The organism is Photobacterium sp. S4TG1 (assembly GCF_036040035.1).
Taxonomy (GTDB): domain Bacteria; phylum Pseudomonadota; class Gammaproteobacteria; order Enterobacterales; family Vibrionaceae; genus Photobacterium.
Map to the genome: position 1 here is coordinate 1 of NZ_JAYXUH010000007.1, position 57,671 is coordinate 57,671.

At 41.3% G+C, this 57,671-nt stretch carries 36 protein-coding genes, 1 tRNA gene and 1 rRNA gene (1 of these 38 running past the window's edge); 11 read left to right on the plus strand and 27 right to left on the minus strand.

What is annotated here, in order from left to right:
- The first annotated feature begins 38 nt into the window (after positions 1–38).
- A 5S ribosomal RNA gene (gene rrf, locus VXS03_RS10290) occupies positions 39–154 on the plus strand.
- 32 nt (positions 155–186) lie between these two features.
- Positions 187–263: transfer RNA gene (locus tag VXS03_RS10295), tRNA-Asp, on the plus strand.
- A gap of 588 nt (positions 264–851) precedes the next feature.
- Here the strand turns inward: VXS03_RS10295 and VXS03_RS10300 are convergent.
- The 15 genes from VXS03_RS10300 to hemL form a co-directional block, all read right to left on the minus strand.
- Positions 852–1,238 carry a hypothetical protein gene (locus VXS03_RS10300; protein ID WP_327763623.1) on the minus strand — a complete coding sequence of 129 codons (387 nt, stop codon included), beginning with the start codon at positions 1,236–1,238 and terminating at the stop codon, positions 852–854.
- A 282-nt stretch (positions 1,239–1,520) separates the two neighbouring features.
- Positions 1,521–2,933, minus strand: a complete 1,413-nt coding sequence (locus tag VXS03_RS10305) for a phosphoglucomutase/phosphomannomutase family protein (protein WP_327763624.1) — start codon at positions 2,931–2,933, stop codon at positions 1,521–1,523.
- Between the two features lie 63 nt (positions 2,934–2,996).
- The gene (locus tag VXS03_RS10310; protein WP_327763626.1) at positions 2,997–5,402 is read right to left on the minus strand and encodes a GH36-type glycosyl hydrolase domain-containing protein; all 2,406 of its coding nucleotides are present in this window, start codon (positions 5,400–5,402) and stop codon (positions 2,997–2,999) included.
- A gap of 41 nt (positions 5,403–5,443) precedes the next feature.
- On the minus strand, positions 5,444–7,372 hold the full coding sequence (locus VXS03_RS10315) for a beta-N-acetylhexosaminidase (protein WP_327763627.1): 1,929 nt from the start codon (positions 7,370–7,372) through the stop codon (positions 5,444–5,446).
- A gap of 10 nt (positions 7,373–7,382) precedes the next feature.
- Positions 7,383–8,273 (minus strand): N-acetylglucosamine kinase, encoded by an 891-nt coding sequence (locus VXS03_RS10320; protein ID WP_327763628.1) that lies wholly within the window; start codon positions 8,271–8,273, stop codon positions 7,383–7,385.
- Complete coding sequence (locus VXS03_RS10325; protein WP_327763629.1) at positions 8,266–10,002, minus strand: glycoside hydrolase family 9 protein; 1,737 nt, start codon at positions 10,000–10,002, stop codon at positions 8,266–8,268. The genes VXS03_RS10320 and VXS03_RS10325 overlap by 8 nt, the downstream gene beginning before the upstream one ends.
- A gap of 124 nt (positions 10,003–10,126) precedes the next feature.
- The gene (locus tag VXS03_RS10330; RefSeq protein WP_327763630.1) at positions 10,127–11,122 is read right to left on the minus strand and encodes an ABC transporter ATP-binding protein; all 996 of its coding nucleotides are present in this window, start codon (positions 11,120–11,122) and stop codon (positions 10,127–10,129) included.
- A gap of 41 nt (positions 11,123–11,163) precedes the next feature.
- Entirely contained in the window at positions 11,164–12,138 is a 975-nt protein-coding gene (locus VXS03_RS10335; RefSeq protein ID WP_080158518.1) for an ABC transporter ATP-binding protein, read from the minus strand.
- Positions 12,138–13,166 carry an ABC transporter permease gene (locus VXS03_RS10340; RefSeq protein ID WP_327763631.1) on the minus strand — a complete coding sequence of 343 codons (1,029 nt, stop codon included), beginning with the start codon at positions 13,164–13,166 and terminating at the stop codon, positions 12,138–12,140. The genes VXS03_RS10335 and VXS03_RS10340 overlap by 1 nt, the downstream gene beginning before the upstream one ends.
- Positions 13,167–13,168: 2 nt before the next feature.
- On the minus strand, positions 13,169–14,155 hold the full coding sequence (locus VXS03_RS10345; protein WP_107276894.1) for an ABC transporter permease: 987 nt from the start codon (positions 14,153–14,155) through the stop codon (positions 13,169–13,171).
- Positions 14,156–14,301: 146 nt separating this feature from the next.
- Positions 14,302–15,978: an ABC transporter substrate-binding protein gene (locus VXS03_RS10350; RefSeq protein ID WP_297474507.1), complete on the minus strand. Its 1,677-nt coding sequence runs from the start codon at positions 15,976–15,978 to the stop codon at positions 14,302–14,304.
- A gap of 744 nt (positions 15,979–16,722) precedes the next feature.
- A complete protein-coding gene (locus tag VXS03_RS10355; RefSeq protein WP_327763633.1) occupies positions 16,723–20,100 on the minus strand; it encodes a response regulator in 3,378 nt (1,125 codons plus the stop codon).
- Positions 20,101–20,370: 270 nt separating this feature from the next.
- Complete coding sequence (gene rsmC, locus VXS03_RS10360; RefSeq protein WP_327763634.1) at positions 20,371–21,390, minus strand: 16S rRNA (guanine(1207)-N(2))-methyltransferase RsmC; 1,020 nt, start codon at positions 21,388–21,390, stop codon at positions 20,371–20,373.
- Positions 21,391–21,546: 156 nt separating this feature from the next.
- Positions 21,547–22,632, minus strand: a complete 1,086-nt coding sequence (locus tag VXS03_RS10365; protein WP_327763635.1) for an AI-2E family transporter — start codon at positions 22,630–22,632, stop codon at positions 21,547–21,549.
- Positions 22,633–23,014: 382 nt separating this feature from the next.
- Complete coding sequence (gene hemL, locus VXS03_RS10370) at positions 23,015–24,319, minus strand: glutamate-1-semialdehyde 2,1-aminomutase (protein WP_327763637.1); 1,305 nt, start codon at positions 24,317–24,319, stop codon at positions 23,015–23,017.
- A gap of 346 nt (positions 24,320–24,665) precedes the next feature.
- Between hemL and clcA the strand changes: the two genes are divergently transcribed.
- Positions 24,666–26,054, plus strand: a complete 1,389-nt coding sequence (clcA, locus tag VXS03_RS10375) for a H(+)/Cl(-) exchange transporter ClcA (protein ID WP_442957443.1) — start codon at positions 24,666–24,668, stop codon at positions 26,052–26,054.
- Positions 26,055–26,116: 62 nt separating this feature from the next.
- Positions 26,117–26,458, plus strand: a complete 342-nt coding sequence (erpA, locus tag VXS03_RS10380; RefSeq protein ID WP_045036017.1) for an iron-sulfur cluster insertion protein ErpA — start codon at positions 26,117–26,119, stop codon at positions 26,456–26,458.
- Between the two features lie 79 nt (positions 26,459–26,537).
- On the opposite strand, the gene VXS03_RS10385 is transcribed toward erpA, so the two are convergent.
- Positions 26,538–27,851 carry a peptidoglycan DD-metalloendopeptidase family protein gene (locus VXS03_RS10385; RefSeq protein WP_327763640.1) on the minus strand — a complete coding sequence of 438 codons (1,314 nt, stop codon included), beginning with the start codon at positions 27,849–27,851 and terminating at the stop codon, positions 26,538–26,540.
- 305 nt (positions 27,852–28,156) lie between these two features.
- Here VXS03_RS10385 and VXS03_RS10390 point away from each other — a divergent pair, with 305 nt between their 5' ends.
- Positions 28,157–28,777 (plus strand): DedA family protein, encoded by a 621-nt coding sequence (locus VXS03_RS10390; RefSeq protein ID WP_327763641.1) that lies wholly within the window; start codon positions 28,157–28,159, stop codon positions 28,775–28,777.
- A 128-nt stretch (positions 28,778–28,905) separates the two neighbouring features.
- On the opposite strand, the gene VXS03_RS10395 is transcribed toward VXS03_RS10390, so the two are convergent.
- The 8 genes from VXS03_RS10395 to gltB (VXS03_RS10430) all read right to left on the minus strand — a co-directional run bounded on the left by VXS03_RS10395 (position 28,906) and on the right by gltB (VXS03_RS10430) (position 44,636).
- Positions 28,906–29,517, minus strand: a complete 612-nt coding sequence (locus VXS03_RS10395) for a trimeric intracellular cation channel family protein (RefSeq protein WP_327763643.1) — start codon at positions 29,515–29,517, stop codon at positions 28,906–28,908.
- A 124-nt stretch (positions 29,518–29,641) separates the two neighbouring features.
- The gene (gene btuF / locus VXS03_RS10400) at positions 29,642–30,478 is read right to left on the minus strand and encodes a vitamin B12 ABC transporter substrate-binding protein BtuF (protein ID WP_327763644.1); all 837 of its coding nucleotides are present in this window, start codon (positions 30,476–30,478) and stop codon (positions 29,642–29,644) included.
- A complete protein-coding gene (locus VXS03_RS10405) occupies positions 30,478–31,440 on the minus strand; it encodes a cobalamin biosynthesis family protein (RefSeq protein WP_327763645.1) in 963 nt (320 codons plus the stop codon). Before VXS03_RS10405 ends, btuF begins: the two co-directional genes overlap by 1 nt.
- Before the next feature lie 28 nt (positions 31,441–31,468).
- Positions 31,469–32,167 (minus strand): 5'-methylthioadenosine/S-adenosylhomocysteine nucleosidase, encoded by a 699-nt coding sequence (gene mtnN / locus VXS03_RS10410; RefSeq protein WP_327763646.1) that lies wholly within the window; start codon positions 32,165–32,167, stop codon positions 31,469–31,471.
- 174 nt (positions 32,168–32,341) lie between these two features.
- Complete coding sequence (locus VXS03_RS10415) at positions 32,342–33,751, minus strand: FAD-dependent oxidoreductase (protein ID WP_327763647.1); 1,410 nt, start codon at positions 33,749–33,751, stop codon at positions 32,342–32,344.
- Positions 33,752–33,765: 14 nt separating this feature from the next.
- Positions 33,766–38,229: a glutamate synthase large subunit gene (gltB, locus tag VXS03_RS10420; RefSeq protein ID WP_327763649.1), complete on the minus strand. Its 4,464-nt coding sequence runs from the start codon at positions 38,227–38,229 to the stop codon at positions 33,766–33,768.
- A gap of 400 nt (positions 38,230–38,629) precedes the next feature.
- Positions 38,630–40,096 (minus strand): glutamate synthase subunit beta, encoded by a 1,467-nt coding sequence (locus VXS03_RS10425; protein WP_327763651.1) that lies wholly within the window; start codon positions 40,094–40,096, stop codon positions 38,630–38,632.
- Entirely contained in the window at positions 40,089–44,636 is a 4,548-nt protein-coding gene (gene gltB / locus VXS03_RS10430) for a glutamate synthase large subunit (protein WP_327763652.1), read from the minus strand. Before gltB (VXS03_RS10430) ends, VXS03_RS10425 begins: the two co-directional genes overlap by 8 nt.
- A gap of 520 nt (positions 44,637–45,156) precedes the next feature.
- Between gltB (VXS03_RS10430) and VXS03_RS10435 the strand changes: the two genes are divergently transcribed.
- Positions 45,157–46,104, plus strand: coding sequence for a TIGR01212 family radical SAM protein (locus tag VXS03_RS10435; RefSeq protein WP_327763653.1), 948 nt, complete (start codon positions 45,157–45,159; stop codon positions 46,102–46,104).
- Positions 46,105–46,246: 142 nt separating this feature from the next.
- Positions 46,247–48,610 carry an aerobic respiration two-component sensor histidine kinase ArcB gene (gene arcB, locus VXS03_RS10440; RefSeq protein ID WP_327763654.1) on the plus strand — a complete coding sequence of 788 codons (2,364 nt, stop codon included), beginning with the start codon at positions 46,247–46,249 and terminating at the stop codon, positions 48,608–48,610.
- A 62-nt stretch (positions 48,611–48,672) separates the two neighbouring features.
- On the opposite strand, the gene arcA is transcribed toward arcB, so the two are convergent.
- Positions 48,673–49,392 (minus strand): two-component system response regulator ArcA, encoded by a 720-nt coding sequence (gene arcA / locus VXS03_RS10445; protein ID WP_036796042.1) that lies wholly within the window; start codon positions 49,390–49,392, stop codon positions 48,673–48,675.
- Between the two features lie 607 nt (positions 49,393–49,999).
- On the opposite strand from arcA, the gene VXS03_RS10450 reads away from it, so the two are divergent.
- Positions 50,000–50,503, plus strand: coding sequence for a putative 4-hydroxy-4-methyl-2-oxoglutarate aldolase (locus VXS03_RS10450; protein WP_327763655.1), 504 nt, complete (start codon positions 50,000–50,002; stop codon positions 50,501–50,503).
- Here VXS03_RS10450 and VXS03_RS10455 read toward each other — a convergent pair.
- Together VXS03_RS10455 and aceK are read right to left on the minus strand one after the other, a co-directional pair.
- A complete protein-coding gene (locus VXS03_RS10455; protein WP_327763656.1) occupies positions 50,486–50,962 on the minus strand; it encodes a hypothetical protein in 477 nt (158 codons plus the stop codon). The genes VXS03_RS10450 and VXS03_RS10455 overlap by 18 nt on opposite strands.
- A 154-nt stretch (positions 50,963–51,116) precedes the next feature.
- Entirely contained in the window at positions 51,117–52,844 is a 1,728-nt protein-coding gene (aceK, locus tag VXS03_RS10460) for a bifunctional isocitrate dehydrogenase kinase/phosphatase (protein ID WP_327763657.1), read from the minus strand.
- Positions 52,845–53,272: 428 nt separating this feature from the next.
- Here aceK and thrA point away from each other — a divergent pair, with 428 nt between their 5' ends.
- The 3 genes in view from thrA to thrC are tightly spaced (at most 2 nt apart) and all read left to right on the plus strand, a layout consistent with a single transcriptional unit that may run on beyond the window.
- The gene (gene thrA / locus VXS03_RS10465; protein WP_327763658.1) at positions 53,273–55,732 is read left to right on the plus strand and encodes a bifunctional aspartate kinase/homoserine dehydrogenase I; all 2,460 of its coding nucleotides are present in this window, start codon (positions 53,273–53,275) and stop codon (positions 55,730–55,732) included.
- A 1-nt stretch (position 55,733) separates the two neighbouring features.
- Positions 55,734–56,690: a homoserine kinase gene (gene thrB, locus VXS03_RS10470; protein ID WP_327763659.1), complete on the plus strand. Its 957-nt coding sequence runs from the start codon at positions 55,734–55,736 to the stop codon at positions 56,688–56,690.
- A gap of 2 nt (positions 56,691–56,692) precedes the next feature.
- Positions 56,693–57,671: the 5' portion of a threonine synthase gene (gene thrC / locus VXS03_RS10475; protein WP_327763660.1), read on the plus strand. Its footprint extends 314 nt past the window's final position; the window shows 979 of its 1,293 coding nt (coding positions 1–979); its start codon is at positions 56,693–56,695; the stop codon falls past the right edge of the window.

The following is a 57,671-nucleotide window of genomic DNA, read 5'->3' on the forward strand; positions in this document are numbered from 1 at the left end:
TTATTGTTATTTATTAACAATGATAGACACCGAATTTACTTAGCAACCATAGCGCAGCGGTACCACCTGATCCCATGCCGAACTCAGAAGTGAAACGTTGTAGCGCCGATGGTAGTGTGGGGTCTCCCCATGTGAGAGTAGGACATTGCTAAGTTTCAAATTGCTTAAATGCTGAATAGACACTGCGGAGTGGTAGTTCAGTTGGTTAGAATACCGGCCTGTCACGCCGGGGGTCGCGGGTTCGAGTCCCGTCCACTCCGCCATTTTTAGAAAGAAACCTGAGTTTAACGATTCAGGTTTTTTTTCGTCTGTAGGAAATGATAACTGTAGTGTGGTAGTTCAGTTGATTAGGCTCTTTATTGGGAAGCTTAGCGGCCTGTCATGCCGGGGGCGCGCTGATGTTCGGAATGGCAAGTCCCGTCCACTTCACATTTTTAGAAGGAAACCTGAGTTTAACGATTCAGGTTTTTTTTCGCTTGTATAAAAGTAAGGTGATGCTGAATAGATACTGCGAAGTAGTAGTTCAGTTGGTTAGGCTTTTTATTGGGAAGCTTAGCGGCCTGACACACCGGGGGTTGCGCTGATGTTAGGTATGGCAAGTCCCGTCCACTTCACATTATTGAAGAAACCTGAATCGAAAGATTCAGGTTTTTTTTCATTTGTATAAAAACAAGATGATGCTGAATAGACATTGTGGAGTGGAAGTTCAGTTGGTTAGGTTTTTTATTGGGTAGCTTAGCGGCCAGTCACGCCGGGGGGGCGCTGATGTTCGGTATGGCAAGTCCCGTCCACTTCACATTATTGAAGAAACCTGAATCGAAAGATTCAGGTTTTTTTTCGTCTGTAGAAAACTACTTCAATTCATAGAGGCCAGTGTGAAAGATTTCATGTTGCTGTTGGTCACTAATATCTCGGCGACGTGCACGATAACGTGAAACAAAATAAGTAATAACAACAGAGAATAGGGCATAAGCGATAAGGAACGTTAGCGGTGAATAGATTATTTTGGCAGAAAAGACCCAAATAACCCCCGTAACTGTAATGGCTAGTTTTGTTAATGCTGCAACAACTAAAAAACTCATCGCATATTGTGGTCGGCGAATAGCTTGGTAAGCAATTAAGTAGCTACAACTGACAGCAATAATCGCCAGTGTAAATCCAACTGAAAATGAATGAAAATGTTCGCTAAATAAAATGGCGAACGCGATCATAGTGGCAGCAATGATAGCCTTTTTCATAACAACTCCTTACCTTACGCAGAAAGTTTTATTTGTTGAGATAAGCATGGACCTTAATGAGGTAATAGTATGTGATGTGATACGTTTTTTGATTAATTGATAGTATTAATGGTGTTGTTTGTGATGAATGAGTGGTTGTTGTTAATTAAGTGTTGGCAAGAGTCTAACAAAGAAAAGGGTAGTCAAAAGACTACCCAGTGGCAAAGATCATAATAACTGATCTGCACAATGTAACAGCTATAAGGCGTGTTACTAGGACTTAGCAATGAAAATAACTAACTGTTATACCGAAAGAAATTGCTTAAATTGTAATAAAACAGCTTCTGCTTGGGTTTGATCTTCCATTTCTACAAATAAACGCAGTAAAGGCTCTGTGCCTGAGAAACGTGCTATCGCCCAGCCTCCATTTTTAAAGTAAACTTTAGCACCATCGGCATAGCTGACTTTTTCGATTTCGTAATTAAATTCAGGCAGTGATTTTTCAATATAAATTTTATTATAAAGACGATCACGTTCAGCAGCTCTAAACGTACAGTCGCCTTCGGCTGTATAGGCATAACCAAAACGGCTATAAATTTCATCTAATAACTCAGATAATTTTTTACCGGTTGAACTGATCATTTCAACTAATAGGCTCGATGCGAAAATGCCATCTTTACCCTTGATATGGCCACGAATAGTGAGGCCACCAGAACTTTCCCCACCGAGTAATGAGTCATCAGCTTCCATTTGAGAACTGATATGCTTAAATCCAACCGGTACTTCAAATGATTTTTCGCCATAAGCTGCGGCGACTTTATCAAGAAGGTGAGTGGTTGCGATATTACGTACAACAGAGCCTTTCCAGCCTTTGTATTCAAGTAAGTAGTAATACAGCAGTAATAACACTTCATTAGGGTGAATAAAGTTACCTTTTTCATCAATGATGCCTAAACGATCAGCATCGCCATCGGTACCAATACCAATGTCATAGCCTTCTTGAGCGACTAAATGTTTAAGACGATAAAGGGTTGCAGCACTTGGTGATGGCATTAAGCCGCCAAAGCCTGGGTTTTCGCCATCGTTAATAACATCAACATCACAACGACCGGTGATCAATACGGTTTGTAACGCATTTTTGGCCACACCAAACATTGGATCGATAAGTACGCGTAGGTTAGCTTGCTTTATCGCGTCTAAATCAAGTAAATCAATCACAGAGTCAACGAACTCGTTCATTGGGTTGATGATTTCAATTAACTTATCATGTTGTGCTTGTTCAAAATCGACATGCTTTACATCAGTAGCGGTTAATACTGCTATCTGTTGTTCAATCTTTTGAGTAATAATTTCATCAGCATCTCGGCCGCCTTCGATAAAGACTTTAATGCCGTTGTAATCAGCTGGGTTATGTGAAGCTGTAATACAAGCAGAGTAAGTTGCACCGGTTTGTTTTGCTTTAAACATAACTATTGGCGTTGGTACAAAGCGGTTGATAAAACTACATTTAATATTGTTTCCCGCTAATACTTCAGCAAACCATGTCGCGGCTTTATCTGATAAAAAGCGACGGTCATAGCCTATAATAAAACCATTTTCTGTTACTGATTCTGTGATCATGATGTTAGCAATAGCTTGCGCTACTAAACGTACATTAGCTTGAGTGAACTCTTCGCCAATAAAAGCACGCCAACCACCGGTTCCAAATTGAATCATGGAGGAACTCCTATTTCTCTCGCAAAATAAAATGGGGGAGTAAATTCACTCCCCTAAAAGTGATTAGCCCATTACGACCGTAACGGTATTCACAGAACCTTCAGCTTGGGGCGCTATTGCACCTTCGACTGACTGACCGTTAAGGGTGATGGACTTAATGCCTTTGCTGACATGATCTGGGTTAGTAACATTAATTGTGTATGTTGCACCACGCCACTCACGCGTTACTTCAAATCCTGGCCATTCAGTTGGAATACATGGATTAATAGTTAAACCATCAAAGCCAGTTTGAATACCTAAAATAAAGTTAGTCACGGCAAAGTAAGCCCAACCAGACGTACCTGTTAACCATGGATGGTTGGCACGACCATGATCTTGGTGATCGCGGCCCATGATAAATTGCACGTAAGAGTATGGTTCAGCTAGGCGCGTTTCAATCATGTCGTTTTGATTGTATGGGTTCAGTGCATCATAGAATTTCATCGCACGGTCGCCACGACCTAGTTTTGCTTCTGCTACCCATGCCCAAGGGTTTGGATGTGAGAAGATAGCGCCATTTTCTTTAACGCCTTGGTATACACGGGTTACAAAACCAATGTCGTCGTTAGGGGTTGAGAATGAGGGTGCATTAAGGTGTAAGCCAAACTCTGAATAAAGATTTTCATCAACCGCGTCCATTGCTTGCTCACCACGATCTTGTGATGCCATGCCAGAGAGAACAGCAAGGGTATTTGACTCAAGGTGAATACGACCTTCAGTTTGTTGCGCTGTACCTATCTTGTCACCATTTTTGGTTAAACCACGAATGTACCAACCACCTTCGTCATCCCATAAATGGGTTTCACATGCTTCACGTACATTGGCTGCCATTTCAGTGTATTTTTCAATATCAGCTGTTTTGCCTTGGTATTTAGCCAGTTGAATAAACTCTTGTAGTGCCCAGAAATGTAGGAATGAAACCATTGCTGATTCACCACCGCCTAAGTTTAGGCAGTCATTCCAATCGGCACGTAAGCCTTTACAGATACCTGTTTGGCCAACATATTCCGCTGAGAAATCAAGTGCCGCTTTCATGTGTTCGTAAACTGTTGCATTGCCGCCATCAGCGAATGGGATCACTTCATCAAGGAAGCTTTCTTCACCCGTTTCTGTAACATACTTACAGATAGTCGGCACTAGCCATAAGTGATCATCTGAACAAGTATCATCAATGCCGTGGATCTTATCGGCATCACTTGGGGTTGGAACAACTGTTGGCGATTTTGATGGCTTAACATCAGCCATGTCAGGATCGAACCAATCAGGATCAAACAGGTGTAAACCATAACCCGCCTTAACTTGACCACGAAGCAGATCAACTAAACGCTTACGTGTCATTGCTGGGTTTGAGTGCGGTACTGAGATCGCATCTTGAGCAGTGTCACGGTAACCAAGACCTGTACGCCCACCCACTTCGATAAACGAAGCAAAACGTGACCATACAACACACGTTTCTGCTTGGTATAGCGTCCAAGTGTTGATCATGGTGTCTAAGCCTTCGTTTGGCGACGTGACTTTAAATTTATTACAACGGCTTTCCCAGTGGTGTTTGATTTCTGCAAATGCAGCATCAACGGCAGCGCTATCTTGGTATTTTTGACGTAGACGTTGGCCTTCGTTTTTACCAATACCTAGAATGTAGTTAAAGCGAACTTCTTCACCCGGTTGAAGGGTGAATTGTTTGTGCAGAGAACCACAATGGTTGTAACAAGTTTGCACGTGATTAGAACAACGGCCTTTTTCAACCGCAATTGGGTTTGATTCATCACGGTATGCACCGATAAAAGTGTCACGCTGACCATCATAGCTATCAGGGGCAAAGCTTGATGCTAGGTAGTAGTAACCTTCTTTTTCTTTGGTGTTGTAATATAAGTCGTACTCAATCACGCCATCTTCATAAGATGTACCTGCAGAGTAAAGACTCATTTGGTGGTTTTGGTTGTCAGATTGAATGTGGCTAAACGAGAATTCAACAAAAGAGAATGCGCTAATTGTACGCACTTCATCAGTGGTGTTTTTTAGTACAACATCCCAAATTTCAGCATCTTCACCAATCGGTACAAAGAGCGTTTTCTGTGCAGAAATACCGTTGTACTCACAAGCAAATTTTGAGTATGACAAGCCATGACGTACTTCATATTTTGCTTCATCAAGACTTTTTGCTACTGGCTGCCATGAAATAGACCAGTAATCACCCGTTGCATCATCGCGTAGGTAAACATAGTGTCCAGGGCGATCAAATGTCGCGTTAGGACGGAACTTGGTCACACGATTGTATTCTGGTGACTTATAGAAAGAGTAACCACCCGCATTTTGTGAAATCACTGTGCAGAACTTTTCAGTACCAAGATAGTTGGTCCATGGTGCTGGGACATCAGGTCGAGTGATAACGTACTCTCTGTTGTCGTTGTCAAAATAACCGTATTTCATTATTTCTAATCCTTAAAATATTCACTTTACTGTGTGCGTGGTTATTCACAGTGGCGGTAATTAATGCCCGCCTTGTCTAGATAGTTAAGTTGACCTTTTAAGCGAGCTTTAAAGTCATCCCAGTTACGATGTTGTGGTTTGCTCCAGCAGATCTCCGATACCGCTAGTAAGCGCGGATAAATCATATATTCAAATCGACTTTGGTTATTTATTAATTCTGACCAAAGTGCTGTTTGAATGCCTAAAATGTGCTGTCGCTCAGAATTTTCCGAAGCGATCATGCTAAGTGGGTGATAATTGTAAACTTTATCTAAGGTTAACTTTCCTGCCCAATCGACTCCCGCTTCATCAGCAGAGTAACCTTGAGCAAGATCGAGGTAGGTAGATTGCGCCGGTTGCATTACTACATCAAAGCCATTTTGGACGCATTCAAGTCCTGCTTCTTCGCTAAGCCAAGAAAAAATCACGGTGTTTTTACTGACTTTATTACCATGGGTTGCTTCTTCCCAACCCATCATACGTTTGCCTTTATTACGTAATACTTGCTCAGCAAAACGTAATAGATGACCCTGAAGTTCCATTGGATCGTGGTAGTTGTTGTCTGCCATTAATTGTTGGCAAGCCGCACTGTCAGACCATACACCTTTGGGTACTTCATCTGCGCCAATATGTACAAAAGGTGCAGGGAATAGTTCACATACTTCTTCAAGTACGGTTTGAATAAAGGTGTAAGTTCCAGCTAATGCCGGTGATAAAACATTGTCGGGGTAGTTTTGAATGCTGCGATACACCGAATGGTCGTCGGAATCTTGTAGCAGTTCAGGCAATGATAAAATTGCGGCGCGACAGTGACCTGGAATATCAATTTCAGGAATAATAGTGATACCGCGATCGTTGGCGTAAGCAATAACGTCACGAATGTCTTGTTTGGTATAGAAACCACCATAACGTTGATCAATATGGCTAAATTGTGGTGCAATAATTTCATTTGGACCACGCCACGCCCCAATTTCAGTTAATTGAGGGTAGGCATCAATTTCAATACGCCAACCTTCATCATCGGTTAAGTGCCAATGAAAAGTATTAAATTTATAGCGTGCTAGGTGATCTAGCAGGTGTTTAATACGATCGACTGGGTGAAAATGACGTCCACAATCAAGCATCATGCCGCGGTAGCCATAATGAGGTTGATCGGTAATTTCTACCATTGGTAAGCAATAAGCTGCGACTGCATGATGACTTGGTTTATTGGGCAAAAGTTGTAATAAACTCGATGTTGCATGGACAAACCCAGTTGCTGAACTGGCCTGAATCCAAATATTATCGCTTTCAATCAGTAACTGATAACCGTGCTCGATAACCTCATCACTCACCTGATAATGAATGTTTCCTTGAGTGTGAATCGGCACGGTTTCGTTAAAATACTTTTTAAACTCAGCACTTAGCCAGTTTACAGCTCCTTGAGCTAATGCTGGAGGAGTATTGATCGCGGTTGTTTGATCAAAAATGAATTCACCTTGAAGGCGGATTAAATGGTTAGGTTGCGGAATTAATGCGATATCACAACCAACGCTAGGTAATGGCGTACAGTAACGTTCGATAGGATCTTGATCTAAATTAATGGTTGTAGTGTGAACTTTTAATGGCTGAATTTGATGCTGATCGCTGTCGAGTGCAATAAAAGCTTCATTGATACCATCATCATGAAGATTAAACGGCATGGTTCTCATCATAAATTCGGTGTAGAAGTGCCCATTGGCCTCTAATGGCGGTAACTGTGAGAGACAGCTGTAGCTACCCATTTGGCTAATTGTACCCACAGATACAGAAGTTGAATCTATATAGCGGCTTACAAAGAAATACAGTGACCATCCGTGTAGTGCTTGGTCGGTTAAGTTATGTAAACTTAACGCATAGCGGCAATAGCCTTTCGCTTTTTCTATTACTTTAAAATCAAGACGATAAGTCATTTGTGCTTCCTTAACGTACAAATAAGTTGTGATTGCCGCGTGCCATGGCAATAGCACCATCCATTGCATCACCTTGTGGTGTCGCAAGACGCTGTTGCATCGGTGGTGTTAGCCATGCTTGAATACGTTCACCAATCCCCCCCATTAGGCAAATATTGTGTGCGCCACGTAATATCAATGCTTGCATCCACATTTCAATATCAGCGGCTGTCTGTTGCAGTAATGAGATAGCAAGTGGATCGTTGCGTTCGGCAAACGTAAAAATAGCCGGTGAGAATTGACCATAATCACAAGGCCGAGCGGTTTTTGACCAACTAACAATGGCATCAATATCATGATCGAAATGGGTTAATACATGATGAGCCAGTTCTGTTTTCGGTACGATACCATCGACACTGAGTAACACTTGTTGAATTAAGTGCAACCCCATCACTGCGCCACTGCCTTGGTCTGAAATAGGAAATTCACGTCCACCGACGACATGTTGTTTGCCATTGAGTAATAAAATGCCGCAAGAGCCTGTTCCTGAAATTAAAATCGCACCATCTTTACCGCCCCAAGCACCTAAGCAAGCACCGTAAGCATCAGTATTTAATGTGATTGCGCCATAGGGGTGAGGTTGTTGCATAAAAGCATGCCAAGCTTGTTGTTGTTCAGCGCCAGCAAGAGCTAATCCGACCGTCATTGCAGAAAAATCAGTTGAGGTTAATTGTGCTTTTTGTGCAGCTAGATCAATGGCTTGTTGAATCGAAGCCATCGCAATATCGCTACCCAATAAAATATTGGCGCTACCTGTTTTAGCTTCACCTAAAATAACGCCATCTAAATCACAAATACGCGCGCGACAAGAGGTGCCACCACCATCAATACCCACAAGATAACGATAGGGAAAATTAGCCATGGTGACGCTCCTTAAATTGCAGCGTAGTGGCTAATAAATACCAACCACCATGAGGGATCCATTGCTCTCCCCAACGCCAGTTTTGCAGCATGTCATCTTTTTGCCCTGCAGGATTAAAGGCAATATCTTGTTCATTTTCAAAGCCGGATGTGATGCCATTACACACTCCGCCTTTAGCATTGCTAAAACCAAGTTGTGGAAGGTAATCAGGGTTATTGTGACCATGGCCGTCTAACATGCACATATCAAAAGGATTTAAGCCTAAAATCCAATTCATTAACTGTTGGCCATAGTCCATTAGATGCTGTTTTAATTTAGGATCGGTGAGGTGATCTTGTGCCATATAAGCCATGCTCGCGAGTGAGGCTATGCGGGCATTTTCACCTTGCCACCAATAACCTGATTCATTGTTATGAGCGACAAAGAATGCTGTTTGCTTATCACCATTAACGGCTTTGGTATATTGGCGTGGATAACCAAATGGATTATTAACTTCAGTCGTTACCGTTAATTCAAAATGCAGCGCATTCACCAACACTGGGTGTAATTGTTGTTGCTGTTTTATTTCCGGTTCTGCGGCTAAATATTGCATTAAGGCAATCGCGGGTAAGCCAGCTTCTGCTGCATGGAAATAAGGACGACTACCATTAGCAGTTGCTGACCAGTAGTGGTTAATATGTTGATCTGACATTTGACGTTGGCTTAAACGTTGTGCCCAATCACGCATTTCCGTTAAATAACGGCTTTGTAATGTCGTACGATAAAGTTCAACCGCGGCTAATAATGCGCAGTATTCATCAATGATATTTTCAGTGCCATCATTGAGGTAGTTAATATTGTGTTGCTTTAAGTGCCAATAGCCATGTTCTGCTGCTTGCAAATATGACTCACTCTGCACGTTGTCGCTATGAGGGATACGACTGTAAGATGGTAAGGTTGTTATGCGAGCAGCGGCAGCTAAAGCAGCAATAGCAATGCCACCACCTTGACGAAAACCTGCTTGATAGTCATCAGTTTTGATGCCATCTTGGGTTGCATAAGCGCAGATATCACGTTGTGTTGGCGACTTGCTCCATTTATCAAATACCGTCATGTAAAAGAAGCCATCATTACTTTGCATACGCATTAAAAAGTCTGCGCCAAATAACGCTTCTTCTAATAAACGAACTCGAGTGAAATCAGCAATATCAGCTTGATCTTCTGTAATTTCATAAGCTTTGAGCATGTTCCAAACAATCATCGGTGTCTGCTGAGGATTGAGATAATTCGCGTAAGAAAGGTGGCTTAAATATTTACTGACATCACCTGACGCATCGTACCAACCGCCACGAACATCAACGAGAGTCTCGCTATTGAGTAATTGCGCTTGGCTGTCGGCGTGATCATAAATGCCGCTACAACGTTGTGATTTGAAATAGTGTAGAACATCACTGAAAGTACGTTGCATTAATAGGCCTTCAGCAATGCTGAAAACAGGTGTTTCAATATTGGCGTAACGAATACGGTAATCGCCTGCTTTTTGGCAAGCAGAAAAATCAATTTGGTAAATATTGCCCGTATGCCATTCTGCGGTGGTGCCACATGCAGTTAATGGCAGCTGCATAATAGTTTGGTTAGTATGATTGCACACTAATTCAGCTTGGCCTGACAGTGTTTGTGATGTTGTTTGTAGTAATGCTTGCTTTATATTAAAGCACTCATAACCAAGGTGATTAATTAACAGCTGCATAGGGCCTCCAATGTCGCGAATAAGTGATGGCTCCTTATGGGAACCATCACTGAACGGTTGGTGCGACAAATAACATGGATATAAAAATAAAAGTGTTATTAGTGCTTATTTTTTGTAACGTTGCTTAGTTTTCGTATAGATAACAACGAACAAAGTGGTTATCAGATAACTGTGTAACTTCTGGTAATTTCTCACGACATTTATCTGTCGCTTGCATGCAACGACCCGCAAATGGACAACCAAAGCTTTCAGGTGTCCATAGTGGAATTTCACCTTTGTTACCTTTCAACTTGGTATGAATCGATTTACTTGGATCGGGTACCGCAGAAACTAATAATTGGGTATATGGGTGTTGTGGATTATGGATAATTTGTTCAGTATCGCCCCACTCAACCATGTGACCAACGTACATAACTGCAAGATCTTCAGCGATATAACGTGCTGTTGCGATATCGTGCGTGATGTAAAGTAGTGCCATTTCACGCTCAAATTTCATCTCTTCCATCAGGTTAAGAACACCAGCACGGATTGAAACATCAAGCATTGAAGTTGGTTCATCGGCTAGTACCACCTCAGCGCCAACGGCAATGTTGCGGGCTAAGTTGACACGTTGACGTTGGCCACCTGAAAGCTGGTGCGGGAATTTTGCCGCGGTGGCTTTTGGTGGAATAAGACCAACTTGCTCAAGAAGGTTGTATACCGTTTCTTCAAGTTCTTTTTTATTACCAGATGGCACTTTGTTATGGATCAGTAATGGACGTGCTATATGGTGAAAAATAGTATGAGTAGGGTTTAATGATCCAAACGGATCTTGCCATACCATTTGTACCCCTTGACGGTATTTCATTAGATCATCACGGCTGGTGATGGTCTGAATATCACGCCCGTAATATTCAATGTGGCCGCCACTTGGCGCATACATTTTAGCGATCATTTTAGCGGTAGTTGATTTACCTGAGCCTGATTCGCCAACCACGGCTAAGCCACGGCTTTTGTACATTTTGAAAGATACGTCGTTGATTGCACGCATCTTTGATTTTTTAAGTGAGTTACTGTTTACCGAAAAATCTTTAATTAGATTTTTACCTTCGACAATCGGTGTTCCAACAGGCTTGCTCATAGTGTCTCCTAAATACTGCCTATAAATGCGATGTGTTGCTGCTAGTTACCTGTATTGGTAAATAGGTGGCAGTTTGATAAACGTCCTGGTTCAATCTGGCTTAACTGAGTTGGCGTACTGAAACACGCTGGGTGGGTTTTTCCACAGCGAGCTTGAAAGCGACAACCTTGTGGTATTTCAAGTAAATTCAATGGATTACCTGGAATACCTGTTAAACGTGTTTTAGGGCCTGTTAATGGTGGGAATGAACTTCCCAAGCCTTCGGTGTATGGGTGATACGGTGTTTCAAGAATTTGTTTTGATGGTGCAACTTCAATTAATTCCCCTGAGTACATGATGCCGATACGATCAGAGAACTCGACCATCAGTGATAAATCATGAGTAATAAATAAAATTGAGAAGCCAAATTCTTCTTTTAATGCATAAATTTTTTGTAGAATTTCACGTTGAACCACTACATCAAGTGCGGTTGTTGGCTCATCCATGATGATCATCTTTGGATTTAGCGCCAGTGCAATTGCGATAACTAAACGTTGACGCATACCGCCTGAAAACTGGTGCGGATAATCACGTAAACGACTTGGATGAATATCAACAATCTCTAATAATCCTTCGGCACGGCGAATCGCTTGCTTACGGTTCATGGTGGTGTGACGCATGATCACATCACAAAATTGCTCTTCCATGGTTAATACAGGGTTCAAGGCATTCATCGCACTTTGGAATACCATTGACATTTCGCTCCAACGGAAGGCAGACATTGCCATATCCGTTTTCTTCAAAATATCACCATGACCGTCAAAGATTACCTCACCACCGGTAATGAATGCTGGTGGCTTATGTAGACGCATCAGTGAAAATGCAACGGTTGATTTACCACAGCCTGACTCACCGGCTAGACCAAAAACTTCACCCTTACCAATATCAAAGCTAACATTATTAACTGCACGGACATCGCCAGCATCAGTAATATAATCAACACATAAATTACGAATTGAGATTTGTGGATCGGTCATTATTTAGTCCCGCCTTCTAGTGCTGGTTGAGGGATAGCTTCAACCGGTTGTGCTTGTTTTGCTGTTTCTTTTGCAAGGTTTTTCCAACGACGCATGCCTTTATGTGAACGTAACTGTGGGTTCGCAATTTCATCGACTGCGAAGTTCAACATAGCAAGGCCAATCGCGATAAATATCAGTGCGATACAAGGTGCTAATACTTCCCACCAAGCGCCGACTAACATTGAAGATGATGTTTGAACGTTGTACAACATTACGCCCCAACTAATGCCGTTTGGATCGCCTAGGCCTAAGAATGAGAGAGTTGCTTCTACGTTAATCGCGTACATCACCGAACCGATAAAGCTCGCACCAACGATAGAGATAAGGTTAGGAAGAATCTCAACGAAAATGATACGAGGAGACGATTCACCTAATACTTCAGCGGCTTTTACAAATTCTTTTTCTCTTATCGATAGGGTTTGTGCGCGTACGACACGTGCGCCCCATGCCCAAGAGGTGACCGCAATTACGATGGCAATGGTTAATGGTCCTGCTTGGCCAACAAACGCGGCGATAACAAATAGAATTGGCAGTTGTGGCATTACCAACATGATATTCATACATGCGGTAAGGAATTCATCGACTCGCCCACCAAAGTAACCTGCTGAAATACCGATAATTGTTGCTAGGAAACACACTAATAGACCAGCACCAAAGCCAACAGCTAATGATGTACGTGCGCCATAAACAAGTTGAGACCAGATGTCACGACCCATACGAGAAGTGCCGAGTACGTGATCAGCATCTTTTGACATTAATAACGTACGTTTGTTGGTTGCCAAGTTTTTAGCGATCCAACCTTCTGGATTATCTTGTGCAGCTTTGACAACAAAAGCAGGGTATTCATGAGGATTACCGGTTCTTTTGTCTGGTGAATATTGGGTAATAAAAGGTGCAAATAGCGCTGTTAGAATGAAAATGATAATAATGCCAAGACCAAACATGGCTTTCGGGTTGCTAGAGAGTAATTTAAATAAGGCTTTCATGATTACTTGCCTCCTTTACGTAGACGAGGGTCTAGCGCAACGATTAGGATGTCGGCCATAAAGTTAAAGAACAACATAAACATAGTCATAATAAGTAGCTGACCTTGCAGTACTTGATAATCACGAGCATGGATAGCGTTTAGCATCACCGTACCCAGACCTGGATAGTTGAAAATCATTTCGATAATTAACTGACCACCGATAGCCATACCTAACGCCATTGATAGCGCGGTAACACTTGGTAGCATTGCATTTCGTGCTGCGTAGTTGAATACCACACGGTTTTCACTCAGGCCTTTTCCTTTTGCCATAGTGATGTAGTCTTCATTTAGCAAGTTAATCATGTTGTTACGCATGCCAATTAGAAAACCGCCAATTTGAATAATAGTGGCACAGAAAAGAGGTAGGGCGGCATGGTAGAGCACATCTTTATAGAATGCGAAGCTGCTCCAATCCGGTGTTAAACCTGCGGTATATGCATTACCTGTAGGGAACCACTGTAAGCCGATTGCAAAGGTAAACATCACCAGCATCGCGATTACAACAGGTGGAACGGCTTGCACAACTAACATGCCAGGAGAGATGAAAGTATCGTAGCTACTGCCACGTTTCCATGCTGCAAAAATACCAAATACAGAACCAACACAGAATGAAATAATTACTGCAGAACCCGCTAGAAATAGTGACCAACCAATTGCACCACCGAGTAAGTCATTTACTGACAATGGATAAAATTTGATTGAAGTACCAAGGTTCCAAGTAAATACGTTCGCTAAATACGAAAAGTATTGTTCATAAAGAGGACCATCAACAAAGCCTAGTAGCTTCTTCATGGCTTCAATTCGCTCAGGGGTTACCTGTGCAGTTGCGTTTGCGAACATCATGGTAACTGGGTCACCTGGCATCGCACGCGGAAGAATAAAGTTTAGCGTTGCCGCGAAAATTAGCGCGATAAAATAAAACGATAAACGACGTAAAAAGAATCCCATAACTCACACCTTACACATCCAGCTTGCCTTCCTGAGCTGAATTCAGGACGTAAAACCCCCTGACGCAAACGCCATACCTTTGATTGCAAAAAGGATTAGAGGGAAGAGGCGGTGCACAAGGCGTGCACCGCAAATTTAAGCAGAAATTACGCTTTTGGTTTTAGGTCTAGAACTTGAAGTAAACGCTCTTGAACACCAGCCCATACCATTGGACGACCTTTAGGGTTCTTCTCATTCCACCAACCAGTGAAGCGAGCTTCATTGTATTGGAAGTTGTTAGCACCAGAGATTACTGGAATTGTTACTTGGTTCTCAGCAATGATTTTCTGAATGCTATGAGCAATCTTGATTTGCTCACCCTTATCAGCCGTTTTGTAGAAGCTGTCTAGTAGCGAATCTAACTGTGCATTCTTGAAGTAATGCATAGCGAAACGTGGCATACCGTCACCTTTCTGTAGACGTGAGTTGTACGCACTGTCCCAGTATAGGTGTGGATCTGCACCGTGGAAGTAGTTAGTAAATGCTACATCGTAAGTGCCTTTCAGCATTGATTCATTGTATACAGCAAAGTCAGGAGTACGTGCTTTCGCATTGATACCCGCTTCTTGAAGCTGCTCAACACCTAGTTGTACAGTGTTGTTGAAGTCAGTCCAGCCATTTGGTGATTGAACTTCAAGCTCAATTTTCTCACCTTTTGGTGACTCAACAAATCCGTCACCATCAAGGTCTTTAAAGCCAGCTTTAGCTAGAAGATCTTTAGCGCCTTTGATGTTGTATGTGTTGAAAGCTTTGTACTTATTATGTACAGCTTCGTCAGACCATGATTTGAAGCTATCACCTAGACCTGAAGCGTAATCGTTTGGTGTACCAGCACCGTAGAACGCGATGTCGATGATAGTTTGACGGTCAATTGCCATAGAGAACGCACGACGGAAGTCAACATTGTTGATTGCTTCGTTGTTACCTGCTTTTGGCGATTTGTAGTTCAACATGAATGACATTGTGCCAGCAGCAGGGTACCAGTATTTGTGGTTTGGATTTGCTGCAGCATAAGTGCTGTCGATATCAGGAATGAATGATGACGTCCAATCTAGCTCAGAGTTGATGATCTTAGTTAGTAGTTGGTCGTTGTTTGCAATTTGAGGAACACGTAAACAATCAACTTCTAGGTTCGCGTTATCCCAGTAGTTAGGGTTACGACATTGAACATAAAGCTGAGGAGTAAATGTGTCGATCTCAGTAAATGGGCCAGTACCTACAGGATTTTCGTTAGTGAACGTTGTAGGGTTCTTAACTTTGCTCCAGATGTGCTTAGGAACAACAGGTACTTTTGAAATTTCAAATGGAACGTTTGAGTTTGCAGCAGTTAGTTCAAAGATAACTTTGTTACCGTCTTGCTTAACTGATTTAACCCACTTGTTGATACCGATTTGATCTAGCTCTGGCTTGTTTTTTACTAAGTCAAAAGAGTAAACAACATCACCTGCAGTGAATGCTTTACCATCAGACCATTTTACGCCATCACGAATTTCAAATGTTACCTTCATTAGGTCGTCAGACATGTAGTAGTCTTTCGCCAAACGCATAACAGGCTCGTTACCTTGCATTTGGTTAAAGATTACCAATGGCTCATAAACGAACTCAGTTGTTGTGCGAAGGTTTGTTGCTAAAAACGGGTTAAAGTTACGCACCATTGTAGGGTAGAAATCAGGTACGATTGTTAGCTGGCTTTTTTCTGATGCAGTAGCAACGGGTGCTGTAAAAGCGGTTGCTGCAGCAACAACTGCAAGTGCTAACTTAGTTTTGTTTATATTGGCAAGCATAGCTGTTCCTTACTCTTAGCTCTGTTTCACTAATGGAAATAAAAATTAGCTCCGTCATTGGAGCGCTGTAAACCTACTTCATTGGAACCTGAGTAACGCTGAACCATTGAATGGCCTTGTAGGTTCTCAGTGGCTTCAATATTGGCTGTATTGGTTAAATCGTCAATGTGGTCGCCCGTCAAAAACGTCAAAAAAACAATTGTTGCCGTCAAAAGTGTTAATTTCATTGTTTTACGTGATTGAGCATTTAGTAAATAGCGTGCTTAGTATCACATATGAAAGTCGTTGTTACATTATTAATGTTAGTGCTTACTACTTTTTTATTCCTTTTTAAGTATGGGTTTTTAATTTTAATTTTACGTGGTGTGATGTAACGCATATGGTTTTTTTTCTTATTTTTATACGGAAATTTTTGGCTGTTAGTTTGTTGTGATTCGGTTCTCATAAACTAAAAGAATTTATTTTTAGCGCCGAAGAATGGCGTTTTTTGATGAATATGATTTAATTTTGACCACTAATGATAGTGTGACCTTGATCATTTATAGGCCTTCAAACGGGATTATTTCAAAGATTAAAAAAGTGATAGTGGCACACCAAAGACATGAATAATGGTGTCAACAAAGGGGGAGTTTGAATCATATCATTGTGCTATTGAGTCGTCTGAGAATGGTCGTTGATATAATGTAGATAATAAAAAGGCTCTGAGAGAGCCTTTTAGGACGCTATTATGACGATAAATTAAGGTCAGTTATGACTAATGATATGATGTAACTTATCCCGCATAATGACGAGTTCTTGGCGATAGGTATTAGATTGTGGACAACGTTCTAATACAAAATCAATGGTATTAATGACAGTTCGCCAACGGGGTGTTTTGGGTAACGTTTCAAGTTGAAGATATTTATCTAAGGTACGCGTTTGAAGCGTACTACGGTCTAAATAAACTCGCCATAAACCACTTTCTTCAGCTAATTCAAATTTACTTTTATGTGATTCTTGTTCCCAAAACACCAACGTTGCTTTCATCGCATCGACTAATAGTTGGCGAATTATTTCGGTTTTATTGTGTTCGCCATCCCCTAACTTATCGGCTAAACGGGTGAATTCTCCGCCCAATTCACGCAGTTGTTGAAGGTTATTTTTATCGCCATTAAAGGCAAATTCAGATAATACATCAATGGCATTTTCAAGCAGATTAATACGATGATCTGCCGATGGTCCCTGACTATCAAAGACAAACATTTGTTTAAGCCCTGACTCAATCGGTAAGTTGATAACATCGGTCATTAATTGCTGTTTGTGATCGCCAATGTAATAGCTAAGATGGCCATTAAAATGATGATTATCAGCGACAGCAGCTGGCAATGGCGTCGCTAGAATATCGTCAATAGTATAACGTTCTAATAGCTCTGGCGTGCGTTTAAATAGTTTGCCTGCCGCACTGTTGGCATAGCGGATTCGACCTTGTTGTTGAACACAGATAATAGCCTCATTGGTTGAGTCTAGTAGCCCAAGTAAGCGGCTTTGGGTTTCTATCAGTCCAATTTCGACTTGTTCGCGGCGATGAATTTCCTGTTCTAGTGCTTGGTTTTTCTGGCGCTCAATTTCAGTTTTTCCTGCTTGTAAATAAGCTCGAATTCTCGCTATAAGTTCTTCTTTATTAAATGGTTTAGTTAAATAATCATTAGCGCCACATTCAAACCCTTTGAGGCGATCCTGTACTTGACCAAGGGCTGATAACATAATGATAGGCAGGACTAGCATTGAATGTGTTTGACGTAATTTATTACACACTTCATAACCACTCATTTCTGGCATCATAATATCAAGCAGTACTAAATCTGGCAGTTGTTCTGCGATCAATGCTAACGCTTGAGGGCCACTTTCCGCCGTTTGAACACGGTATCCCGCCAGACGTAAGAAATTAGTGAGTATTTGCAAATTAACCGGTTCATCATCGACAACCAGTAATAATTCACCATCTGGATTTTCTGGTAAATCAGAAGCATCATAATTTGCCATATTGAGTAATGGCGCTTTGAAATGATTTTTATTGGGGTTCGCTGCCATTGCTGCAATTTGATTAGCATTGGCTAAATTAAGAGTGAAGCTGAATGTTGTTCCCACCATTTGTTGGCTGCTGACATACAATCTTCCTCCCATAAGTTCGATTAATTGACGACTAATCGATAATCCAAGCCCCGCGCCTTGACGGTAATTTGCAGCCCCGGTGTTGGCTTGAATTAGTGGTTCAAAAATATGCTCTAGTTGTTCGCTGGGAATACCTTGTCCTGTATCAACCACTTGAATCCGTAATTGGTGCTCTAATATTGTGGCTGATAAGATAATTTTACCTTCAGAGGTATATTTAATGGCATTACCTACTAAGTTATAAAGCACTTGTTCAAGGCGTTGCTCGTCAGCATCAACAAGGGGAAGATCTGTTGGAATTTGGTTTATAATTCGAATCGGTTTATTGCCCAATAAATGGCTTGATAATTCCAGCACTAGTCGAATAGCTACTGACATATCAACTGCTTGGTAGTTAATATCAAGATCACCATAGCGCATCTTATGGTAATCAAGTAGATCATCAACCAGTGTCGTCAAGCGTTGACCACTATTGATGATCATTTCTAATTGGCGGCGTTGTGATTGATGTAATGCGCCATTGGCTCCCGCTAATAACGATTCAGCAATACCCACCATGCCATGCAGTGGCGTTCGTAATTCGTGCGAGGTGGTAGCAAGGAATTCATCTTTCATTTTATCCGCGGTTTGCAGTTCATTATTCTGTTGGCGAATAATAGTTAGGTTATGTTCTAACTCTTTATTTTGCTGGCGAATAAGCCCAATTTTTTCACGAATTGAGCGTTGCATACGAGCAAAGCTGATCGCTAATCGTCCAATTTCATCACGGCGTTCAGTACCATCAATTTTTTGCTCTAAATCACCACCAGAGGCTTTTTCTGCTGCCCAAGTTAAGCGTAATAATGGTGCTGTAATTGAATTTGAGAGCCAGTGTGAAGTAATGATCACTAAAATAATGGCGGTAACCATAGCTGCAACAAAGATTTTTTCTAATTCAAAGATACGAGCAAAGGCTTCTTTTTCAGGAAACTCAACTACTAGCGCCCAATGGTGATCTAATATATTTAGCGGCGAAAATGCGCTTAATACTGGAATATTGTCGTAGTTAATAAAGCTACCAATACCAGATTTACCTGCAAGTGCTTGATCGATACTTTGACTTTGTAATTGTATTGGTAATTTAGCCTGAGTTTCAAAGCGTAATTTATGATCATTGCCGACTAATAGGGTTTGAATATGCTTAGTATTGTCTTGAATTAGTTCAGTGATCTTTTGATTACTTAGCTCCATAAAGACATAACTATGTAGGTAGCCTTGTTGGATAATCGGTGCGGCAAACCAAGCTGTTGTATCATTATTATGGCTATTAGCACTAAAATCGGTAAAAACCACTGGAACTTGCTCTGGGTTATTAGGGCTTTGTTGGGTTTTTTCTTTAATGGCCTTAAAGGTATGTTGTAAGGCTGTGTGGGTGGTGTTTTTTGCTAAGAGATTAACCCCAAAAAGATTATGATTTTTAACCGAATAAACCACATCACCAGAGATATCAACTAGCATAATATCTTTGAAATCGGAACGTTTTAGATATTCATTATAAACAGCATTATAGCGTTTAAACATTAAACGATAACGTTCATGCCCAAGATAGCTACTATTGGCTGTTTGATCACTTTTAGTGGTAAGAGTTGAATTAAAATAATGGGCGCGACCTTGATCATCAAGTTGGGAATCAATGTTGCCAAGTTGATGGTATGCACCGACTAAACCATAAAATCTTCCGCCACTATTATTTGATAATTCAGAGCGAGCAAAGCTTTTTACTTCGGACTCTTTAGCGGCAAAGAAACTTTGTAATTGTTTTTGTTTATTATCACGCAACGAAGCCAGATGGCTGATACTTTGCTCGGCTAAATCTTTAGTGTGAGAATTTAGAAAGTAAAGGGCTGACAATATCAACGGGGTGATACTGAGCACTAAAAATGCCAGCATAAGTGTGTGCTGAAGACGTTTGAAGCGTTTAGTATTCTGCATTCCGGTGCCTGAATAAGATGGTGGAATTTACGGTTTTAACGACAAAAATAGTCACGTTAAAATGAACATCAAGATTTTAACGATTGTCCTTTATCGTTTTAACTCAACGTGATGAATTGTCGTGTTTATACTATGTTTTTATTATGGATCAAGTAACTAGAAATAGAATCGTGTCAAAAAGCACAAAATTAACGAAATTAACGTCATAAAAAAGGGCAGTATTGACTGCCCTTTATAAAATTCAAAAATGAAGTGTAAAGTTGTGATATGTTATTTTTTTGCCGTATAGACATTGAATTTATTGGTGTGGGAGCTGATCTCACACTGGCCAAGAGTGGCTTCAATCAAAGGTGGATATTGCAGAAAACAGTTCGCCACAATCACTAATTCCCCGCCATTATTTAGGTAACTCGGCGCTTGATTAATGAAGGTTTCGGTTGCGGTATAAAATGTTTTTAAACCAGCATGGAACGGCGGGTTACTGATTAAATATTGGTAAGGACCGATAATGTTTTTATAAACATCAGTGGCTATAAAATTAGCGGTTAGTTGATTAACCTTGAAAGTTTCTTTCGCTGACTCAATGGCTAAAGCACTAATATCACACAGATCTAGGTCAATTTGAGGGTACTTGGCTTTCATTACGGCACCAATAACACCCGCACCACAACCAAAATCAAGTACTTTACCGTTAAGCGCGGGTAAGTTATTGAGTAGAAGTTCTGAGCCTTTATCAAATTCACCATGGCTAAAGACGCCAGGTAGGGAGCGCACGGTAAGGCTAACACCGGCAATGTTAATTGGGTAACTGCGGAACCATTTATTGATGTCAAATGCTGGGGCTGGAGTATCACAACGTCCCCAGTAAAAGCTACAACGGCGTGCTGAATCATATTTGGTTAGTGGGCCGTATTGCGCAAACATTTTCTCTGCACTTCGAACGCCACAACGGTTTTCACCGACGATACAAATTTCAACGCCAGCGGCAAACTTACTCAATAACATTGATAATAAATAGTCAGCTTCAGCTTTGGCTTTTGGCCAATAAAGCAGAATCATATCAATATCGAGATCAGCGTTAAGTTCCGTACCAAAATGGCAGTCAATGGCTTTATGGTGTTCAATGTCACCTAAGTAACCATAATTGGTGGTAAATACTGTTACCGATTGTGCTGTTGTGAGCAATTCTGAGGCAAAGGTATCATTTAATTCACCAGCAATAAGGACTTTGCGGTTTTCAAAAAATTCAGATTGACGAGCAACCACTTGGCTCGCGGCGGAATAAGACATTTAACTGGCCTCAAAATAGACATCATGGTTCAGGAGCGCGGATTGTTCCATAAATAGTAGCAGATGGAAAGTCGCTGCTAGAGAGAATAAGTATAATCATAAGTTGCCGTTATTATTGTCAATAATAACGGCAAGGTCATGAGAGGATATTAGTGGTTAATTATCATCTTGTTGTTTAAGGAATGATTGGAATTCAACTTCATACATTTTAAACAACACTAAAGTAACGCCAAAAATAATTGGACCGTAAATCATGCCAATTAAGCCAAATAATTGAATACCACCAATAATTGAAAAGAAGATCAATAAGGTGTTCATACTTGAGCTGCCTTGCATGAGTAATGGACGCACGATGTTATCGATAGAGCCGACAACAATGATGCCCCAAGCGGCAAGGAACAATGACCATTCCCAGTCACCGATCAACAGTAAATACAATGAGGCTGGAATCCAGATTAAAGCAGTACCAACAACGGGAATTAATGAAGCAAAGGCCATCATAGACCCCCAGAATAAGCCTTGAAAGCCACATAACCACATTGCAAAACCACCGGCAACACCTTGTGCTAATGCGGTCAAAAATGATCCAAGTACCGCAGATTTTGCTACTTGTTCAACTTCTTCCATGATTGCATCTTCTTGACTGCGAGACAGTGGAATCACGTGACGGATCGCGGCAATCATTTTGTCGTTATCACGAAGAAGGAAGAAAAGTACAAACAGCATCATCATAAAGTTGACTAAAATACTGGTCGCATCGCCTAGAATACGTGCACTGATATTCAGTGCTTGAGAACCGACTTGAGAAGCGGTTGTGGCAATTTTTTGAATGATAACTTGGGGATCAAAATCATGGAATGGCGAGTATTTATCAATTAAAGCCAATGTTTTTTGGGCAAGAGGATGAGCAAAGAGTTCTTTGGGCCCTCCCGTTGTTAGCCAAGTGTAGCTTTCTTTTGATACGGTGGTGCCTTGATGCACAATCGATGAAAATACGACTAACAAAGGAATAACGATAATGACTGTCATAATAAAGCATGACAGCATTGCCGCTGTATTTTCACGTGTCGGCATTTTGGCAAGTAAGCGCTTATGCATAGGCGTGAACAATAATGAGATGATAAATGCTAATACAATCGGACCAAGGTAGGGTTCGATTAATTTATAACTTGCGAAAGAAGCGACAAAGAGTGCCACTATTAGCATCCAGTGGCGAGGTTCTACCTTAAAAGGTTGAGGCACGATATGTATCCTTATTAAATCGACCAATAAAAGCTATTTTCACTATAAATGATAAGGATTATCATTATAATCATCACCGTTGCTTGATGATTATAGCCCTTACCAAGGAGATAGCTTATGGGATGTTGTAATTGTGGTTGTGATGACAAAAAAAAGCGTAAGCCACCGTTAGCACTAATTATTTTAGTACTTGTTGCGGGACTTGCCGTTTATTTTTGGCAATAAATAGTTACCAATATTCATCATAATTTATTGGCTGCGTATGATCGACGTAATGATAAACACACGTCATAAAAAAAGGCCACCACGGTGACCTTTTTTCATAATAGCATTAATAAAATAATGTTTTTAATAACATTAACGCATTTATTTTACAACGATGCTATTTTGCTTCTGCAGCCAGAGTGGCAAATGCAAAGTCTGCCGCTTCTAATGTTGCATCAATTTCTTTGGTGTTGTGTGCGAGTGAGGTAAAACATGCCTCATAGGCTGAAGGAGCAAGGTACACCCCTTTCTCTAGCATTAAGTTAAAGAAGCGTTTGAAGCGTTCAACATCACACTTAGTCACATCGTCATAGCAAGTAACAGTATCTTGATCGATAAAGAAGAAACCAAACATTGCACCCACTTGGTTTACTGCTAGTGGAATACCGTGTTTATCAGCTAAAGCTTTAAAACCTGTAGCTAAGCGCTGAGTGGTTTTTGCTAAGCGCTTTTCATTACCGTCTTCTGTTAATACGGTTAAGCAAGCATGACCTGCCGCCATAGCTACTGGGTTACCAGATAGCGTACCCGCTTGATATACAGGGCCAGTCGGCGCGACAAATTCCATCACATCACGACGCCCACCAAAGGCACCCACAGGCATACCACCACCAATAATTTTACCTAGCGTTGTGATATCAGGTTTGATGTTGTAATAACCTTGTGCACCACCTTGTGAAACACGGAACCCCGTCATGACTTCATCAAGGATCAGTAATGCACCAAATTCATCACAAATATCACGAAGACCTTCAAGGAAACCAGGTACGGGTGGAATACAATTCATGTTGCCAGCAACGGGCTCAACAATAATACAAGCGATCTGATCTGGTTGAGCAATAAATGCTTCACGAACTGAATTTAAGTCGTTATAAGTTGCGGTAAGAGTGTGTTTAGCAAAGTCTGCAGGAACACCCGGAGAGCTTGGTTGACCAAGCGTTAAGGCGCCTGAGCCAGCTTTTACTAATAGGCAATCAGCATGGCCGTGGTAACAGCCTTCAAATTTCAGAATTTTATCACGACCAGTAAAGCCACGCGCTAGACGAATAGCACTCATGGTCGCTTCAGTACCTGAACTTACCATACGAACCATTTCCATTGATGGTACGAGCTCTGATACTAATTCAGCCATGGTAATTTCCATTGCTGTTGGTGCGCCAAAGCTTAAGCCTTGCTGTGCAGCATCAATAACTGCGTCACGAATTGCAGCATGGTTATGCCCTAAGATCATCGGTCCCCATGAACCAACATAATCGATATAAGCATTACCATCGGCATCAAAGATATAAGCGCCATCGGCACGCTCAATAAACAGTGGTGTGCCACCAACCCCCGCAAAAGCACGGACTGGTGAGTTAACACCCCCTGGGATTTTTTGTTGCGCTTTAGCAAATAAATCAGCTGACTTGTTCGTTTTGCTCATGTGAAATCCTATAAAAAAGTAAGGCGGTGATTCAATCCACAGAATTATCTGTCCTAATCAATAATAGGCAAGAGAAGTGTGGGGAGTGAAATTGCCTTATTGTACCTAAAGTAGTGCTGAATATAGAGTCATTTTACTGTTTTAAATGACGTCGAATTCAAAATAAAACCCGTGAATTTTGAGAAACAAGTCACAGTTGCAAAGCTATTTTTCAACATTAGCAGTGTAAATCATAACCACATTGGATTAGGCTATAGTACTGACTCTATCTTCATCCTCTCGCTGTAATGGCGTTATCTTTATATAATACGGCTCTCTAATGACTGAAAAATCGCGCGGTCTTCATATGCCTTTCCACCTGCAACCGAGTGGTTTGGTTAGGCGTTTTTTGACCCAAGATAAAACACCTGTTTCTGTTCTATTTCTTTCGGCCTTAGTCGGAACGCTTGCTGGCTTGGTCGGTACACTATTTGAAATTGGTGTGCGATGGGTGAGTGAACAACGGACAGTTTGGCTGCGTGATGAAATTACCAGTGTATTACCATTGTGGTTAGCTGCATTTCTTGTCAGTGGTATTTTAGCCTTTATTGGTTATTTCCTTGTATGTCGTTTTGCCCCTGAAGCTGGCGGCTCTGGTATTCCTGAAATTGAAGGTGCAATGGATGAAATGCGCCCTGTACGTTGGTGGCGAGTTATTCCCGTTAAGTTCTTTGGTGGCTTAGGGGCATTAGGTTCAGGTATGGTGCTAGGACGTGAAGGCCCGACTGTACAAATGGGCGGTAATATCGGCCGTATGATTTCAGATATTTTCCGTTTAAAAGATAAAGAAGGTCGTCACTCATTACTTGCAGCTGGTGCTGCTGGTGGTTTAGCTGCGGCATTTAATGCGCCAATGGCAGGTATCATGTTTGTGATTGAGGAAATGCGACCTCAATTTCGTTACAGTTTGATTTCAGTTAAATGTGTAATGATTTCAGCCATGATGTCGACAATCGTGTTTCGCTTTATTTCAGGCCAAAACGCGGTTATTACGATGCCGCAATACGATGCTCCGGCGCTAACGTCATTATGGTTATTCTTAGTTCTAGGGTTACTATTTGGTGGCTTTGGGGTGGTTTTTAACCGTTTAATTATTTTCACATTAGATTGGTTTGTCACTATTCACCATAATAATCGCACTCGTTATTTAATTACGGGGGGCTTATTAGGTGGCTGTTTCGGCTTATTATTACTTTATTTCCCAGAGCTTACTGGCGGCGGCGTTTTCCTTATTCCACCGGCGACTAATGGCGACTATAGTTTAAATATGCTACTGCTGTTATTCTTTGCTCGTGTTGTAACAACATTATTATGTTTTGGATCCGGTGCTCCCGGTGGTATTTTTGCACCGATGCTAGCATTAGGTACTTTATTTGGTACGTTTTTTGGCACCGTAGCTCTCGACCTTTATCCTCATTTAGGGATTGCACCAGGTCTATTTGCTATCGCTGGTATGGGGGCGTTATTTGCGGCAACTGTACGTGCGCCTATCACTGGTATTCTATTAGTTATCGAGATGACCAATAATTATCACCTTATTTTGCCATTAGTGGTAACAACGCTAGGTGCGACTATGATGGCTCAAATGCTAGGTGGCCAGCCGATTTACTCCCAATTGCTGCATCGTACGATTAAAAAAGAAAAATTAGGTCACGATTCACCACATGATGCTCCAGTTGAGACGGCTAATACTTGAACACAATAGTCAGGTATTGGATAATCACCATTAATTAATGGAAGTGTTTGAGAGGTTTTGTAATGAGCGATGTTAATTTGCCGCTGACTTTTTCTGATGTGGCTGCGAATAAAGTGAAAACGCTTATCGCTGAAGAAGAAAACCCAGAATTAAAACTACGTGTATATATTACAGGTGGTGGTTGTAGTGGGTTTCAATATGGCTTTACGTTTGATGAAAAAGTCAATGATGGCGATATGACCATTGAAAACAACGGCGTAACATTAGTTGTTGATCCAATGAGCTTACAGTATTTAGTGGGTGGTGTTGTTGATTACACTGAGGGTTTAGAAGGTTCACGTTTCTTTGTTAATAACCCCAATGCCACCACAACATGTGGTTGTGGTGCGTCATTTAGTGTTTAATGCTGTGACTAATTTGTATTATAAAAAAGCCGTCTATTGACGGCTTTTTTGTTTTTCACACTGTTATAACGGTCATAAATTAGCTTTGGGGTAATAAAATGCCATTTTTAGCTAATAAGTGGCTATAATTTTTGACCAGCCCTAATTTATTCCCCGCTTGTTGCTTAAACGCGGTTTGTGTCGAGCCTGAAAGAGAATAGGCCTGAGGTAAATCGACTGTACGTGGATTTTGATGCTGACCATTGACTAAAAATTCATAGTGCAAATGCGGCCCCGTGACTCGTCCTGTTCCACCTAAAGTGCCGATAGTCTGTCCTTGCTTAATACGTTGCCCACTTTTAACCATGCGTTTTGTCATGTGTAAGTACTTGGTAACATAGTTGCCATTATGGCGAATAAAAACATAGTTACCATTAAATTGGTTATAACTTGATTCGGTAACAACACCATCACCTGCCGCCCAAATAGGAGTCCCAACCGGAGCAACATAGTCGGTGCCACGGTGCGCTTTTACCTGTTTGGTCACTGGGTGAAGTCGACGCGGATTAAAGTTAGAGCTGACATACCGAAAGTTGATCGGCGAACGTAGAAAAGCTTTTCGCATCGCTTGACCATCTTTATCGTAATATTTGCCGTTTTGATGGCGAACAGCAGTAAACGTTTGTCCCATATTAGTAAATGTAGCCGCGAGAATGTTACCGTGATCTATTGGGTTACCATCGAGGTAATGTTGCTCAAATAGCACTTCAAATTTATCACCAGTACGAATATCCAGTGCAAAGTCGATATCCCAACCAAACAATGCAGCTATTTCCATGATTTGATTAGCTGTTAACCCGGCTTTATCCGCAGCACTCCAGAAACTAGAGTCTATAGTCGCTTGGGCATAGTTGGTTTGGGTTTCTATCTGTTGTTTCGTTATCGCGGCAGTAAAATCATTGTTATTTGAATTACGTTTGACGACTAAGGTTTCAAGGTTGGTTAATGGTTGGTGTAATTCCATTAATTTACCCGTATCATCAAAACCAAAATTTAAATTATCCCCTGGACGCAATGACGTCAGTTTTTTTGTTTTATTACTGGTTGTGATTATTTTATGTAACAGCCCGCTGCCCAAACCGACGCTATCAAATGCAACGGCTAAACTTTCACCATTTTTGATGGTGTGGGTTTTCCATACTAACGCTGAATGTGGTAACTGTTCAGTCGCAATGGCTGAGGTTTGAGATAAAACTAAAGGATAGTGTTGACCTATTTGATATTTAAATTCAGTGTTTGCAGGGGGCTCTGCATAAATTTCAGGCGCCATAATAAGCGCAATAACCGCACTACTGATTATCCCTATCAGTATTTTATTTATTCTTGGCATACGAGGTAATGAGCTTCCATTCATGATGGTACTAAATAAAAAATAAATAATATTGAGTTTAACGATTTTCAATATAAGGTGCTATTGAAGACCAAATATTCAATATTGTTTTTATAAAATTTGTCGAAGCTGTCAACAATGACTATTTTTACAACACAGTGAAAGTCGGTTTTGATGCTGTTGTAAAACCTATTCTTATCTACTGAGAGCTATTTTTTCTAAATGAGTTCATTTTGGTAAGCTTAATTTTTAGCTTTGATCGTTAGAGTCTCTGTTAAATTCGGTCTATCATCACAAATTAAAATTCTTTTTTCTGACATAGACTAGCCATGGAATCGATTCAACATATTATTACTGAACTCACGCCATTGCTGCAGCAATATGGCTATTATATTTTAGCGCTAGCAATTGCGGTTGAAGGAATGGGGATTCCCGCGCCAGGGCAGTCATTACTGATCGTGGCAAGCTTATTAGCGGCATCAGGAAAAATGTCATTACCAGCGGTATTGATGGTTGGCTGGAGTGCCAGTTTTATTGGTAATAGCATCGGTTATTTTATTGGGCGTCAATTTGGACATGTGGTAACTCGAAAGCAATGGATCAAGCCTAAAACATTAACCAAACTACACGGTTTTATTGATCGTTATGGCATGTTAGGACTGATTATTAGCCGTTTTGTGGAAGGTATTAAGCAATTTATGTGTATTGGCTGTGGTATTGCAGCTATGCCCGCAAAATTGTTTTTTGCTGGTAACTTTCTCGCGGTGACGGTGTGGTTACTTGTATTTGGCATTGCTCCGGCATATTTGCGTGATGAAGTCGCACCTATTTTGGCGTTTTATCATAAATATCAAACTCAATGTTGGATTGTTGCTGCGATTATCGTTATTGCTATTGTCTGGCTGGTTTACCGTCGTTTTCAACGTAGTCGAGTTGTTATTGAAGAATAGTTGTTATCTCAACATCATGATGACTAAACAATAACGCTATGTTTAATAAATGATAAACAAAAGATATAAAAAAACCGTCATGTTACATAATGGCGGTTTTTTATTATCAGTGGTGTCATTACGTTAGGTTAATTACGCAAAGCAAAAGTAGGTAAAGATAGATTCCAACGAATAGCGGCTAAGCGAATTGAGAGGGTGGTAATAATGCCCATAATCGCAGCCATCGATGGTAAGACACCGAGAGATAAACTTAAGGTATGGATTGTTCCGCCGATAATACAAGCAGTGGCATAAACTTCCGTTCTAAAAATCATCGGAACTTCACGACCTAAAACATCTCGAATAACGCCACCGCCACATCCTGTGATCACACCCATAATAACCGCGACTAGTGGTGATGCACCATAACGTAATGATTTCTCAACACCAATAGCAACGAATACCGCAAGGCCGATAGCATCGGCGACAGGTAGAAAATACCATGGCATTTTACGTGGGCGTTGAGAAGCGAGCATGGTAATAATGCAGGTAATAAAAATCACCCATAAATAGTTGGTGTCATGAATCCAAAAAACAGGTGTTGCCCCTAATGCCATATCTCGAATAGTGCCGCCACCAATAGCCGTTACACTTGCAAGCACCACAACGCCAAAGGGGTCCATGCGTAATCGTCCAGCCATAAGTACACCTGATGCAGCAAAAATGGCAGTACCAAACATATCGAGAAAATAAATGAGCATCTCTGTACCTACAAGAATAATGAAGTTGAGTTAAGCGGCAGAGATTGTACGAATAAATTCATCAGGAACAACAGTAATGAAATGCTTTGTGAGATTATTCACAGGGTTTATCGCAATAGTGTGATTAGTGATCGCCTCGCACTTGGTTAAGTAGAGCGCAGACTTGTTTTATTGCAAGTAAAGCTCGCGGTGTTGGTCTATTTAGCCAATTACTATTTAGCTGATAAATATGGTGTTGTTTAACTGCAACCAATTGATGTTGCCATTGTGTCCATAATTGTTGAGCGTCAGCGACGGGTTGAGTACTAAATATGACTTGAGGTTGACGCACGACTACTTGTTCTTGATTGACTTGTGGGTAGGCGGCACGACTATTTGCAAACACATTGTCGCCACCACAAAATTGAAAAATTTGACTTGGCCAGCCACTATCGGCAACGGTCATTAACGGCGTTGAACCTAATTGATAAAAATAGCGTACTTTGGGTTTATTATTATTGGCTCGTTGCAGTCGCTGTAATTGGTGTCTAAATTCAGCTGCAGCTTGTTGTGCTGGCTGTGGAGAATCAGCATATTGCCCCAGTTGTTCTAAAGTTTTGGGAATATCTGTCAATGTTTTGGGGTTGGAATAGAGTATTTTAATTCCCAGCTGTGCTAATCGTGCTAATTCTCGACTAGGGTTTCCTCCTTGCCACGCTAAAATTAAATCAGGCTTTAACGCTAAAATACGTTCCATTTTAAGACCACGGTAATTTGCGACGCGCTCTAATTTTTCAGCTGCGGGAGGATAGTCACTGTAAGCACTGGCTGCTATAAGTTTATTTCCTAATCCTGCTGCGTAAGCCATTTCAGTGGTATGTGGTGATAAGCTAATAATCCGTTGAGTTTGTTGGGCTAACGTTGCCGCAACACTCGGTGTAATGGTACTGATAACCAATATAAGTAGACATAAAAAACGCACTATAAAATTCCACCCCAAAAGTATAACAATAAGCTTTCAATTACGACCCACACATACAGGCGTTGAGTGATGAGTTGTTGTATTTGTGCTATGTGTAGCGCCGCTGGTGTGATTTTGCCACCAAGACGAGGTCGTTCCATTTTACTATTATTGTAAATAGCAGGGCCTCCGAGAGATAAGGCGAGCTTGTAACCTGTAACCACTAATAGCCAACCGGGACCGGGTAAATGCCAGTTTTCACCTTGTTGCCGTAATCCTTGTAACGCTACACGGCTATTGCGGCCCACACTCAATAACAAAGCAAATAATCGTAGTGGTAAAATATCCAGTATTGCTGCAAGACGAATGGCGGGATATCCAAACACTGCATACTGAGTACGTGTCGGTGACCATGCACGTGCAAGAGCAATAGCTAATCGATATAAAATAGCCGCAATACCGCCACCGATCGCATACCAAAATAGCACTCCAACCACATGCCTGCCGTAGCTTAAAATAATCGTTTCAGCGCCAGCTTTGCCTAAACCAAGCAGAGATAATACAGTGGTATTTCGATTAAGATGAGGGGCGAGCAATTGGCGGCATTGATCTTTATCGTTGTGGCTATAAGCATGATTAAATTGATGACTAAGTTGGCTGGTATGTTGCCAATCTAGGGCTAGCCATAATAATGTTAATTGAAATAACGTGGGATACCACACTAATTGGCTGGTCGCGAATAATAACACCACCGCGGTAAGCCACATTAACGCCCAAGCTAGATAACCCGCTAATAATCGCTGAGCGTAATTATCATGAGAATGGTTGACCCGTGCTGCAATTAATAAGGCTAAACGGTGCCAGATACGCAACGGGTGCATAGGATAGGGGATGGGTAATAACCAATGTAATAATAATGCTCCCCACAAAGCCAGTAGGGAGCTATTGGTTGCAAATGAGGCGATAAATGCCGAGGTTGTCATCAGAAGTTATCATCTCATTTAAGGTAGATTAGTTTAGTAATTCAACCATTTTAGCAACCATTACAGAAGAACTCTGTGCTGCAAGTGGCAGGAACTCATCAAAGCTCATTGGTGATTCTTTGTCAGCAACATCAGAAATTGCGCGTACAACCACAAATGGTACTTTAAATTGATGACACGCTTGCGCAATAGCAGCGGCTTCCATTTCAACTGCAACCACCGTTGGGAAATGAGTACGGATAAAATTTTGCTTTTCAGCTGTACATACAAATGCATCACCAGTACAAATCAAACCACGAACAGCGTGTGGTGGTTGTGGTAATGCAGCCAGTGCTTGCTCTGCAACAGACATTAATTTTTCATCAGACAGGAATGCAGCTGGTTGTTGTGCCATTTGACCCATTTCGTAACCAAATGCTGTTACATCGGCGTCGTGGTAACGTACTTCAGTTGAAATAACTACATCACCGACGTTTAAGCTTGATTCAAAACCGCCAGCAGAACCAGTATTGATCACGACATCAGGCTTAAAGGTTTCAAGTAAAACAGCTGTACCTACTGCTGCAGATACTTTACCAATTCCTGATTGTAGTAGAGCAACATTCGCGCCGTTTAGTTTACCTGTATAGATAGTACAACCTGCTTTATTATGTGTTTCGCAGTCGGTAAGTTGATCTTTAAGGATGGCAACTTCTTGTTCCATCGCGCCAATAATGCCGATTTTCATGAATGGTATCTCTTTTTGATGGGGTGCACTTGCCGTGCTGATATGGCTAAGATTGTAGCATGAGCCATAATCATTATTCCAAAACTCTCGTCTAAACACCGTAATCGCGCTAAATACACCGCAGCTGTATACACAACTGCGGCATTAATTACGCGTATTTAGTCGTGTGATTGGTTATAGATTCAAATAATCGAGAATACCATCAGCGGCTTTTCGGCCTTCATCAATAGCGGTGACCACCAAATCAGAACCACGTACCGCGTCACCGCCAGCAAAGATTTTAGGGTTTGAGGTTTGAAAAGCAAACTCAGTGTTAGCGGCTTTAATTCGGCCCCATTGATCGAGCTCGACATCATAAGGCGAGAGCCAAGGCATGGCGTGTGGTTGAAAACCAAATGCCATAATCACCGCATCAGCCGCTAAGACATGTTCACTGTCGGCAATGGGTTCAGGGCGTCGACGACCCGCAGCATCAGCGTCACCTAAGGCAGTTTTGACGACTTTAACGCCAACCACGTTACCTGAACTATTGACCTCAATGCCTAATGGTTGCAGGTTAAACATAAAGTTAACCCCTTCCTCTCGTGCATTTTTCACTTCACGTTTGGAGCCTGGCATATTGGCTTCGTCACGGCGGTAAGCGCAGATAACGTTATTAGCGCCTTGGCGAATTGAGGTACGGACACAATCCATTGCGGTATCACCACCACCAAGAACGACAACTCGCTTGCCTTGCATATCAATAAAAGGCTGTGATTGGTTAAGTTCCATTACTCTATAAGTATTAGATACTAAGAATGGCAGTGCGTCGTAAACACCATTAGCATCTTCATTTTCAAGCCCAGCACGCATATTTTTATAGGTACCGACCCCTAAGAAAACCGCATCATAATCAGCGAGTAGGGTGTCAATGCTGATATCTTTACCGACTTCAGTATTAAGTTGGAAATCAACCCCCATTTCAGTAAAGACACGACGGCGATTGACCATAATATCTTTTTCTAATTTGAACGAAGGAATACCAAACGTCAGTAAGCCGCCAATTTCAGGGTAGCGATCAAATACCACCGGTTTTACGCCGTTACGTACTAGAACATCAGCACATGATAGTCCTGCTGGACCGGCACCAATGATGGCGACTTTTTTATCTGTTAGTTCAACGCCTGACATATCGGGTTTCCACCCCATTTCAAACGCCTTATCTGTAATGTATTTTTCAACATTGCCAATAGTGACCGCACCAAAATCGTCATTAAGGGTACATGCCCCTTCACATAATCGATCTTGAGGACAAACGCGCCCGCAGACTTCTGGCAGAGTATTAGTTTGGTGAGATAACTCGACCGCTTCAATAATTCGGCCTTCATTGGCAAGCTTTAACCATTGTGGAATGTAATTATGTACGGGGCATTTCCACTCACAATAAGGGTTACCACAATCAAGGCAACGGTCTGCTTGTGCCCCTGCTTGCTGCTCGGTAAAGGGTTCATAAATTTCGACAAACTCGATTTTTCGAATTTGAATTGCTTTTTTAGGTGGGTCGATACGCTCGACATCAATAAATTGGTAAACATTCTGGCTCATTTGGTTTCCCTCCCTTATTGTGCCTGAAGACGTAGTTCAGATTCTGAACGACTTTGATGACCTAACAGCGTATTGATATCCGCTGACTTTGGCTTCGCAAGATAGAATTTTGGTATCCATTGGTCAAAGTTAGCCAAAATTTCATTAGCACGGGTTGAGCCTGTTTCTTGCAGGTGACGATCAATTAATCCGCGTAAATGCTCTTGATGGATTTTGAGTTGATCAAGTGCGACTGCTTCAATTAACTCCGGGTTTACGCGTCCTGCAAAATCACCATCTTCATCTAAGATATACGCAAAACCACCCGTCATTCCGGCGCCGAAGTTGACACCAGTCTTACCCAAAATAGCGATAATTCCGCCTGTCATATATTCACAAGCGTTATCTCCAGCCCCTTCTACTACCGCTATCGTCCCTGAGTTACGTACCGCAAAACGTTCACCTGCTTTACCAGCTGCAAATAATTTTCCCCCCGTAGCGCCGTAAAGGCAGGTGTTGCCAATAATGGTGGCATCGTTGGATTTAAATGATGATCCAAGTGGCGGACGAATAGCTATTTTACCACCAGCCATACCTTTACCGACGTAGTCGTTAGCATCACCCGTTAAATTTAGGTTTACGCCTCCTGCATTCCAAACGCCAAAAGATTGACCAGCAGTACCGACAAAATTGAGAGTGATCGGTGCTGATGCCATGCCTTGATTACCATAGCGATGAGCGATTTCACCGGATAAACGGGCGCCAATTGAGCGATCAGTATTACAAATTGAAAAGTGATAGTCACCGCCGCTGCGAGTTTCGATTGCACTCAGCGTATGCTCCAATAATTGTTGGCTTAACTGCGCATCATCAAATGGGGTATTGGGTTCACTGCAATATAAGGTTTTACCTGCTTGTGGTGTCGGTGCGACCAATAGTGGACTTAAATCCAGTTTTGATTGTTTAGCGGTAAAACCGTCCAGTTGTTGTAATAGATCCGTGCGGCCAATTAAGTCAGTTAATTGCTTGACCCCAAGCTGGGCTAATAATTGTCGAACTTCTTCGCCAACACCAATAAAGTAATTCATTACCTGTTCTGGTAAGCCTTTAAAGAAATCACGACGCAGTTTTTCATCTTGAGTCGCGACACCGGTTGCACAGTTATTAAGGTGACAAATACGCAGATATTTACACCCAAGCGCAACCATTGGTGCAGTACCAAATCCAAAACTTTCAGCACCTAAAATGGTTGCTTTAACTACATCTAAGCCTGTTTTTAAGCCACCATCCACTTGCAGACGAATTTTATGACGTAAGCCATTCGTCACCAATGCTTGTTGAGTTTCAGCTAATCCAAGTTCCCACGGGCTACCTGCATATTTCACTGACGTAAGTGGACTTGCGCCCGTACCACCGTCATAACCTGAAATAGTGATTAAATCGGCATAAGCTTTGGCAACACCTGTCGCGATAGTGCCAACGCCGGGTTCTGATACCAGTTTGACAGACACCAACGCTTTGGGGTTGACCTGCTTGAGATCGAAAATTAGTTGCGCCAGATCCTCAATTGAATAAATATCGTGATGCGGAGGTGGGGAAATTAATGTCACGCCAGGTACGGCAAAGCGTAACTTGGCGATTTCAGTGGTGACTTTATGCCCAGGCAATTGGCCGCCTTCACCGGGTTTTGCACCTTGCGCGACTTTAATTTGGATCACATCGGCATTGACTAAATAATGTGGAGTGACACCAAAACGGCCAGACGCAACTTGTTTAATTCGTGAGTTACGCTCAGTACCAAAACGACGTGGATCTTCACCACCTTCACCTGAGTTTGAGCAACCACCTAACCTGTTCATTGCAATTGCTAATGCTTCATGTGCCTCTGGGCTTAGGGCGCCAATCGACATCGCTGCTGAGTCAAAGCGCTTATACAATTCCGTTGCGGCTTCTACGTTCTCAATCGCAATTGGATTGTGGTTATCCGTTAAGGCTAATAAGTCACGAATAGCGGCCACAGGGCGATGATTTACTTGCTCTGCAAAAGCGAGATAATCTTGATAATCGCCAGATTTGACCGCTTTTTGTAAGGTTGAAACGACATTCGGGTTATAAGCGTGGAATTCGCCGCCATGAACATATTTAAGTAAACCGCCGTGATCAATTGGTTTGCGTTTTAGCCATGCTGTACGCGCAAGGTTGTGCAGATCTTGTTGAATATCACTAAAATCAGCCCCAGCAATACGGCTTGAAACCCCTTTGAAACACAGTTCAATAATGTCATTACCTAAGCCAATAGCTTCAAATAACATTGAACAACGGTAAGAGGAAATGGTTGAGATACCCATTTTGGACATGATCTTAAATAGGCCTTTATCGATGCCATTACGGTAGTTGAGCATCACCTCGCGATAAGGCTTGTTAATCACCTGACTATCAACCATTTTTGCTAATGATTCATAGGCAAGGTAGGGGTAAACCGCCGTAGCACCAAAACCAAACAACACCGCAAATTGATGCGGATCGCGTGCGGTCGCGGTTTCAACCACAATATTGGTATCACAACGTAAATTGTTATCGACTAATCGGCGTTGAACGGCACCAACGGCCATGGCAGCAGGTATGGGGAGAGTATCTTTGCTAATCGCGCGATCGGATAACACAATTAGCACTGCACCTTGTTCAACTAACTGTTGCGCTTTATCACATAAGCTAATAATCGCTTGCTCAAGATCGGTTTGTTGTGGATCAAAATTAATATCGAGCTGATTGCTGGCGTAGTATTGCTGATCAAGTTCTAGTAATTGTTTTAAATCAGAATACAGTAACACTGGCGACTTAAATGCCACTCGTTGAGCATGACTGTCAGTTTCACAGAACACATTAATTTCACGACCAATACAGCTCGCAAGCGACATTACATGCTTTTCACGCAAAGGATCGATTGGTGGGTTAGTGACTTGCGCAAACATTTGACGGAAATAATCAGTGATAGGACGTTGTTGTGATGACAATACTGCCATTGGCGCATCATCACCCATAGAACCTGTAGCTTCTTGACCATTTTCACCAATAACCCGCAGCACTTGATCGAGCTCTTCTCGGCTGACATTAAATTGTTTGTGGTGAGTATTTAGCTGATTATCATCCAAACTACGTTGGCTTATATGGCTATCGTCTAATTGCTCAATTGGCACTAAATGTTGAACATGAGTATCCATCCATTGCTTATACGGATGGCGGATCATTAGTTCGTTATCAATATCTTGTGAATGCCAGATCTTGGCAAATTTAGTATCGATAACCAATAGCTCACCGGGGCCAACGCGGCCTTTTTCTGCCACTTCATCTGGCGTGTAATCCCAAATACCTACTTCTGAGGCTATGGTGATCAGTTTATCTTTGGTGATCACATAACGCGCGGGACGAAGGCCATTACGGTCAAGGTTACACGCAGCGTAACGTCCGTCTGACATTACAATTCCAGCGGGACCATCCCATGGCTCCATGTGTTTAGAGTTGAAATCATAAAAGGCACGTAATGCGGGATCCATATCGGGGTGATTTTGCCATGCTGGTGGCACTAACATGCGCATGGCACGAAAGAGATCCATGCCGCCCGCTAAAAACAGTTCCAGCATATTATCTAAACTGGATGAATCAGATCCGGTTTCGTTAACAAACGGAGCCGCTGTTTTTAAATCAGGTAATAGTGGAGAGCTAAATTTATAAGCGCGAGCGCGAGCCCATTGACGGTTTCCGGTGATGGTATTGATTTCGCCATTATGGGCTAAGTAACGGAAAGGTTGCGCTAATGGCCATCGTGGTTGAGTGTTGGTTGAGAAACGTTGATGGAATAAACAGATCGATGACTCTAGTCGAATATCGCCTAAGTCTTGATAAAATTTAGGCAGATCAGCGGGCATAAATAACCCTTTGTAGACTGTAACTTGAGTTGAGAGGCTACAAATATAGAAGTCTTTATCGTCGGTAATGCGCTTTTCAATTCGACGCCGAGCAATATAAAGTCGACGTTCAATGTCCCGTGGTTTCCATCCTGCAGGCGCATTGATAAACACTTGTTCAATGGTTGGCAATGATTGTTGTGCTATTGGCCCGAGAACAGTTGAGTTAATCGGCACTTCACGCCAACCTGCAATAGATAAGGTTTCGGTGATCAACTCTTCGTTGATAATTTCACGTGCATGTTGAGCGAGGATAGGGTCTTGGCTGAGAAATATCATTCCTACTGCAAATTCACGCGATAGATTCCACTGCTTTTCTGCGGCAATAATACGATAAAAATTATCAGGTTTTTTAATTAATAAACCACAGCCATCGCCAGTTTTTCCATCCGCGGCAATTCCTCCTCGGTGAGTCATACGATCGAGGGCTGATATTGCGGTACGAACAAGTTTATGGCTAGTTTCACCTTCAATGTGGGCGATAAGACCGAAGCCACAGTTATCTTTTTCTAGTGATGGGTTATACAGTGACATTGCAATTCTCCCTTGCTCCTGTTTGCTGTAAACAGTTTTACTGCAAAATGAGAATCAAGATTGATGGCTCATTTTGCCTCCTACGATATTTCAAACTAACGATAATTCACAAAAAGGTCAAATATTGCTAACAAATGATATTTATCACCATTAACTATTTATTATTGACCTTAACTATCTGAAATAAAGTTATATTCATTACAGCTGTAAGTTTTTCATAGGGTGTAATCAAGGGTTAATAACTGTGTTTTTAGATTAAAAAAGTACTAAATTTGGCGGGTGGCGAGGATGAATGTTATAAAGTTGTGTAATAAAATAATCGTCTGCACTGTAACCAATAAAAAGCCAGCTTCGATGAGCTGGCTTTGAATTTTTTAATTGAATCAAATAATAATAAAATTTAAGAAAGCATTAATGAATCAGCTTTAGCTTCGAGATGGGAGTTACCCATTAAGTAGCTGTCAATCACGCGCGCAGACTCTCGTCCTTCATTAATACATTTTACTACTAGCGATTGTCCCGTTCGCATATCTCCAGCGGCAAATACGCCTGCTTGGCTAGTGGCGAAGTCGTGAGTGGCAACATTACCGTAATCATCAAGCTTAATATTTAATTGGGCTAACACACCTGTTGGCTCGGGGTGTAAAAATCCCATAGCTAAAAAGGCCATGTCACAAGCAATGATACGTTCAGTTCCAGCCACTTCTTCAAAGTTTGGTCTTGCTCCAGGTTTGGCTTCTTGCCAAGCGATGTCAGCAATTCGTAGCCCTTTAACATTGCCATTGCCATCATCTATAAATTCTTTAGTAAGAATATTCCAATAGCGATCGCATCCTTCCTCATGAGAGGTCGAGGTTTTCATGATCATCGGATATGACGGCCATGGTTGATTGGCTGGGCGTTGCTCTGGCGGCAGTGGCATGATTTCAACTTGGGTAATACTGGTTGCACCATGACGATTTGAAGTACCAACACAATCTGAACCTGTATCACCACCACCAATGACGACGACATGCTTGTCTTTTGCATGAATGGCTGCTGTTTTTAAATCCATATCGTTTGCACGACGGTTGTTTTGGGCTAAAAAGTCCATCGCAAAATGGACGCCATTAAGCTCACGCCCCGGAATAGGCAAATTACGTGGTACGGTTGAACCACCTGTTAGCAAAATAACATCAAATTCTTGGCGTAATTGTTGAGCATTAATATCGACTCCAATATGAGCATTGACTTCAAATTTCACACCAGCTTGCGCCATTAGATCAATTTTACGATCAATAATATCCATACCCAGCTTAAAATCAGGAATACCAAATCGTAGTAAGCCACCTACTTTTTCATCACGCTCAAATACAGTTACAGTATGACCTGCACTGTTAAGCTGTTCTGCGGCAGATAACCCTGCAGGACCTGAACCAATAATGGCGATGGTTTTTCCTGTCCGTGAACGTGGCGTTTTAGGTTTGGCATAACCGTTACGATAAGCGGTTTCAACAATGGTTTTTTCAATATTACAGATGGTGATTGGATCTTGATTAATGCCAAGCACACAACCACTTTCACAAGGGGCTGGACACACTCGGCCTGTAAATTCAGGAAAGTTATTCGTTGAGCTTAAAATGTTCCACGCTTCTTCCCAGCTATCACGATAAACCGCATCATTAAACTCAGGAATAATATTACCAATCGGACACGCGCTATGACAAAACGGTACGCCACAATCCATACAACGTGATGATTGTTCTTGAATTTTATCGCCAAACTCATCGTTAAGGACAAATTCTTTGTTATTCTGAATACGAACACTTGGATCTAACTTACTTGGCAGTTCACGACCAAATTCTAAAAATCCTGTAGGCTTACCCATTGATGGCCTCCAACGTTTCCTTGTTGTGAGCGGCAGCTTGACGCTGTTGTAATACGGCTTTGTAATCCCTTGGCATCACTTTTATCATCTGATTGAGGTTAGCCTCAAAATTAGATAAGAACAGCTCTGCAACCGTACTACCTGTTAATTCAATATGCTTAGTTAACATCTCAAGTAAAACAGCTTTATCGTCAGCTTCGATAGGATCAATATCAACCAGTTCAGCGTTGAGTTTGGTTTCAAAATCACTAAATTGATCCCACACATAAGCGACACCACCACTCATGCCTGCAGCAAAGTTACGGCCTGTTTGACCTAAAATAATGGCAACACCACCAGTCATGTATTCACAACCATGATCGCCAATACCTTCGACAACCACTTTTGCGCCTGAGTTTCGAACACAGAAACGTTCACCTGCAAGGCCGCGAATATAAGATTCACCAGAAGTCGCACCATAGAAACATACGTTACCAACCACAATATTATCTTCAGCAATAATATCGGATTGACGATCAGGATAGAGAACAAGCGTACCGCCAGAAAGGCCTTTCCCCCAGTAATCATTAGCATCACCTTCGACGGTAAAGTGGACGCCTTTAGCAAGGAATGCTCCAAAACTTTGACCCGCAGAGCCGTTAAACTTGACCGTCATTGGCTGTGGTAAACCGTCGTCTTTATAGACTTTTGATATTTCATTCGACAACATTGTGCCGACACTACGATCGGTATTGATGATTGGCAGTTGTGCTGTTACCGCTTCACCTTTATTGAGTGCTGGTTGTGCTAATCGAATCAAGGTTCTATCAAGTACGTTTTCTAAACCATGATCTTGCTGGCGTTGGTTATAAATGCCATCTTCAGCTCGTGGCGGTTGAATGTGCAGTACAGGGCTAAGATCGAGATTTTTGTATTTCCAGTGACCAATATCATCACGCAATTTGAGTTTATGCGCTTGGCCAACCATTTCATCAATGGTGCGGAAACCGAGTTCAGCCATTACTTCACGTAAGCCTTGAGCCATGTATTGGAAGAAGGTTACTACATCTTCGACGCGGCCATCAAAACGCTCACGAAGAGTTTTATTTTGAGTCGCAATCCCCACTGGGCAGGTGTTTTTATGACACTTACGCATCATGATACAGCCTTCAACCACCAGTGCTGCGGTTGCTACGCCCCATTCTTCAGCACCGAGTAAGGTTGCAATTGCAAGGTCACGCGGGGTTTTCATTTGCCCATCAGACTGAACCACAATTCGGTTACGCAAACCATTTTTAAGTAAGGTTTGATGGGTTTCAGCAAGACCAAGTTCCCATGGCAAACCCGTGTGACGAATCGATGAAATAGGGGAAGCACCCGTACCCCCGTCAAAGCCTGCAATTAACACTACATCAGCTTTGGCTTTAGCTACGCCGGATGCAATGGTTCCGACACCCGCTTCTGAAACCAACTTGACGTTAACACGGCCAGCACGGTTAGCATTTTTCAAATCATAGATTAGCTGAGCTAAATCTTCGATTGAGTAAATATCATGGTGAGGTGGTGGTGAAATTAGACCGACCCCTGGAGTTGAGTGACGGGTTGCGCCAATCCAATCATCGACTTTATCCCCCGGCAGTTGTCCACCTTCACCCGGTTTTGCACCCTGTGCCATTTTAATTTGTAGTTCAGCAGCATTGGTGAGGTAGTATGAGGTAACTCCAAAACGACCAGACGCCACTTGTTTAATCGCTGAACGCTCCCAATCACCGTTGTCTTTTTTCTCAAAACGAATCGGATCTTCACCGCCTTCACCTGAGTTAGATTTAGCGCCAATGCGGTTCATTGCCACAGCTAAGGTTGAGTGCGCTTCATAAGATATCGAACCAAAGCTCATAGCTCCCGTTGCAAAGCGTTTAAGAATATTATCAAGTGACTCAACCTCATCCAGTGCAATTGAAGCGGCTGGATTGTTAACAAAATCTAGCTGGCTACGCAATGTCGCAGCATTGTCACCTTGTTCATCAACAGCTTTGGCATACAACTTAAATTGACCATAATCTTTGTTGCGGGTTGATTGTTGCAATAATGAAATCGTTTCAGGGTTAAACAGGTGTTTTTCACCGCGTTGTTTCCACTGATAGACACCGCCTACATCAAGGATTTGTACTGGAATTTCACGGGTTGGATAACCAACACGGTGACGTACTAATACCTCTTGGGCAATATCGTCGATGGTTAATCCTTGAATACGGGTAACAGTACCGGTGAAGTATTTATCAACCACAGATTTGCTGATACCTAGCGCTTCAAAAATTTGCGCACCATGGTAAGACTGCAGCGTTGAAATTCCCATTTTAGAGAAGATTTTTAGCAGTCCACCGTTAACCCCTTTACGATAGTTATCAAATAACGTATCAGTTGGCAGTTCCGGATCAAGTTTACGTTTATGCTGTAAATCAACCAGTGTTTCAGTAACTAAGTAAGGGTTAACAGCATTAGCACCATAACCAATAAGGGTCGCAAAATGGTGAGTTTCACGTGCATCCCCCGTTTCAACTACAATGTCACATTTAGCCCGTAAGCCTTTGCGAATCAGATGGTGGTGCACTGCGCCTACAGCTAACATTGCAGGAATCGCCGCATGGTTAGAGTTAACTGCGCGGTCGGTTAAAATAATAATAGAGTAACCATCAACCACGGCATCTTCAGAGTATTGACAGATACGCTTTAATGCGCGATCAAGTTTGCCTTGTTCGCCGCTGGCTCTGAACACGATATCCAATGTTTTAGATTGTAGGTGTTCATTATCGATGGCTCGAATTTTTTCTAATTCAGCATTAGATAATACCGGTGATTCGAGCTCAACTTTATGACAATGTTCAGAGGTTTCCGTCAGTAAATTCTGATCTTTACCAAGGTAGGTATTAAGTGACATCACCATTCGTTCACGAATTGGATCTATCGGTGGGTTAGTTACTTGCGCAAATAACTGCTTAAAGTAATTAGATAAATGTTGTGATTGGTGAGATAGCACCGCTAGTGGCCAATCAGCACCCATCGCGCCTAATGGTTCATAACCAGCATTAGCGAGTGGCACAATAATGTCATTAACTTCTTCAGAGCTAACACCAAAGGCTTGTTGATGATGCAGTAATCGTTCTGGGGTTGGCTGGTGGTACATGTTGTCAGCATCAGGCAGCGTTTTTAGTGTCAGTAGATTATCTTTGATCCATTGCTCGTAAGGCTGTGAGGTTGCGATGCTATCTTTAACTTCTTCATCTGAAATAATACGACCTTGTTCAAGATCGGCAACGAAGATACGCCCCGGTTGTAAACGACCACGGAACTGAACATTTTCAGGCTCAATTTTTACGACGCCAGACTCTGATGCCATGATCAGAAAATCATCTTTAGTGACGGTATAGCGCGATGGACGTAACCCGTTGCGATCTAATGTGGCACCGACTTGTACACCGTCAGTAAAACATACGGATGCAGGGCCGTCCCAAGGTTCCATAATATTGGCGTGATACTGATAAAATGCATGACGCTTAGGATCCATACTGGTGTTTTCTTGCCATGCTTCGGGGATCAACATCATCAGAGCATGCGGTAAACTTCGCCCAGAAAGCACTAATAACTCAAGTGCCATATCAAAATTGGATGAATCTGAACTGCCTTCCTGACAAATAGGTAGCAACATACTGATTTCTTGATGACTGAATAAGTCAGATTCAAGAATAGCTTCACGGGCTTTCATCCAGTTAAGGTTACCGCGTACCGTATTGATTTCACCATTATGAGCAATATAACGGAAAGGTTGCGCTAATCGCCAGCGAGGAAAAGTGTTGGTTGAAAAACGGGAGTGCACTAACGCTAAAGCGGTTACCATTGATGGATTATGCAAATCAAGAAAGTACTGCGGTACTTGAGCTGTTGTTAACTGACCTTTGTAGACTAAAGTTTTATATGACAAAGAGTTGATGTAGAAGTCATCACCAATATTGGACACACTTTCTAAACATACGCGTACGGTGTAGTTACGTAGTACGTAAAGTTTACGCTCTAATACAGCAGGGTCTAAATTGGTGCCACCTGTAATAAACACATGTTCAAATTGAGGTTCAGTGCTGAGAGGATCTTCTCCGATCATTGAGTTATCGACAGGAAGTACTCGATAGCCAATAATTTCCAGATCAAGACGTTTAGCATTACGCTCAAGAATATCTCTACACTGCTGACGTTTATGTTCATCTTTTGGAAACAACACTACGCCCACACCATATTGTGCAAAAGCGGGTAATTTAATTCCTAGCTTAACCGTTTCTTCTAATAAAAATTCATGGGGCTTTTGCAATAAGATGCCAGCGCCATCGCCACTGCTAGGATCACAACCTTGACCACCACGGTGCTCCATACGCGCGAGCATATCGAGAGCTTGGGTCACAATCTGGTGGGACTTACGGTTTTTAAGGTGGGCAACAAAGCCGATACCACAGGCATCGTGCTCTAATTCAGGCACATAGAGTCCCTGACTGTTAAGCTCTTGAGCTGTCATAGATACATCCTTCCAGTTACATCAAGCCATATTCCTAAGGCTTGGTTATCCCTAATTTATTTGCACAATCAATTTGCATTGAGATGGACTCCTGTCCTGCATTATTGATGTGTGTTTGTAGTGATGACACCGCATCATTCACAAACTTAATTCTGTTGTATTACGATTATGAATAACAAATCACGTCATTCTTGCCAAAATAGCCATATAAATCACACTAAAGTCATAGGATTTTAGTGTTTTTTTTGTTTATAAATTGCACACAAGTGTAACCATCCTACAATTTTGATACATTAATTACCAATAAAAATTAACATAATTAATGCATAAATAAAGCATTGAAAACCCCAATAATGAAGGTCAAATAGGTGCATTAAAAGTAAAAAAGAACCCGTATAGAGCGGTGATTTTTTGTTTTAGCACAATCTACGCTGTGATAATTGATGATATGTTGCGGCTCTTTTGTTTATTGGTCTGCGTTGACGTAGATTATTCATTGTTTTAAACGCTAGGTAATACCATGCAATTGCATCAACTCGTCAATACTTTTGGACAAGACCTTCAGCATCGCTATGGTGAAAAAGTACATAAACTCACATTACATGGTGGTTTTAGTTGCCCTAATCGCGATGGCACTATTGGTCGCGGTGGCTGCACATTTTGTAATGTTGCATCATTTGCTGACGAAAAAAATCAGTTCGTGTCAATTCAACAACAACTTACTGCACGAGCAGGAGAAGTACACCGCGCGAAGCGATATTTTGCATATTTCCAGGCGTATACCAGCACTTATGCTGAAGTTCAAAGCTTAAAAAAAATGTATGAACAAGCACTTACAGCTGCAGATATTGTTGGTCTTTGTGTTGGAACTCGCCCTGATTGTGTACCTGATGCAGTATTAGATTTATTGGCTAGCTATGTTGAGCAAGGGTACGAAATTTGGTTAGAGTTAGGTTTACAAACCGCAAATGATAAAACCCTTAAGCGTATTAACCGTGGTCATGATTTTGCTTGTTATGCCGCGATTACTCAACGTGCTCGTGCGCTTGGTATTAAAGTGTGCACCCATCTAATTGTTGGGCTCCCCGGAGATTCTAAGGCCGATAATTTGATGACTCTAAACAAAGTCGTGGCGGTCGGTGTTGATGGTATTAAACTACATCCACTACATATTGTTGAAGGCAGTAAGATGGGGCAAGCTTTTAAAGCTGGCAGGTTACAACCGATTAGCCTTGAGCATTATACTGATATTGCTAGCGAGATGATTCGTTTAACGCCAGCAAAAGTGGTTTATCATCGCGTTGCTGCAAGTGCCCGTAGACCGACATTGCTTGCACCGATGTGGTGTGAGAATCGCTGGCTAGCCATGACCGATATTGGACGTATTCTTGATAAACAAGGTGCTCAAGGGAGCGCTATTGATGATCCTTTTGTTTATCAATTACCGACATTACATAATAATGTTTAAATGGAGCCTACGTTAAGTAGGCTTTTTTGTGCGCCATAATAAAACTTTACTGCTTTCGTTTAGGTGCTATTGGCGAGAGCGATTATTATAAACAGTAGTATTCGCCATGGTGGCGAGATTGTTTTTCTATTGGTATTCATTGATGAAACAAGTCAAAATTTTAGCCCAGTTTTATGTCGATCTTCTTGTTAAGCTTGGCATTTTCCGTTTTAGTTTATTATTAGCAGCGGCGTTAGTGGCATTAGCATTAGTGGTACAAATTAGTGTGACACTGTTGCTGCAAGGCACTATGCGTGAAGTCGAAATTATTCGTTCCGTCACCTTTGGTTTATTTATTACCCCTTGGGCGGTGTATTTCTTATCGGTGGTGGTTGATCAATTAGAAGATTCTCGCCAGCGATTATCACAATTAGTGACTAAGTTAGAACAAATGCGCGCGCGTGACATGGAGCTAAATCAACAGTTACAAGCGAATATCTCACAGTTAAACTCTGAAATTGAAGAACGTGAGAAAGCAGAAGAGGCGCGTGAAGAGGCGATGCAAGATTTAGAAAATGAAGTCTATCAACGTGAAAATGCTCAATTAGCGGTGGCTGAAAAAAGCGCATTATTAAAATCATTTCTAGATGCATCACCCGATTTAATTTATTACCGTAATGAGAATAATCAGTTCTCAGGTTGTAATCGTGCTATGGCTGAATTAGTCGGCAAAAGTGAAAAAGAATTAGTAGGATTAACACCATGGGATGTTTACCCGGCTGAAGTTGCTAAACGTATTCTTAAAACTGATCAAGAATTGTTTGATGATAATACGGCGATGACTGACGAGCAGTGGTTAGATTACCCTAATGGCAGAAAAGCGTTATTTGAATTACGTAAAGTGCCTCTTTATGATCGTAATGGAAAACGTTTAGGCCTGATGGGATTTGGACGCGATATTACTGAACGCAAAAAATATGAAAATGCTCAAGAAAAAGCCAGTAGTGATAAAACTGCATTTATTTCGACGATCAGTCATGAATTACGTACGCCACTTAATGGTATTGTTGGATTAAGCCGTATGTTATTAGAAACCAAACTAACAGATGAGCAACGTGGTTATTTAAGAACAGTACACGTTAGTGCGATCACTCTAGGTAATATTTTTAATGATATTATTGATTTAGATAAATCAGATCGTCGTCGTTTAGAGCTATTACCGCAACCATTAGACTTTTATGAGTTTATTGATGAGATTGGCAATATCTCACAATTAATGGCAGAACAAAAAGGGCTGAGATTTGATTTAGAATGTCTCACTCAGTTACCTAAAAATATAAAAATAGACAGTACACGTTTACGGCAAGTGTTGTGGAACTTAATTGGTAACGCCACTAAATTTACTAAACAAGGTGGAGTGGTATTGTCGGTAAGTAGTGAAATTCATGAGCACGACGCGACTATTATTTTTGAAGTTGAAGATAGTGGTATCGGTATTCCAAAAACTGAAATGGATAATATCTTTGCGATGTATTATCAAGTTCAACAAGGGGATGATAATTTACATGCGGTTGGTACAGGGATTGGTTTAGCAGTGTCACGGCAATTAGTTCAATTAATGGGCGGAGATATTTACGTTAATTCTGAACTTGGCGCTGGCAGTACTTTTACCGTGAAGATTAAAGTGCCATTAATTGAAACGGTAGTTGAAGAACATGTCGTTAATGATGTTCGCCCTGAAATGACAGGGTTAAGTATTTTCATGGTAGAAGATATTGAGCTTAACATTGTGGTAGCAAAATCATTATTGGAACGTTTAGGGCATGAGGTGACGGTAGCGATGCGTGGTGATCAAGCATTAGCGATGTTTAAGCCTGAAGATTATGATTTAGTGTTATTGGATATTCAATTGCCAGATATGACCGGATTTGATATTGCACAAAAATTACGTCAGCAATACCAAGACCTGCCTGCACTTGTCGCATTAACGGCCAATGTTGTTAATGATAAAACTGAGTATCTTGAAAAAGGTATGGATGAAGTTCTCAATAAACCACTCAGTGTCAAAGCCATTACTGACGTTATTGAAAACCTGGTGTTGAGTTGTAGTCATGAAATGGAAGAAATAGCTGCAGATGAGGACAATCTGGAGAGTAATACTATGACTCAAGGTAATATGGTCGACACTTTGTTAGATTTAGAGATGTTAACCTCATACGTTGAAATTGTTGGTACAGAGCCGGTATATACTAGTATTGCGATGTTTGAAAAAATGATGCCTGACTATTTGGCTATTTTAGATTCAAATATGACAGCAAAAGATCAAGACGGTATTAAATTTGAAGCACACAAAATAAAAGGTGCTGCAGGCTCTATTGGCCTTAAACATATTCAGCAAGTCGCGCAGATGGCGCAATCTCCCGAGCTACCTACGTGGTGGGAAAATATTAATGATTGGGTCGATGAAATTAAATACAGCTATCAAGATGATATCAATGTATTAAAAGCATGGTTAAAACAGCAGTAATTAATAATAAAAAAGGCACCTAGAAGGTGCCTTTTTATTTGATAACTGGTTTGGAAAAGAGATTACTCTTCGCCTAGATCACCACAAAAGCGGTAACCTTCACCATGAATAGTTGCGATGATCTCTGGAGTATCTGCGACTGATTCAAAGTGCTTACGAATGCGACGAATCGTTACATCAACAGTACGATCATGTGGCTTAAGTTCGCGGCCAGTCATTTTCTTTAATAAATCAGCACGTGTTTGAATCTTACCTGGGTTCTCACAGAAGTGCAGTAGAGCACGGAACTCAGAGCGTGGTAATTTAAATTGCTCGCCACTTGGGCTAACTAAAGAACGGCTATTAATTTCTAATGACCAACCATTAAACTCGTAACGTTCAACCAATTTCTTATCTTCAGTTGGAAGACCTTGGTTCATTGCACGAGTTAGTAGGTTACGAGCACGAATAGTTAATTCACGCGGGTTGAAAGGTTTTGTGATGTAATCATCAGCACCAATTTCAAGGCCTAAAATTTTATCAACTTCGTTATCACGGCCGGTTAAGAACATCAGTGCCATATCACCTTGTTCGCGAAGTTCACGAGCAAGTAAAAGGCCGTTCTTTCCTGGAAGATTAATATCCATAATAACTAGATGCACAGGGTTTTCAGAAAGCATCTGGTGCATTTCTGCGCCATCATTTGCTTCGAATACAGTGTAACCCTCTGCTTCGAAAATACTTTTCAGGGTGTTACGTGTTACGTGCTCGTCTTCTACAATCAGAATGTGAGGGGTTTGCATTTTGGCAGTACCTAATATCAGAAACTAAATCTGGTTAATCACAGAATAGTTAAATTCTATAAAAAAAATTCACATATAGGCAAAATGTTTAAATAAACATCTTATTTGTTACAACCTATGTGGTACACCATCCTTTCATTCAACATGTATTAGATGTTGAAATCCCCCATAAAGCTTGGGGTGCTGGCTACAATCTCCCTGATAATGCGACAATTGTATTCACTTAACAGCTCGCTAACAATGTGGAGAGCTTATTTGATGTCGATTATTTATATGTTTGTTGATTTACATCAATCAGCGAGAAAAACATTTGTTATATTTCGAGTTTAGTTAACTTTTATATCTGAGTAGATAAAAAGTATCATGATAGTAATCATAATATACAAAACCCAACACCATTGACTAATATTTAATCTTAATGATAATAAAAAATACAACATATAGTTCATCTTTCTCTAAATATTGTAACAGTATCAGTTAGGGTTGGCACTCATTAGGTTGATGGATTTTAGTAAAAAAGATCTCATAAATTAATATTGCGGTCATTGTTACGAAATACGGTCAATTTTGCCTGTTTTTGTTTATTTAATAGTGATAGGAAAGGCTAATGAAGGATTTATTACCAGATTTATGTGATTACTATGCACAAGATATTCGTTTTTTACCGTTAACGTTACATGATTATGGGTGCCATGCGCCATTTTGGGGGCAAATAGTGACATTACGTTGCTTTGAAGATAACAGTCTAGTGCGTAATGTATTATCAACTGATGGCCAAGGTAAGGTGCTATTTGTTGACGGTCACGGCAGTTGCCGACGGGCATTGCTAGGGGATCAACTTGCGTTATTAGCAATACAAAATAATTGGCAAGGCGTTGTTGTGCATGGCGCAATTCGAGATATTGCAACCTTGGGACAATTATCATTAGGTGTTAAAGCGTTAGCTGCATGCCCTATTAAAACGGATAAACGACAAATGGGTGAGCATAATGTCGTGCTCAGTATCGCGGACACGTTAATTTATCCCAATGATTATATCTATGCGGATTTGAATGGCATTATTTTAAGTAGTACAGAGTTAGATTTAAGTGTATTAAAAACTGAACCCTAAACCGAGTTCAATTATTTTTTCTAGCTCTGCATAATCAACAGTGGCCCGTACATTTACTTTTTGTGAGACGTCGTATTGGCTACTGAGCTCTAACCCTAATGAGGTTTGATTATTAATGGTGTCTGATGTAATCGCACTATTAATACTGATACGAGGGGATACTGAATATTTAACACCCGATGTTAACCCACTTGATGTGGGCTGACGGTCAGTACTGGTGGTTAAGTGGGTGCTCACATAAAGCTGAGTATTATTTGTTACTGAGTAAGCATAACCACTGTCTATTTGCCATACATCAAATCGTTGTTGACGTGATTGTGACGATAAAAACCATCCCGATGTGAGTTTTTTACCCCCATTATAAGTTAAGTTGGTTTCTATCGGTGTTGCCGCTTGCGTTGTTAGTGGCATGGCTAAAAAAATAAGTACTCCCACAATACTTATGTAATATTTGATCATGCTCGCTCCCATCACACCGACATTATTTTAAATAGTAGGTCATATTACGGAGAGAGTAAGTGTTATAACTGATAAATATTCATCAGGTAGCGTATTCATGATCATTGCCACAACTTAGTCGTAATATCTCCATTATTGCACTCACTAACGACGGTTATTTTTTGGATATTTGAACATGTAGTCGATGACGGGCATGATAAGGAAAAACGTCAGGATATAGCTCTTGATTAATATTCTTTTGTAAATGCTGCCAATAACTGGCTTCAAACAGATCTTGATGTAATTCATTAAACAGCTTTTTTACTTTAGGGTTTATTAGTAAAAAGGTACGAAACTCTTCTGGAAAAACATCATTAATCCCAACACTATACCAAGGCTCTGCTGCCATTTCGTCTTCAGGGTAACGCGCTGCTGGAATCTTTCTAAAATTCATTTCACTCATATAAGTAATTTCATCATAGTCATAAAACACCACGCGTTTATGACGTGTTACACCAAAATTTTTAAATAACATATCTCCTGGAAATATATTAGCGGCTGCGAGTTGTTTAATTGCATTTCCATATTCATTAACAGCATGGCGCAAGTCAGCATCGTTTGCTGTTTCGATATAAATATTAAATGGAATCATACGCCGCTCCATATAGAGGTGTTCAATTATGATCTCATCATCGGTAAGGGTCACGATAGAAGGCGCAATGGTTAATAGCTCATGAATTAATTCGTCGCTAAATCGATGTCGTGGAAAACTAAAATGACGATATTCTTGAGTGTCAGCCATTCTACCGACGCGATCGTGTTCTTTTACTAATTGATATTTTTGTTTAACAACGAGAGGGCTAATGTCTTTTTGTGGGGCAAATTTATCTTTAATTATTTTAAAAACAAAATCATAAGACGGTAATGTAAATACGGACATTACCATGCCTTTTATACCGGGAGCGATAATAAACTGATCGTCTGAATGCTCTAGATGTTCTAAAAATTGGCGATAAAATTCCGTTTTTCCATGTTTTTGACACCCAATGGCAGTATAAAGCTCAGCCAAATTTTTATTGGGTAACAGCTGGGCTAAAAAGCGCACTAATGCCGCTGGTGCTGGGCTATAAACCATGAAATAAGAGCGCGCAAAACCAAAGATCACACTGACATCATTAACGTTACAGATACCTGCGTCCAGTAACAACTGCCCATTATGATTGAGTATTGGCAGCACTAAGGGCCGTGATTCACCATCTGAAAACGTTAATTTTCCGACCAGGTAAGCGGCTTTGTTACGGTAAAAAGGTTCGCGAATTTGTTCTAAGGTTAGTTGTTGATTAAGCACTTCACCTAACTCGGCTTCTAAGTGGGTAACCAGCAATTGAATATCACGCTGCTTATCATTCCAATCAAGTGTAAAAGGCTGATCATCAAGCATTCTTTCTATCATTGCAGCAATGGTTGTTTGAACTCGATAGTGGCGAGTTAATGAACTTGGATAGGTTGGAATACGGTGCTGTTGCGAGCTATGAACAAAGATATTATCGCGGTTGATATTGCGATGCTTGAAAATTCTGCAATACACTGAATTAAAAAAACTTTCAGCAATATCATAACGTGGATAATCAACCAATAGATTTTGGTATGCTTGCTTCACCGCAGTTAGGCAGATTTGATTTGCATATTGCCCTCCAAGCATAATTTGAATCTGATTAGTGACTAATTCAACATGATGGTCATAAAAACTGATACGGGTTTTTAATGCTTGATGCACCTGCGTCCATTGCTGATGTTCAAATCGTTGTTGCGCCTCGGCAGTGACGTCAAGAAAGCGGCCAAACATGGCATCAAAGCCTTGTAAAATAGTATGTGCTATCAGTGACTCCATGGCTGCACTCATCAGTTTATCCTTAATGATGACAATTTTATTCTTTGCTATTTACTATGCAATGCTCTGTAGCGGACTGCAAATATTATCGTTGTTTTTTTGAGCAGTGAAGTGCGTCGTATTGCAGATGTGCACGACGTGTGTATTCTGTAATAATTGTAAAAACTTTATTGACTCTATATTGCATTCCATGTAATCGTAAGGTAACAGCGTGTAAATAGAAATGACAGTTATGACAAATGTATCCCGTATCGTTATCACCACCACCATGATTATTACCATTAACACTACTGGTGTTGATGCGGGCTGATATGCGCAAAATTACAACAAGCCCGCAACTCATTAAGAGCTGCGGGCTTTTTTTTAAATTTAAATTCATCAGTGTTGAGTAATATTTATCGAGAGATAAATAGTTCAGGATAGTCACTCGGGAGTAGGGAATGCGAGTATTTAAATTTGGCGGATCGTCACTAGCAGATGCAGAACGATTTTTAAGAGCGGCGGATATTATTGCCAGCAATGCCAAACAAGGCGAAGTTGCGGTGGTGTTATCAGCGCCGGGTAAGGTTACCAACAATTTAGTTGCGGTGATTGAGAGTGCGGTAACAACCGGTGCTGCAGCTCAGCAAATAGCAACATTAGAAACGGTATTTAATGATCTTTTTCATGGTTTAAAAGCACGTGAACCAAAGTTAGATCATCAGACATTAGAGAGCAAATTAGCCACCACGATTGAACAACTACAACAGTATGTTCACGGTATTCGGTTATTAGGATTATGCCCAGATAATGTGTATGCCAAAGTGATCAGTAAAGGTGAGCGGCTATCAATTGTAACCATGAAGTTGCTATTGGAAGCCAAAGGTCAGGCGGCAAGTTTGATTGATCCCGTGCAGTATCTCCATGCTGAAGGTGACTATCTTGAAGCTCATGTTGATATCGAGGTATCAACACAGCACTTCCAAAATAATCCATTACCCGCGGGCCACGTTTGTATCATGCCAGGTTTTACCGCCGGTAACGCTCAAGGTGAATTAGTCACTTTAGGCCGTAATGGTTCTGATTATTCAGCCGCTATTTTAGCTGCCTGTTTACGCGCGGATTGTTGTGAAATTTGGACAGATGTTGATGGCGTTTATAGTTGTGATCCACGTTTAGTCCCAGATGCTCGCCTACTTAAATCATTAAGTTATCAAGAAGCGATGGAATTATCTTATTTTGGAGCATCAGTATTACACCCTAAAACTATCGCCCCGATTGCTCAATTTCAAATCCCGTGTTTAATTAAAAACAGTTTTAATCCACAAGGCGCAGGCACGCTTATTGGTCAAGATACGGGTGAAGATCAGCTTGATATTAAAGGTATTACAACCTTAAAAGATTTAACCATGGTTAACGTTTCTGGCCCGGGAATGAAAGGTATGGTTGGTATGGCTGCGCGCGTGTTTGGTGCGATGTCATCAGCGGGTGTTTCTGTGGTGTTGATTACGCAATCTTCATCTGAATATAGCATTAGTTTTTGTATTGAAACCCTTGATAAGCCAATGGCTAGAAAGGCATTAATTGCTAGTTTTGAACTTGAATTAAAAGAAGGTTTATTAGAACCGGTCGAGTTCAGTGATGATTTATCAATTGTGACTTTGGTTGGCGACGGTATGCGAACCTCACATGGTGTTGCATCACGTTTCTTTACGGCGTTAGCTGAAGTTGATGTCAACATTGTAGCGATTGCACAAGGATCTTCTGAACGTGCTATCTCTGCTGTTATTCCTCAAAATAAAGTATCAGAAGCGGTTAAAGCGTGTCATGAGAATTTATTTAATAGTCAACATACGTTAGATGTGTTCGTCATTGGTGTTGGTGGTGTAGGTGGTGAATTGATTGATCAAATTCATCGTCAGCAACAGAAATTAGCGCAAAAAGGTATTGTGATTCGTGTCTGTGGCATGGCAAACAGTAAAGGGTTATTACTTAACAGTAATGGTTTTGTGTTGGATAGTTGGCGTGATTTGATGGGGGCAGTTAATGAGCCATTACAATTACAGCGCATGGCTGAGTTAGTGCGTCATAACCATATTATCAACCCTGTAATTGTTGATTGTACATCAGATCAAACCATTGCCGAGCAATATACTGATTATCTTGCGGCAGGTTTCCACGTTATTACCCCTAATAAGAAAGCCAATACAGCTAGCATGGCGTACTACCAGCAATTGCGTCAAGCTGCGCGGGTTGGCCATCGTAAATTTATGTACGATACCACCGTTGGTGCTGGCTTGCCTGTGATTGAAAACCTACAAAATTTATTAGCGGCGGGCGATGAATTAGTGCGTTTCTCTGGCATCTTATCTGGCTCTTTATCTTACATTTTCGGTAAGTTAGATGAGGGTATGAGTTTTAGTGAAGCGACCACAGTTGCATGTAATAACGGCTTTACTGAGCCCGATGCTCGTGATGATCTCTCCGGTATGGATGTTGCCCGTAAGTTATTGATTTTAGCTCGTGAAGCAGGGCTGGAGTTAGAACTTGAAGACGTTGTAGTTGAGCAAGCATTACCGCCGAGTTTTGATACATCAGGATCGGTTGATGACTTTATGGCGCGGTTACCTCAAGCGGATGCGTATTTCTCTGAATTAGCAGCAGAAGCGGCAAAAGAAGATAAAGTATTACGGTATGTTGGTGAGATTGATAATGGTCATTGCAATGTCAAAATTGTTGCGGTTAACCCAGATGATCCAATGTTTAAAATCAAAGACGGTGAAAATGCCTTGGCGTTTTATAGCCGCTATTACCAACCAATCCCGTTAGTGTTACGTGGCTATGGGGCGGGTACTGAAGTGACAGCTGCTGGTGTATTTGCTGATTTAATGCGTACCTTAGGTTGGAAGCGAGGTATATAACATGAGTGTCGTTGTTTATGCGCCTGCATCCATTGGTAATGTTAGTGTTGGTTTTGATGTTTTAGGTGCCGCGGTTTCCCCTATTGATGGCTCTTTATTGGGGGATAGAGTTGAAGTTGCACCTGGAATATCGGCATTTAGTTTGCAATGTGTCGGTGCCTTTGTGGATAAGTTACCATTGCAGGCAGAAGACAACATCGTGTATCGATGTTGGCAAGTGTTTGCTCGTGAATTGGATCATAAAGGTATTCCATTATTGCCGGTGGCTGTCACATTAGAAAAGAATATGCCAATCGGGTCTGGTTTAGGCTCAAGTGCATGTTCTATTGTGGCGGCACTTGATGCTTTAAATCAATTTCATCAACAACCATTAACCAGTAATGAACTATTGACGTTAATGGGGGAAATGGAAGGCGAAGTTTCAGGGAGCGCCCATTACGATAATGTTGCACCTTGTTTTTTAGGTGGGCTGCAATTTATGGTGCAAGAAATGGGGATCATTAGCCAAGCTATACCGTGCTTTGATGATTGGTATTGGGTAATGGCATATCCAGGTATTAAAGTGCCAACAGCGGAAGCGCGGGCCATTTTACCTGCTCAATATCGACGTCAAGATGTGATTGCTCATGGACGTTATCTGGGCGGGTTTATTCATGCTTGCTACTCTCAACAACCATTGCTCGCTGCCAAAATGATCCATGATGTTGTAGCTGAACCCTACCGTGAAAAATTACTGCCTAATTTTAATCAAGCGCGAAAATATGCATTAGAGGCTGGCGCGATTGCGAGTGGTATTTCAGGCTCTGGACCCACGATGTTTAGTATCTGTACCAATCTAGAGGTCGCACAGCGGTTAGCTAAATGGTTAGCCGATAATTATGTTCAAAATAATGAAGGGTTTGTCCATGTTTGTCAGCTTGATAAGCAAGGAGCAAAAGTGACAGGGAGTAAGTTATAGCCATGAAGTTGTATAATCTTAAAGAACACCAGCAACAGGTATCATTTGGACAGGCTGTGCGCCAAGGTTTAGGTCGTCAGCAAGGCTTATTTTTTCCAGCACAATTACCACAATTGGGTGATATTGATGCGCTACTTGCAATGGATTTTGTAAGTCGTAGTAGTAAGATTTTATCAGCATTTATTGGTGATGAGCTGAGTCACGATATTGTCACTCAAATGGTTGATAGTGCTTTTCAGTTTCCAGCACCGATTAAACAAGTTAAATCTGGTGTGTATGCATTAGAGCTTTTTCATGGTCCGACATTAGCATTTAAAGATTTTGGTGGCCGTTTTATGGCGCAATCTTTAGCTACGGTAACAGATGATACGGGTAAGATTACTATTTTAACGGCAACCTCTGGTGATACAGGCGCTGCAGTTGCTCATGCTTTTTATGGTATGGATAATATTCAAGTTGTTATTTTGTATCCCAAAGGAAAAATTAGTCCGCTGCAAGAAAAGTTATTTTGTACTTTAGGTGAAAACATTACTACCGTTGCTGTTAATGGTACTTTTGATGATTGTCAGGCATTAGTTAAGCAAGCATTTGACGATGCAGCGTTACGAACTGATATTGGCTTAAACTCGGCAAACTCGATTAATATCAGTCGTCTAATGGCGCAAATTTGTTATTATTTTGAGGCTGTAGCACAATTGCCAAAAGCAGAACGTGAACAACTCGTAATTTCAGTTCCAAGTGGTAATTTTGGTAATTTAACCGCAGGTCTATTAGCTAAATCGCTAGGTTTACCCGTTAAACGCTTTATTGCTGCCACTAATGTCAATGATACGGTTCCACGTTATTTACAAACGGGGGAGTGGACGCCAAAGACGACCATTGCCACGATTTCAAATGCAATGGATGTTAGTCAACCTAATAATTGGCCACGTATTGAAAAGTTGTGTCAGCTTAAAGGGTGGGGATTAAACGAGCTCGGGT

Coding starts and splice junctions, on each gene's coding strand:
- VXS03_RS10325 (WP_327763629.1), bottom strand. CDS start 10,002: ATGCAGCTGTTAATTAATCACCTTGGTTATGAGTGCTTTAATATAAAG.
- VXS03_RS10450 (WP_327763655.1), top strand. CDS start 50,000: ATGAAGGATTTATTACCAGATTTATGTGATTACTATGCACAAGATATT.
- VXS03_RS10320 (WP_327763628.1), bottom strand. CDS start 8,273: ATGGCTAATTTTCCCTATCGTTATCTTGTGGGTATTGATGGTGGTGGC.
- arcB (WP_327763654.1), top strand. CDS start 46,247: ATGAAACAAGTCAAAATTTTAGCCCAGTTTTATGTCGATCTTCTTGTT.
- aceK (WP_327763657.1), bottom strand. CDS start 52,844: ATGAGTGCAGCCATGGAGTCACTGATAGCACATACTATTTTACAAGGC.
- VXS03_RS10405 (WP_327763645.1), bottom strand. CDS start 31,440: ATGACAACCTCGGCATTTATCGCCTCATTTGCAACCAATAGCTCCCTA.
- VXS03_RS10345 (WP_107276894.1), bottom strand. CDS start 14,155: ATGGGATTCTTTTTACGTCGTTTATCGTTTTATTTTATCGCGCTAATT.
- VXS03_RS10455 (WP_327763656.1), bottom strand. CDS start 50,962: ATGATCAAATATTACATAAGTATTGTGGGAGTACTTATTTTTTTAGCC.
- VXS03_RS10435 (WP_327763653.1), top strand. CDS start 45,157: ATGCAATTGCATCAACTCGTCAATACTTTTGGACAAGACCTTCAGCAT.
- rsmC (WP_327763634.1), bottom strand. CDS start 21,390: ATGTCTTATTCCGCCGCGAGCCAAGTGGTTGCTCGTCAATCTGAATTT.
- VXS03_RS10305 (WP_327763624.1), bottom strand. CDS start 2,933: ATGATTCAATTTGGAACCGGTGGTTGGCGTGCTTTTATTGGCGAAGAG.
- arcA (WP_036796042.1), bottom strand. CDS start 49,392: ATGCAAACCCCTCACATTCTGATTGTAGAAGACGAGCACGTAACACGT.
- VXS03_RS10355 (WP_327763633.1), bottom strand. CDS start 20,100: ATGCAGAATACTAAACGCTTCAAACGTCTTCAGCACACACTTATGCTG.
- VXS03_RS10335 (WP_080158518.1), bottom strand. CDS start 12,138: ATGACCGATCCACAAATCTCAATTCGTAATTTATGTGTTGATTATATT.
- hemL (WP_327763637.1), bottom strand. CDS start 24,319: ATGAGCAAAACGAACAAGTCAGCTGATTTATTTGCTAAAGCGCAACAA.
- VXS03_RS10330 (WP_327763630.1), bottom strand. CDS start 11,122: ATGAGCAAGCCTGTTGGAACACCGATTGTCGAAGGTAAAAATCTAATT.
- VXS03_RS10385 (WP_327763640.1), bottom strand. CDS start 27,851: ATGAATGGAAGCTCATTACCTCGTATGCCAAGAATAAATAAAATACTG.
- gltB (WP_327763649.1), bottom strand. CDS start 38,229: ATGTCACTGTATAACCCATCACTAGAAAAAGATAACTGTGGCTTCGGT.
- erpA (WP_045036017.1), top strand. CDS start 26,117: ATGAGCGATGTTAATTTGCCGCTGACTTTTTCTGATGTGGCTGCGAAT.
- clcA (WP_442957443.1), top strand. CDS start 24,666: ATGCCTTTCCACCTGCAACCGAGTGGTTTGGTTAGGCGTTTTTTGACC.
- VXS03_RS10340 (WP_327763631.1), bottom strand. CDS start 13,166: ATGAAAGCCTTATTTAAATTACTCTCTAGCAACCCGAAAGCCATGTTT.
- VXS03_RS10415 (WP_327763647.1), bottom strand. CDS start 33,751: ATGAGCCAGAATGTTTACCAATTTATTGATGTCGAGCGTATCGACCCA.
- VXS03_RS10315 (WP_327763627.1), bottom strand. CDS start 7,372: ATGACTTATCGTCTTGATTTTAAAGTAATAGAAAAAGCGAAAGGCTAT.
- VXS03_RS10390 (WP_327763641.1), top strand. CDS start 28,157: ATGGAATCGATTCAACATATTATTACTGAACTCACGCCATTGCTGCAG.
- VXS03_RS10310 (WP_327763626.1), bottom strand. CDS start 5,402: ATGAAATACGGTTATTTTGACAACGACAACAGAGAGTACGTTATCACT.
- VXS03_RS10350 (WP_297474507.1), bottom strand. CDS start 15,978: ATGCTTGCCAATATAAACAAAACTAAGTTAGCACTTGCAGTTGTTGCT.
- VXS03_RS10425 (WP_327763651.1), bottom strand. CDS start 40,096: ATGGGTAAGCCTACAGGATTTTTAGAATTTGGTCGTGAACTGCCAAGT.
- thrB (WP_327763659.1), top strand. CDS start 55,734: ATGAGTGTCGTTGTTTATGCGCCTGCATCCATTGGTAATGTTAGTGTT.
- VXS03_RS10395 (WP_327763643.1), bottom strand. CDS start 29,517: ATGCTCATTTATTTTCTCGATATGTTTGGTACTGCCATTTTTGCTGCA.
- VXS03_RS10300 (WP_327763623.1), bottom strand. CDS start 1,238: ATGAAAAAGGCTATCATTGCTGCCACTATGATCGCGTTCGCCATTTTA.
- mtnN (WP_327763646.1), bottom strand. CDS start 32,167: ATGAAAATCGGCATTATTGGCGCGATGGAACAAGAAGTTGCCATCCTT.
- gltB (WP_327763652.1), bottom strand. CDS start 44,636: ATGACAGCTCAAGAGCTTAACAGTCAGGGACTCTATGTGCCTGAATTA.
- thrA (WP_327763658.1), top strand. CDS start 53,273: ATGCGAGTATTTAAATTTGGCGGATCGTCACTAGCAGATGCAGAACGA.